At 67.9% G+C, this 57,603-nt stretch carries 47 protein-coding genes and 1 pseudogene (1 of these 48 only partly in view); 29 read left to right on the top strand and 19 right to left on the bottom strand.

The window, feature by feature from the left end:
- A partial coding sequence (locus H590_RS0108405) for an integrase core domain-containing protein (RefSeq protein ID WP_028703207.1) occupies positions 1-345 on the top strand: 345 nt, incomplete at its 5' end.
- A gap of 230 nt (positions 346-575) precedes the next feature.
- Here the strand turns inward: H590_RS0108405 and H590_RS0108400 are convergent.
- Positions 576-2,138, bottom strand: coding sequence for a sensor histidine kinase (locus H590_RS0108400; RefSeq protein WP_084149377.1), 1,563 nt, complete (start codon positions 2,136-2,138; stop codon positions 576-578).
- A 9-nt stretch (positions 2,139-2,147) separates the two neighbouring features.
- Positions 2,148-2,876 (bottom strand): response regulator transcription factor, encoded by a 729-nt coding sequence (locus tag H590_RS0108395; protein WP_028703205.1) that lies wholly within the window; start codon positions 2,874-2,876, stop codon positions 2,148-2,150.
- A gap of 438 nt (positions 2,877-3,314) precedes the next feature.
- Between H590_RS0108395 and H590_RS0108390 the strand changes: the two genes are divergently transcribed.
- Entirely contained in the window at positions 3,315-4,469 is a 1,155-nt protein-coding gene (locus H590_RS0108390; protein WP_028703204.1) for an inorganic phosphate transporter, read from the top strand.
- Entirely contained in the window at positions 4,466-4,696 is a 231-nt protein-coding gene (locus tag H590_RS0108385) for a hypothetical protein (protein ID WP_028703203.1), read from the top strand. Before H590_RS0108390 ends, H590_RS0108385 begins: the two co-directional genes overlap by 4 nt.
- A gap of 370 nt (positions 4,697-5,066) precedes the next feature.
- On the opposite strand, the gene H590_RS15695 is transcribed toward H590_RS0108385, so the two are convergent.
- A complete protein-coding gene (locus tag H590_RS15695; RefSeq protein WP_097799367.1) occupies positions 5,067-5,996 on the bottom strand; it encodes a hypothetical protein in 930 nt (309 codons plus the stop codon).
- 814 nt (positions 5,997-6,810) lie between these two features.
- Between H590_RS15695 and dnaK the strand changes: the two genes are divergently transcribed.
- From dnaK to budA, 6 genes are all read left to right on the top strand, one after another.
- Entirely contained in the window at positions 6,811-8,682 is a 1,872-nt protein-coding gene (dnaK, locus tag H590_RS0108375) for a molecular chaperone DnaK (protein ID WP_028703201.1), read from the top strand.
- Between the two features lie 130 nt (positions 8,683-8,812).
- Positions 8,813-9,568 carry a nucleotide exchange factor GrpE gene (locus H590_RS15690; RefSeq protein WP_071161724.1) on the top strand — a complete coding sequence of 252 codons (756 nt, stop codon included), beginning with the start codon at positions 8,813-8,815 and terminating at the stop codon, positions 9,566-9,568.
- A 55-nt stretch (positions 9,569-9,623) separates the two neighbouring features.
- A complete protein-coding gene (gene dnaJ, locus H590_RS0108365; RefSeq protein WP_028703200.1) occupies positions 9,624-10,781 on the top strand; it encodes a molecular chaperone DnaJ in 1,158 nt (385 codons plus the stop codon).
- A 1-nt stretch (position 10,782) separates the two neighbouring features.
- On the top strand, positions 10,783-11,241 hold the full coding sequence (locus H590_RS0108360) for a heat shock protein transcriptional repressor HspR (RefSeq protein ID WP_028703199.1): 459 nt from the start codon (positions 10,783-10,785) through the stop codon (positions 11,239-11,241).
- Positions 11,242-11,279: 38 nt separating this feature from the next.
- Positions 11,280-12,152: an SGNH/GDSL hydrolase family protein gene (locus H590_RS15685; RefSeq protein WP_051238319.1), complete on the top strand. Its 873-nt coding sequence runs from the start codon at positions 11,280-11,282 to the stop codon at positions 12,150-12,152.
- Between the two features lie 197 nt (positions 12,153-12,349).
- On the top strand, positions 12,350-13,069 hold the full coding sequence (gene budA, locus H590_RS0108350; protein ID WP_027586526.1) for an acetolactate decarboxylase: 720 nt from the start codon (positions 12,350-12,352) through the stop codon (positions 13,067-13,069).
- Between the two features lie 602 nt (positions 13,070-13,671).
- On the opposite strand, the gene H590_RS0108345 is transcribed toward budA, so the two are convergent.
- The 7 genes and pseudogenes from H590_RS0108345 to H590_RS15665 all read right to left on the bottom strand — a co-directional run bounded on the left by H590_RS0108345 (position 13,672) and on the right by H590_RS15665 (position 22,917).
- Positions 13,672-15,252 carry an aspartate:alanine exchanger family transporter gene (locus H590_RS0108345; protein WP_036981654.1) on the bottom strand — a complete coding sequence of 527 codons (1,581 nt, stop codon included), beginning with the start codon at positions 15,250-15,252 and terminating at the stop codon, positions 13,672-13,674.
- 3 nt (positions 15,253-15,255) lie between these two features.
- Positions 15,256-16,653 carry an amino acid permease gene (locus H590_RS15680; RefSeq protein ID WP_051238324.1) on the bottom strand — a complete coding sequence of 466 codons (1,398 nt, stop codon included), beginning with the start codon at positions 16,651-16,653 and terminating at the stop codon, positions 15,256-15,258.
- Positions 16,654-17,003: 350 nt separating this feature from the next.
- The gene (locus H590_RS0108335) at positions 17,004-19,457 is read right to left on the bottom strand and encodes an ABC transporter permease (protein ID WP_028703197.1); all 2,454 of its coding nucleotides are present in this window, start codon (positions 19,455-19,457) and stop codon (positions 17,004-17,006) included.
- A 200-nt stretch (positions 19,458-19,657) separates the two neighbouring features.
- Positions 19,658-20,395 (bottom strand): annotated as a pseudogene (locus H590_RS15675) (ABC transporter ATP-binding protein); the annotation flags it as partial.
- Between the two features lie 67 nt (positions 20,396-20,462).
- On the bottom strand, positions 20,463-20,897 hold the full coding sequence (locus H590_RS17320) for a VanZ family protein (protein WP_051232178.1): 435 nt from the start codon (positions 20,895-20,897) through the stop codon (positions 20,463-20,465).
- 71 nt (positions 20,898-20,968) lie between these two features.
- Positions 20,969-21,646: a response regulator gene (locus H590_RS0108320; RefSeq protein ID WP_027586530.1), complete on the bottom strand. Its 678-nt coding sequence runs from the start codon at positions 21,644-21,646 to the stop codon at positions 20,969-20,971.
- Complete coding sequence (locus H590_RS15665; RefSeq protein ID WP_425393487.1) at positions 21,643-22,917, bottom strand: sensor histidine kinase; 1,275 nt, start codon at positions 22,915-22,917, stop codon at positions 21,643-21,645. Before H590_RS15665 ends, H590_RS0108320 begins: the two co-directional genes overlap by 4 nt.
- A gap of 253 nt (positions 22,918-23,170) precedes the next feature.
- On the opposite strand from H590_RS15665, the gene H590_RS0108310 reads away from it, so the two are divergent.
- From H590_RS0108310 to clpB, 7 genes are all read left to right on the top strand, one after another.
- Complete coding sequence (locus H590_RS0108310; protein WP_027586531.1) at positions 23,171-23,665, top strand: flavin reductase family protein; 495 nt, start codon at positions 23,171-23,173, stop codon at positions 23,663-23,665.
- Between the two features lie 201 nt (positions 23,666-23,866).
- The gene (locus H590_RS0108305) at positions 23,867-24,772 is read left to right on the top strand and encodes a fructose bisphosphate aldolase (protein ID WP_051232228.1); all 906 of its coding nucleotides are present in this window, start codon (positions 23,867-23,869) and stop codon (positions 24,770-24,772) included.
- A gap of 114 nt (positions 24,773-24,886) precedes the next feature.
- Entirely contained in the window at positions 24,887-25,654 is a 768-nt protein-coding gene (locus tag H590_RS0108300) for an HAD-IIB family hydrolase (RefSeq protein WP_036981652.1), read from the top strand.
- A 139-nt stretch (positions 25,655-25,793) separates the two neighbouring features.
- Complete coding sequence (locus tag H590_RS0108295) at positions 25,794-26,711, top strand: carbohydrate ABC transporter permease (RefSeq protein ID WP_126412838.1); 918 nt, start codon at positions 25,794-25,796, stop codon at positions 26,709-26,711.
- Positions 26,708-27,634, top strand: a complete 927-nt coding sequence (locus H590_RS0108290; protein ID WP_028703195.1) for a carbohydrate ABC transporter permease — start codon at positions 26,708-26,710, stop codon at positions 27,632-27,634. Before H590_RS0108295 ends, H590_RS0108290 begins: the two co-directional genes overlap by 4 nt.
- Positions 27,635-27,666: 32 nt before the next feature.
- Positions 27,667-29,049 carry an ABC transporter substrate-binding protein gene (locus tag H590_RS0108285; protein ID WP_028703194.1) on the top strand — a complete coding sequence of 461 codons (1,383 nt, stop codon included), beginning with the start codon at positions 27,667-27,669 and terminating at the stop codon, positions 29,047-29,049.
- A 135-nt stretch (positions 29,050-29,184) separates the two neighbouring features.
- Complete coding sequence (gene clpB / locus H590_RS0108280) at positions 29,185-31,782, top strand: ATP-dependent chaperone ClpB (protein WP_028703193.1); 2,598 nt, start codon at positions 29,185-29,187, stop codon at positions 31,780-31,782.
- Between the two features lie 162 nt (positions 31,783-31,944).
- Here clpB and H590_RS0108275 read toward each other — a convergent pair whose 3' ends face one another.
- The 3 genes from H590_RS0108275 to gad all read right to left on the bottom strand — a co-directional run bounded on the left by H590_RS0108275 (position 31,945) and on the right by gad (position 34,677).
- On the bottom strand, positions 31,945-32,616 hold the full coding sequence (locus tag H590_RS0108275; RefSeq protein ID WP_232020937.1) for a VIT1/CCC1 transporter family protein: 672 nt from the start codon (positions 32,614-32,616) through the stop codon (positions 31,945-31,947).
- A gap of 142 nt (positions 32,617-32,758) precedes the next feature.
- A complete protein-coding gene (locus tag H590_RS0108270) occupies positions 32,759-33,145 on the bottom strand; it encodes a YchJ family protein (protein ID WP_126412839.1) in 387 nt (128 codons plus the stop codon).
- A 101-nt stretch (positions 33,146-33,246) separates the two neighbouring features.
- Complete coding sequence (gad, locus tag H590_RS0108265; protein ID WP_036981650.1) at positions 33,247-34,677, bottom strand: glutamate decarboxylase; 1,431 nt, start codon at positions 34,675-34,677, stop codon at positions 33,247-33,249.
- Positions 34,678-34,985: 308 nt separating this feature from the next.
- On the opposite strand from gad, the gene H590_RS15660 reads away from it, so the two are divergent.
- A complete protein-coding gene (locus H590_RS15660) occupies positions 34,986-36,725 on the top strand; it encodes an ATP-binding protein (protein WP_051238318.1) in 1,740 nt (579 codons plus the stop codon).
- Between the two features lie 79 nt (positions 36,726-36,804).
- Here the strand turns inward: H590_RS15660 and H590_RS0108255 are convergent, their stop codons facing one another.
- Genes H590_RS0108255 through H590_RS0108240 form a run of 4 tightly spaced genes read right to left on the bottom strand, consistent with a single transcriptional unit; the run spans position 36,805 to position 44,874 of the window.
- A complete protein-coding gene (locus H590_RS0108255; RefSeq protein ID WP_232020938.1) occupies positions 36,805-39,969 on the bottom strand; it encodes a type I restriction endonuclease subunit R in 3,165 nt (1,054 codons plus the stop codon).
- Between the two features lie 23 nt (positions 39,970-39,992).
- Positions 39,993-41,198 (bottom strand): restriction endonuclease subunit S, encoded by a 1,206-nt coding sequence (locus tag H590_RS17920; RefSeq protein WP_084149372.1) that lies wholly within the window; start codon positions 41,196-41,198, stop codon positions 39,993-39,995.
- Positions 41,195-42,829, bottom strand: coding sequence for a class I SAM-dependent DNA methyltransferase (locus H590_RS15650; protein ID WP_036981686.1), 1,635 nt, complete (start codon positions 42,827-42,829; stop codon positions 41,195-41,197). The genes H590_RS17920 and H590_RS15650 overlap by 4 nt, the downstream gene beginning before the upstream one ends.
- Positions 42,829-44,874, bottom strand: a complete 2,046-nt coding sequence (locus tag H590_RS0108240; RefSeq protein WP_028703188.1) for a hypothetical protein — start codon at positions 44,872-44,874, stop codon at positions 42,829-42,831. The genes H590_RS15650 and H590_RS0108240 overlap by 1 nt, the downstream gene beginning before the upstream one ends.
- A gap of 194 nt (positions 44,875-45,068) precedes the next feature.
- Between H590_RS0108240 and H590_RS0108235 the strand changes: the two genes are divergently transcribed.
- Positions 45,069-45,824 carry a DUF4352 domain-containing protein gene (locus H590_RS0108235; protein ID WP_027586544.1) on the top strand — a complete coding sequence of 252 codons (756 nt, stop codon included), beginning with the start codon at positions 45,069-45,071 and terminating at the stop codon, positions 45,822-45,824.
- A gap of 118 nt (positions 45,825-45,942) precedes the next feature.
- On the opposite strand, the gene H590_RS0108230 is transcribed toward H590_RS0108235, so the two are convergent.
- Entirely contained in the window at positions 45,943-46,332 is a 390-nt protein-coding gene (locus tag H590_RS0108230; RefSeq protein ID WP_084149371.1) for a YchJ family protein, read from the bottom strand.
- A gap of 779 nt (positions 46,333-47,111) precedes the next feature.
- Between H590_RS0108230 and H590_RS15645 the strand changes: the two genes are divergently transcribed.
- The 7 genes from H590_RS15645 (at position 47,112) to H590_RS15630 (ending at position 53,805) form a co-directional block, all read left to right on the top strand.
- Entirely contained in the window at positions 47,112-48,479 is a 1,368-nt protein-coding gene (locus H590_RS15645; protein WP_084149370.1) for a quaternary amine ABC transporter ATP-binding protein, read from the top strand.
- On the top strand, positions 48,479-49,345 hold the full coding sequence (locus tag H590_RS0108220) for an ABC transporter permease (RefSeq protein ID WP_027586546.1): 867 nt from the start codon (positions 48,479-48,481) through the stop codon (positions 49,343-49,345). Before H590_RS15645 ends, H590_RS0108220 begins: the two co-directional genes overlap by 1 nt.
- A gap of 44 nt (positions 49,346-49,389) precedes the next feature.
- The gene (locus H590_RS0108215; protein ID WP_028703186.1) at positions 49,390-50,409 is read left to right on the top strand and encodes a glycine betaine ABC transporter substrate-binding protein; all 1,020 of its coding nucleotides are present in this window, start codon (positions 49,390-49,392) and stop codon (positions 50,407-50,409) included.
- A 97-nt stretch (positions 50,410-50,506) separates the two neighbouring features.
- Positions 50,507-51,370: a spermidine synthase gene (locus H590_RS0108210; RefSeq protein ID WP_169338798.1), complete on the top strand. Its 864-nt coding sequence runs from the start codon at positions 50,507-50,509 to the stop codon at positions 51,368-51,370.
- 389 nt (positions 51,371-51,759) lie between these two features.
- Positions 51,760-52,182, top strand: coding sequence for a hypothetical protein (locus H590_RS18650; RefSeq protein WP_161626011.1), 423 nt, complete (start codon positions 51,760-51,762; stop codon positions 52,180-52,182).
- Positions 52,179-52,880 carry a sortase domain-containing protein gene (locus H590_RS17315; protein ID WP_051238316.1) on the top strand — a complete coding sequence of 234 codons (702 nt, stop codon included), beginning with the start codon at positions 52,179-52,181 and terminating at the stop codon, positions 52,878-52,880. The genes H590_RS18650 and H590_RS17315 overlap by 4 nt, the downstream gene beginning before the upstream one ends.
- A 151-nt stretch (positions 52,881-53,031) precedes the next feature.
- The gene (locus H590_RS15630; RefSeq protein WP_051238315.1) at positions 53,032-53,805 is read left to right on the top strand and encodes a LemA family protein; all 774 of its coding nucleotides are present in this window, start codon (positions 53,032-53,034) and stop codon (positions 53,803-53,805) included.
- Between the two features lie 84 nt (positions 53,806-53,889).
- Here the strand turns inward: H590_RS15630 and H590_RS0108190 are convergent, their stop codons facing one another.
- Positions 53,890-54,609, bottom strand: a complete 720-nt coding sequence (locus H590_RS0108190; protein ID WP_028703184.1) for a DedA family protein — start codon at positions 54,607-54,609, stop codon at positions 53,890-53,892.
- A gap of 215 nt (positions 54,610-54,824) precedes the next feature.
- On the opposite strand from H590_RS0108190, the gene H590_RS0108185 reads away from it, so the two are divergent.
- The 4 genes from H590_RS0108185 to H590_RS0108170 form a co-directional block, all read left to right on the top strand.
- Positions 54,825-55,418, top strand: a complete 594-nt coding sequence (locus H590_RS0108185) for a TrmH family RNA methyltransferase (RefSeq protein WP_028703183.1) — start codon at positions 54,825-54,827, stop codon at positions 55,416-55,418.
- A gap of 38 nt (positions 55,419-55,456) precedes the next feature.
- A complete protein-coding gene (locus tag H590_RS0108180) occupies positions 55,457-56,092 on the top strand; it encodes a hypothetical protein (protein ID WP_051238314.1) in 636 nt (211 codons plus the stop codon).
- A gap of 112 nt (positions 56,093-56,204) precedes the next feature.
- Positions 56,205-57,230 carry a class II fructose-bisphosphate aldolase gene (gene fbaA / locus H590_RS0108175; protein WP_028703181.1) on the top strand — a complete coding sequence of 342 codons (1,026 nt, stop codon included), beginning with the start codon at positions 56,205-56,207 and terminating at the stop codon, positions 57,228-57,230.
- A 38-nt stretch (positions 57,231-57,268) separates the two neighbouring features.
- Positions 57,269-57,603, top strand: partial view of a DUF817 domain-containing protein gene (locus tag H590_RS0108170; protein ID WP_084149368.1) — the beginning only. Its footprint extends 520 nt past the window's final position; 335 of the gene's 855 nt are visible here — the first part of the coding sequence; the start codon lies at positions 57,269-57,271; the stop codon falls past the right edge of the window.

Genomic DNA, 57,603 nt, shown 5'->3' with positions numbered 1-57,603 from the left:
ACCCGCGCGAACGCGTTCTTCGCAGGCCTGGGCGTCACAGTCACCGCGGTGATGACCGACAACGGTTCCTGCTACCGGTCAGGCGCCTTCGCTGACGCGCTCGGCGACGAGGTGAAGCACAAGTGGACCCGGCCATACCGGCCGCAGACCAACGGCAAGGTCGAGCGGTTCAACCGGACCCTCGCCGTCGAGTGGGCCTACGCGAAGCCCTACGCCAGCGAAGCCGAGCGCGCCGCAGCCTACGAGACCTGGCTCCATCACTACAATCACCACAGACCCCACACCGGGATCGGCGGCCAGACTCCCTCAGCCCGCGTTCACAACGTCACGGGGAAGTACAGCTAGAAAGCACGATCATCAGCATTCGCACAGTCGGAGGACAGCTATCACCCGGTGGGCGCACAGCGGATCTGAACCTCGGCCACTGCAGAACTGGGCCGAGCGGTGGGCTGCTGGAAGCTGGGCGCAGGTCGCGCTGGGAGCGGTGCCATCGGTGGATGGCGCTGTGAGCTCGACTCGTCACGTCGCGCTGTCGGGTGGACTGTGGAGCCTCGGTGGGCGGGGCCGTGAGGCGATCAGCCGGCGAGCGGGAGCCGCAGCGTCATCGTCGTCCCGCGCTCGCTGGAGTCGAGGTGCGCCGAGCCGTGGTGGGCCTCCATCACGGCCGCCACGATCGCCAGCCCCAGCCCGGTGGACCCCTCGGTGGAGTCGGTGCGGGAGGTGTCGGCGCGGGCGAACCGTTCGAAGACCGTCTCGCGGACCGACTCGGGGATTCCTGGACCGTCGTCGGCGACCACCACCCGCGCCTCGGTTCCCTCGACCGCGACGGAGGTGTGCACATGGGTGCCGGGCGGGGTGTGCTTGCGCGCGTTGGAGAGCACATTGACGACCACCTGGGTGAGCCGGTCGGGGTCGGCTGCCACCATGACCGGCTCGTCGGGCAGGTCCAGCGACCAGGTGTGGTCGGTGCTGGCGGCCTGGGAGTCCGAGACCGCGTTGAGCACCACCTCGACGAGGTCGGTGGGCTGGAGGTCGAGAGTCTGGTGGTTGTCTAGACGGGCCAGCAGCAGCATGTCCTCCACCAGACCGCTCATCCTGGTTGCCTGGGCCTCGATCCGGCTCAGCGAGTGGGCGGCGTCCTCCGGCAGCTGCTGCTCGGAGCGGCGGGTGAGTTCCGCGTAGCCGCGGATCGAGGCGAGCGGATTGCGCAGCTCGTGGGAGGCGTCGGCGACGAACTGGCGGACCTTCGTCTCGGATTTCTGGCGGGCCGCCAGGGCTCCCTCGACATTGTTGAGCATGTGGTTGAAGGCCGATCCGACCCGGCCCACCTCGGTGCGCGGATCGGCCAGCGCGGGATCGACGCGGACCGGCAGGTTGACCTCCCCGGAGTCCAGGCCGAGCCTCGAGACGTGGTTGGCCACCGAGGCCAGCCGGTTGAGGGGTTTGAGGTTGTGCATCACGACGGTGCGCGAGATCACCATCGAGGCGACCACGGCCAGTGCCGCCCCGCCGCACTCCAGGATCAGTAGGGCCTTGATCGCTCTGTCGATGTTTCCCATCGGCAGCGCGACCACGTAGGTGGCGCCGTCGCGGGTCTGGGAGAGCACCCGGTAGCGGTCCAGACCGTCCAGCCTGATGCCGTGCTTGCGGCCGTCGCTGGGGACGTCGAGCAGGGTGTTGAGGCCGGAGTCGAGACTCGGCGAGACGGTGGTGGCACTGTTGTTCAGGCCGATCCACATCCCGTTGCCGCGGATGAAGGAGTCCACCTGACCCTCGGTGACCACCGATCCGACCGTCAGCCCGTTGGCGCACCGGGAGACGAAGACCGAGCCCACCGAGTTGCCCAGCACCTTGGACCCCTGGGCGGGGCCGGGGATCTCGGTGAAGCAGGGATCGGCCCCCGGCTGGCTGGACTGGCGTTGGCTGGCGGTGTCGAGCTGCTGGTCCAGCTGGGAAACCAGGATGTGCCAGGTAGCGAAGGTGGTGATGGCGGTCAGCGCGATGGCGACCACCGCGGCGATCGCCGACACCTGGATGATGAGTCGGCGTCCCAGGGTGCCGTTGCCGCGCGGATGGTCCAGCCGGGAGTCCTGCCGGGAGTCTGGCCGTCGGGTGAGGCGCTCCCGGATCCTGCCCATCGTCGCGGCTCAGTTGGCGGGACGCAGCACGTACCCGGCGCCGCGCATGGTGTGGATCATCGGCTGGCGGCCGCGGTCGACCTTCTTGCGCAGGTAGGAGATGTACAGCTCGACGACATTGGCCTGACCGCCGAAGTCGTAGTTCCACACCCGGTCGAGGATCTGGGCCTTCGACAGCACCCGGCGGGGATTGCGCATGAGGTAGCGCAGCAGCTCGAACTCAGTGGCGGTGAGGTTGATCTCCTCGCCGGCCCGGGCCACCTCATGGGAGTCCTCGTCCAGGGTGAGGTCGCCCACCACCAGAGTGGAGTCCGAGCGCGGTTCGGTGGCTCCCGAGCGGCGCAGCAGGCCGCGCAGCCGGGCGATGAGCTCCTCCAGGGAGAACGGCTTGGTGACGTAATCGTCGCCACCGGCGGTGAGTCCGGCGATCCGGTCGGTGACCGAGTCCTTGGCGGTGAGGAAGATCACCGGCACCTCGGGCTGGTCCATCCGGATTCGGCGCATCACCTCCAGGCCGTCGAAGTCCGGCAGCATCATGTCCAGGACGATGGCGTCCGGCTTGACCTCCTTGGCCGCGCGGACGGCCTTGATGCCGCTGTCCGCGGTGGTCACCTTCCATCCCTCGTAGCGCATCGCCATGGAGAGAAGCTCGGTCAGGCTGGCCTCGTCGTCGACGGCCAGGACACGGATCGGAGAGCCGTCGGCGCGTGTGAGTCTGGTGGGTGAATTGTCCGTCACGTCGCAAGAATGGCACGCAGAGGGTGTGTGGAGGACGGGGCTTGGCTGTGATGATCCTGAGAGTCGGTAGTCGGGGGCTGTGTGCAGCCGATGGCCAGGGGAGGGTTGGTCCCCGGCGGATGCGCCGATGGCCCAAGATGAACATTTGGTTAACTTTCACCATCGACCCGGAGTACGGCGTGCCGTCTCGTCCGCGACGTCGCGCCGCGGGGCCGGTTCCTGCGTCGGCCTGCGGGGCGGACCGGACGCCGCCCGCCCGCCCTGTTGCCAGGACAGGGCCCGCCCGGACCCGGACGCGGGGGGCCGGGTCCGCGCAGGGGTGAAAACCGGGGGTCACCGATCGCACTAGCGTTCTGCTGGGTTCGGGCGCACCGCTGGAACCCAGGTTTGTGACGGGTGGGTCTGGTCGACCGCGCGCTCTGAGTCCAAGGACTGTCATTGACAACGACTCTGTTCATCGTCTGCCTGGTCGTGATCACAGCGCTGGCGTTTGACTTCACCAACGGCTTTCACGATTCCGCGAATGCCATGGCCACCTCGGTGGCCACCGGTGCTCTCGCCCCGAAGGTCGCGGTAGGTATCGCGGCCGTCCTCAACGTCGTCGGGGCCACCCTGTCGACCGAGGTCGCCAAGACCATCTCCAGCGGCATCGTCGAGGACTCGCTGGTGAGTCCCGAGATGGTCTTCGCCGGCCTGGCCGGGGCCATCATGTGGAACCTCGTCACCTGGCTCTTCGGACTTCCGTCCAGCTCCTCGCACGCCCTGTTCGGCGGCCTCATCGGCGCCGTGGTGGTCAAGGCGGGGATGAGCGGGGTCCACCTCGAGACCATCCTCAGCAAGATCATCCTGCCGGCCCTGGTCGCCCCGGTGGTGGCCGGCGTCGCCGCCGCCCTGGCCACTCGGCTGGCCTACAAGATCAACGGTCGCACCACCGACAAGAACACTCGCGGCATCTTCCGGCACGCGCAGGTCGTGTCGGCGTCCATGGTCGCCCTGGCCCACGGCACCTCCGACGGCCAGAAGACGATGGGCATCATCACCCTGGTGCTGGTGGCCGCCGGCTACCAGACGGCCGGCACCGGCCCGCACGTCTGGGTCATCCTGGCGGCCGGCTGCGCCATCGGCCTGGGTACCTACTCCGGCGGGTGGCGGATCATGCGAACCATGGGCAAGGGGCTGTGCGACATCGAGTCCCCCCAGGGATTCGCCGCCGAGACCTCCTCGACCGTCGCCATCCTCGCCAGCTCCCACCTGGGCTTCGCGCTGTCGACCACCCACGTCTGCTCGGGATCGATCCTGGGCTGCGGGCTCGGCCGAGGCACTCAGGTCCGGTGGTCCACCGCCGGGAGAATGGCGATCGCCTGGGTCGTCACCCTGCCCTGTGCCGCGGTCGTCGGCGCGCTGGCCTCCCTCATCGCCGGCCTCGGGCTCGGCGGCATGGCGATCGATGCGGCCCTGCTGCTGCTCGGCGCCGGGTTCATCCTCCATCAATCCCGTCATCACTCGATCGATTCGAAGAATGTCAACGAGTCCAGCGACGTCAACGTGCGCAAGCCCGGCGTCGCCCACGTCTCCGAGGGAGCCGCAGCATGAGCATCGACTGGATCGCACTGGCCCAGGTCGCGATGGTGACCGTGCTGGCCGCCGTGGCCATCGTCGGAGTCGTCTCCGGCGGGGCGCTGATGCTCGACCGGGCGAAGATCCGCGAGGGCAACGGGGACGGCACCGCCTCCCTGGTGATGATCGGCTGGAGCATGATCGGGCTGGCCGGCCTGGTGGTCCTCTACGGCCTCTACCTCCTCATCCCCTACTTTCACTGAGTTCTGGGTGGACTGACTGGCCGGCTGGTTCTCCAGCCGGCCAGTTGTCTTCCCGGCCGTCCTGCGGTGCCGGCCCCTATGTGGTGCCGGACGTCCTGCGGTGCCCCCTGGGTTGCCGGTGCCACCCTTTTTGCGACGATGCTCGCGAAGTTCGACGATGCTCGCGCTATAGCGTGAGCATCGTCGAACTTCGCGAGCATCGTCGGGGTTTGGGCGGCCAATGGACTGGGTGTGGTCGGGTTTGGGGCTGGTGTGGTCGGATCTGGCCGGGTGGGCAGGGTCGGCTGAAGTCCTGGGTGGTCTCGGTCGGTTGAAGTGCTGGTGGATTCGGCCGGCTCAAGCTCCGGGTGCCCCCGATGACGGCTCCGGGCTATGCGCCAGGTCCTGTCCTGTAGATCAGACGTCGCAGCCGGTACGCCGCTGCCCGGGGGTTCCTCAGATCGGCCGCGCTGAACCTGATGATCTGGAATCCCTGGTCGCGGATGGCCGCCTCCCGGTCCTTCTCGGCGACGACGACGTCTGAGACGGTCTGGCCCGGACGCAGCAGCCGACCGTACTTCTCGGGGCCGTCGTACTCGCCGATCACCCCGAACTCCGGCCACCCGAAGTCGGTCCGTGCGACGAACTGTCCGTCCGGGGTGCGGATGATGAACTGCAGCACCGGGCGGGGGCAGCCCTGGACCTCCAGCATGGCGCGCATCAGCGACTCCCCGGGGCTCTCGGGGGCAGGGTCGGCGAACTCCGCCACCCGCCGTGCCGCTCGGTTTCCCGGTCTGCGGAAGGCACGGTCCGTGAGCTCCTGGAGGTGCTGCGCGGATCCGCCTCTGCCCAGGACGGCGTCGGCGATCATGACGCCGGTGACGAAGCCGAACTCGCGCGCCATGTCGACCGCGGTGCGCTCCGGACTGGTGACGCGGACCCCGCGGACGTCACAGATCTCTTGGGGAGTGATTCTGCACGTCCGCGTCACGAGCCATGGTTTGCGGTGCCTGCTGTTGTCTCCCGGCGGTTTGGTCACCCACACCGTCGTCTGCTCGTCCTTGGTCATCGGGAGCCCGAGGAGGGCCGCAGCCGAGACATGGCTCAGGACCCAGTCGTCCCCGCCGAGGACGGGCAGGGTCGCCTCGATGAGGTCGAGCTGGAGCTCTCGCTCGTCGATGCCCGGTGGACCGGTGCTCACCGCCCCGTGCCGGATCGTGGTCATGGACCCGTCGCTGATGCACCGCGCGACGTCCTCATGGCTCATTCCTTCGCGGACCAGATCGCTGACCCGCCTGACGTTCTTGGATATCCCCTTCACACCCAGAACAGGTGGTCCGAGAACCGCGTTTTGTGACGGTGGTGGCCGGGATTCACAGTGGAGTTCGCTGTGGGCGGAATCTGGGCACGGTGTGGCCGTTCCTGGACTCTCCTGCAGGCGGTGGCCTGCTCGGCGGAGTGGGGCTTCGGCCAGAGGGTGGGACGCCGGTCGGGTTGATGCCCGGTTGGGGGAGTGGGACGTCGGTCAGGGTGGTGCCCAGTTGGGGGTCGCGGCCGCTGGTCGGGGTGTGTCAGCGGGTCCGAACCGCGGTGGCCGTCATTCGGTCCGTGCCGGGGTATCCGTCCACGCCCGACCGGAACCCCGGACTGTGCCCGGCGGCCCCGACCGCAGCGGACCAAGGCCCGGCTGGATTGAAGTATGACCGCCCCGGGCCGAAGTCCCATCCCGCCCGCTGGTGGAGTCCGACCACCCCCACGCGGTCCGACCATCCCTGGGGAAGTCTGACCCTGACCCCACGATGCTCGCGAAGTTCGACGATGCTCGCGCTATAGCGCGAGCATCGTCGAACTTCGCGAGCATCGTGGAGTGTGGGTGGGCGCAGACGCGTGGACGCGTGGAATGTGGGTGCGCGGAGACGTGTGGGAGAGGTCGGGAATACCACCGGGGTCACCAGGGTTGAGTCTGGTGTACTCAAGGTTGGAGCACGAAAGGCCCGCAGGAAGGTTGATACGGGTCGACTCAACCGCTAGCCTTGAGCCGTAACCGCTCAAGGGGACGCCAGGCAGATGGTTGGCCACGGGGTCCCGGAGAGCCACATGAAGAACTTTCACCTCACTCAGGAGGAACAGGAAACATGGCCCGTGCAGTAGGCATCGACCTCGGAACCACCAACTCGTGCGTCGCCGTCCTCGAGGGTGGCGAGCCCACCGTCATCCCGAACGCCGAGGGCGCCCGCACCACTCCGTCGGTGGTCGCCTTCACCAACAGCGGTGAGGTGCTGGTCGGCGAGGTCGCCAAGCGTCAGGCTGTGACCAACGTCGATCGCACCATTCGCTCCGTCAAGCGTCACATGGGCACCGACTGGACCGTCAAGATCGACGACAAGACCTACAAGCCCCAGCAGATCAGCGCCTTCGTGCTGCAGAAGCTGAAGAGGGACGCCGAGGCCTACCTCGGTGAGACCGTCACCGACGCCGTCATCACTGTCCCGGCGTACTTCTCCGACGCCCAGCGTCAGGCCACCAAGGAGGCCGGCGAGATCGCCGGCCTGACCGTTGACCGAATCGTCAACGAGCCCACCGCCGCGGCCCTGGCCTACGGCCTGGACAAGACCGAGAAGGAGCAGACCGTCCTGGTCTTCGACCTCGGCGGCGGCACCTTCGACGTCTCCCTGCTGGACATCTCCGACGGGGTTTTCGAGGTCAAGGCCACCAACGGCGACAACCGTCTGGGTGGCGATGACTGGGATCAGCGGGTCGTCGACTGGCTGGTCACCAACTTCAAGAACGCTCACGGCGTCGACCTGTCCAAGGACAAGATGGCCAAGCAGCGTCTGCAGGAGGCCGCCGAGCGCGCCAAGATCGAGCTGTCGCAGGCCTCTGAAACCCAGATCAACCTGCCCTACATCACGGCCACCCCGGAGACCGGTGCCCTGCACCTGGACGAGAAGCTGACTCGCGCCGAGTTCCAGCGCCTCACCTCCGACCTGCTCGACCGCTGCCGCGCACCGTTCAACGCGGTGATGAAGGACGCCGGTCTCGACGTCTCCAAGATCGACGAGGTCATCCTGGTCGGCGGCTCCACGAGGATGCCCGCCGTCACCGATCTGGTCACCGAGCTCGCTGGCAAGGAGCCCCACAAGGGCGTCAACCCCGATGAGGTCGTGGCCCTGGGCGCCTCCCTGCAGGCCGGCGTCCTGAAGGGCGAGGTCAAGGATGTGCTGCTTCTGGACGTCACCCCGCTGAGCCTCGGCATCGAGACCAAGGGCGGCGTGATGACCAAGATCATCGAGCGCAACACCACGATCCCGACCAAGCGGTCCGAGGTCTTCACCACCGCCGACGACAACCAGCCGTCCGTGATGATTCAGGTCTACCAGGGCGAGCGCGACTTCGTCCGCGACAACAAGTCGCTGGGCAACTTCGAGCTCACCGGCCTGATGCCCGCACCGCGCGGCATCCCGCAGATCGAGGTCACCTTCGACATCGACGCCAACGGCATCGTCCACGTCCACGCCAAGGACATGGCCACCGGCAAGGAGCAGTCCATGACTGTCACCGGCGGTTCGGCCCTGGGCAAGGACGAGATCGACAAGATGGTCAAGGAGGCCGAGGCCAACGCCGACGCCGACAAGAAGCACCGCGAGGCGGTCGAGATGCGCAACGAGGCCGATTCGCTGGCCTTCCGCACCGAGAAGCTGCTCGACGAGAACGGCGACAAGATCCCCGAGGACGTCAAGACCCCGGTGACCGAGGCCATCGCGAAGCTAAAGGAGACCCTCAAGGGCACCGACAACGACGACGAGGTGAAGGCCGCCATGGACGACCTCAACCAGAAGGCGTCGGCGATGGGCCAGGCGATCTACGCCGCCGCTCAGGCCAACCAGCAGCAGGCCCCGGCCGATGGTGAGGCCGCCGGCGCCGCCGGAGAGTCCTCGGCCGAGGGCGATGACGGCGTCGTGGACGCCGAGATCGTCGACGACGACAAGGATGACAAGGCCAACTGAGCGCAGCTGTGAGCCCGGCCCCGCGGCCGGGCCCGCAGGCTCCACGCAGTCTCCACGCGTGACCGGGGGCGTCGGGTGAACCGGCGCCCCCGGGGCGCAGAACGCCAGATCCAGGGGTGACGAGAACGACATGAGTGACAACGAGAACTTTGACAAGCCCGAGGACGCCGACCGTCGCGATGGCGGTGACTCCCCGGCCGACCCGGCCGATCGGGCCACTGGCAGGGCCAGTGATGACCAGGCCTTCAACGACATCGTGGAGGGAGTCGAGCTGAACACCGACGGCGTCGACCAGAGCACCGGCAGCGGACCAGAGGGTCCGACCGACCCGCCCAGCCGGGAGAGCCAGCTGGCCACCCTGCTGGCCGAGCGGACCGAGGACCTCCAGCGTCTTCAGGCCGAGTACGTCAACTACAAGCGCAGGGTCGACCGCGACCGCGACCTGGCCCGCCAGGTGGGCGTCCGAAAGGTCGTCGCGGACCTGATGCCGGTGCTGGACTCGATCGAGATGGCCCGCCAGCACGGCGAGCTGGAGGAGGGGTCCGGGTTCCGTGCGGTTGCCGACGCGATCGCGAAGGTCGCCGCGGCCCACGACCTCACCAGCTTCGGCGCGGTGGGCGAGGAGTTCGATCCCCACGTCCACGAGGCGCTGATGCAGGTGCCGCTGCCCGGGGCGACGGTGACCTCCGTCTCCCAGGTGATGCAGCCGGGCTACAAGCTCGGCGACCAGGTGCTGAGGCCGGCCCGGGTGGCAGTGTCGGATCCTGATCCGAACGCCGTCTCGGACGGTAACGGCAGCACGGGTACCGGCAGCACCGGCAGCAACGGCAATGGTGCCTCGGAGGCCGACGGGGGCTCCGGTCAGAGCCCCGCTGGTGACAACTGAGACGCGACACGAGCAGATGAGCAATCGAGTGGATTCGACAGGGAGGAGGCGCTGAATGAGCACGACTGACTGGGCCAACAAGGACTACTACAAGGTGTTGGGCGTCTCCAAGGACGCCAAGCCTGAGGAGATCAAGAAGGCCTTCCGCAAGCTGGCGCGGGAGAACCACCCCGACTCCCATCCGGGCGACAAGGCGGCGGAGGCCCGCTTCAAGGAGGCATCCGAGGCCAATGACGTGCTGTCAGACCCGAAGAAGCGCAAGGAGTACGACCAGCAGCGCAGCCTGTTCGGCGGTGGCGGCGGGTTCAAGTTCCCCGGCGGGGGCGGTCAGAACGTCCGGGTCGACGACCTGTTCCGCAATGCCACCAACGGCGACGGACTGGGCGACCTGTTCGGCAACCTCTTCGGCTCCACCGGCGGAAGGCGGACCACGACCAGGGCCGCCCGACGCGGTGCCGACGTCGAGGGCGAGGTGACCGTCGACTTCACCGACGCGATCGCCGGTGTCACGGTGCCGATGCGCACCGTCTCCGAGGCCGCATGCCAGGCCTGCCGGGGGACCGGCGCCAAGGCCGGCACGATGCCCAGGGTCTGCCCCACCTGTGAGGGGTCCGGGATGCACACCACCAACAGCGGCGGCGTCTTCCAGATGAGCGAACCGTGCCCAGACTGCAAGGGCCGCGGGATGATCATCGACGACCCCTGCCCGATCTGCCACGGTTCGGGACGGGCAAAGTCGACCCACACCATGCAGGTGAGGATTCCCGCCGGGGTCGAGGACGGCCAGCGGATCCGCATCAAGAGCAAGGGCTCCCCGGGGGAGAACGGCGGACCGGCCGGCGACCTGTACGTCGTGGTCCATGTGCGTCCCCACAAGCTGTTCGGACGCGAGGGCCACAACCTCACCGTCAAGGTGCCGGTGACCTTCTCGGAGGCCGCCCTCGGCGCCAGGATCGGCGTCCCGCTGCTCCAGGGCGGAACCGTCACCCTGAAGATCCCCGCCGGGACTCCCGACGGGCGCACCTTCCGGGTGCGCGGCAAGGGTGCTCCGCGGCACGACGGCACCCGTGGCGACCTGCTGGCCACCATCGCGGTGACGGTGCCCACCTCGCTGGACGCCGACGCCCAGGCGGCGCTCAAGGAGTTCGCCGCCAGGGCCAACCAGCCCGACCCCAGGCCGTGGGACAGCCCTCACTCCGGGTCGGTGAGCTGAGATGGCCCGGCGCGCGAAGGTCCTCGCCGAGGGGACCGATCTGGCCCCGATCGACGAGGACGCCGCGATCTTCCCCATCTCGGTGGCCGCCGGACTGGCCGGGATGCACCCCCAGACCCTGCGCGGTTACGACCGCCTCGGTCTGGTGGTGCCCAGCCGGGCCAAGGGCCGGGGACGCCGGTACACGGCCCGCGACATCAGCCGCCTGAGGCTGGTGCAGCACCTCTCCCAGGAGGAGGGGATCAATCTCAACGGGATCCGTCGGATCCTCGAGATGGAGAGCCGCATCGACCGGCTCAACGAGCAGATCGATCAGCTCACCGACACGATGCGCCAGATGCAGGACGCCGAGTACCACGGGAATGCGGACCTGCCGAGGGTCTTCACCGCCGAGTCGGCCGGGCTGGTGCACATGGGCAGAACCATTGTCCGCGCACAGCTCGCTCTTCCGAGCCGGTGACATGCTGAGGTGATGAGATCGCGTCTGGCTGCTGTCTGATGGCCCTGCTGGTCATCAGCACGGCCGGTTGCGCCCGATTCCCCAGCGCCGCCGCGGCCCCGGGGACGTCGTCCAGCGGTGCCGGCTCGTCGACGCCGGGGGTGTCGTCGGGGACGGGGACGTCGGGGGCGTCGTCATCCTGGCGCCCGGACTCGACGGGAAGCTCCACAGCCACGCCGACTCCCACCCCGACCCTGGCCGGTCATGCCGGTCGATACGTCACCGTCGGGCTGGGCGACTCGGTCCCCTCGGCGGCCAACTGTCCGGGCTGCGTCTCCTACATCACCCAGGTCGGCGACCGACTGGCCGACCGGGCCGGGGTGACCGGCGTCGTCGTCAATGACGCGGTCGCCGGGTTCCCCAGCTCCCAGGTGCTGGACCAGCTGGGCACCGACGGGGTGCGCTCCCGGGTGGCCGACGCCGACCTGGTCGTCATCACAGTCGGCGCCAACGACCTGCCCGACGACTCGGACGGCTCCTGCGACCCGGACTCGGGGTGCGCCCGGATGGCGATCGCCGAGCTGAGGACGCGGCTCACCACGATCGTCCAGCAGGTCCGCGCGCTGCAGACCGCCCCCGACGCGAAGGTGGTCGTCTCCGGGTACTGGAATGTCGGCGTCGACGGTGCGGTCGGGCGCCAGAACGGGCCGCAGTACATGACGACGTCGCGGACCATGACCCGGCTGTTCAACGCGATGGTGGTCGAGGTCGCCGCATCCCAGAAGGCGATCTACGCCGACTTCTCGACCCCCTTCATCGGGACCGACGGAAGCGCGGACCCGACCGATCTGCTGGCCTCCGACGGGGACCATCCCAATGCCGCCGGGCACGCCCGGCTGGCCGATGCGGTGGTCTCGGCGCTGGGTCGGTGAGGTTCTCCGGCTCCTTGGGGGCGTCTGACCAGGACGGTTTCCGGCTCGTTGAGGGCGTCGGACAGGTGAGGTTCTCCGGATCCTGGATGAGGGTCGGAGCGGTGAGGCCGTCGGCGGTCGGGTGACCCTCCCTTGGAAGTCGTCGGGGGCTCTCGGAGGAGCGTGCGGGGAGCCCGAGGATGCTTAAGCTGGAGTCCGTGAATCGACACGAGTTCTTCCAGACCAGTCTCATCTCATCTCTCATGGACGGCGTCTACGAGGACGAGATGTCCATTGCCGAGCTGCTGTCCCACGGGTCCTTCGGGCTCGGCACCTTCAACGGTCTGGACGGGGAGATGGTGATCCTCGACGGACGGTGCTTCCAGCTGCGCGGGGACGGCACCACCCGGCCGGCGCTGATGAGTCAGCACACCCCCTACGCGACGGTGACCAACTTCGTCCCCTCCCACCGTCTGGAGATCAATCAGACCCTGCACCGTTCGGACCTGTCGCGGCTCATCGACGGGCTGCTGCCCAGTGCGAACTACATGTATGCGCTGCGGATCTGCGGTCACGTCGGCTGGGTGACGACGCGCACGGTGGTTCAGCAGGCCAAGCCCTACCGTCCGATGGTGGAGGCCACCGACGGCGAGGAGGTGGTGCGCGCCGAGGACCTGGACGGCGTCTTCGTCGGTTTCCGGACCCCCGTCTACCAGGGCGGGATCTCAGTGCCGGGGTGCCATGTCCACTTCATCGACGACACCCGGACCCTGGGCGGTCACGTCGTCGACTTCGAGATCAGCAACGGGTCGGTCGAGGTGTGCGTCGGCACCGATCTGCGACTTCGACTTCCGGTGACCACCGAGTTCGAGCACGCCGATCTGGCACCGGCGGATCTGGCCGCCCAGATGGCCAAGACCGAGCACAGCACGATCTGACCTGATTGACGGGGTCGGCTCCGGACCAAGAAGGATCCGGTCCGATTGCCTGGTCTGCTCCGAGAAGGGCCTGGTCTGGCTGCCTGCTGGCTGCTCGCAGTTTCTGGTTGTCGGCGTCTGCGTCTGTCGACGTCTGCCGGTCTTCACCGGTTCCGCCCTCTATCTGCCTGACTCTGCCCGCCCTCACTCCGTTTCTGCCTGCCTCTGCCCGCCCGAACTTCACGTTGATCCAGATACTCGGCGTTGATCCTCTTGTAACTGGATCAACGCCGAGTATCTGGATCAACGTGGTGAGGGGGAGGTGGGGGTGCCGAGTAACTGGATCAACGTGGAGCCAGGGATGGGGGAGGACGTCGTTCAGGGCGGAGAGGCAGCCAGACGCCGTCAGGACAAGGGAGCTGGAGACGCCGTCCAGGGCAGCGGAAGGACACCGTCAGGGCAGGTGGGGAGACGACGGGACGCCGTCAGACCAAGGGCGAGACAGCCAGACGCCGTCAGACCAAGGGTGAGACGGCCAGACACCGCAGGGCAAGAAGCGGAGACAGCCACAGGCACCCAAGAAGGCCGACATCACAACGGAGAACGACGGAACGGCAACCCCCTCAGAGCAGGGCGATGACCTGAACCATGACGATCTTGACCACGGTTCCCAGGGCGAACAGCGCACCGTAGGCCGACTCGATCCGCTCGTCGTTGACCAGGGTGTTGGCATACCCCAGGATCGCCGGCTGGCCGACGAACCCGGCGAATCCGCCGGTGGCCCGCTGGGCCGACAGCTGCAGCCACCGGGCGGCGGCCAGCAGGATGACCCCGCCGAGGATCAGCGAGACGGCCGAGACGATGACCACCGCCAGACCGTGCCAGGTGAGGGCCTGGGAGATGAAGGCCTGACCGGAGGCCAGTCCGACGCAGGCCAGGAAGATCATCAGGCCGATCTGGCGAAGGATGTTGTTGGTGGCGTGCGGCAGGTCCCAGCGCAGCGGCCCGGTGCGGTGCACCGCACCGAGGATCATGCCCATCACCAGCGGTCCGGCAGCTGCTCCGAGCTCGAACTTGAGGCCGCCGGGAAGGGCCACCAGGATCGCCCCGAGCACCAGGCCCATCGCCGCACCCAGACCCAGCGAGAGGGCGTCGACCTGGGAGACCCGGGCCTCCGAGTCGCCGAACAGGTCGGCGGCGTCGGACAGCCGGTTGGCCGGCACCACGACGAGCACCCGGTCGCCGGGCTGCAGGATGATGTCGTCATTGGCGAGCATGTCGAGGTCGCCGCGGCGCACCCGGGTCACCTTGCCGCTGGTGCGTCCGCGGACGTCGATATCTCCCAGACGCCGCCCGACCAGCAGCGGGTTGGAGACCAGGAACCGCCGGAAGTCCACCGTGTTGCGGTCGTCGGTGAGGCGCTTGCGGGACCGGTGTCCCAGGTGCTTGACGGCCTTGTCGACGTCGTTGGGGTTGCCCACCACCAGCACCTGGTCTCCGATGTGCAGGTCGTCGTCGGGGCGGGCCAGGCGCATTTCACCGTCGCGCAGCAGGTAGGACATCCGGATCTGGTCGGCGGTGAATCCGGGGGTGTGGCGGATCGTCGTCTCGCGGTCCACCACGGTGGACACCGAGGTCAGTCCGGCCTCGGCCATCGAGGTGTTGTCCTTCTTGGCCGGCCACTTGCGGGTGGCGATCATCGAGACGACGATCATCGCGACGACGACGCCGACCGGGTAGGAGATCGCGTAACCGACCAGGGTGTCGCCGGCCCCCTGGGTGGCCGACTGGGCGGCGTCAATGGCCGGTGAGGTGAGGACGCCGGCGTAGAGCCCGGCGATGTGCGCCGAGGACAGTCCGAAGAGTCGTCCCAGCCCGATCGCGGCCCCGGCCATCACGACCAGTCCGACGATCGCCGCCACCATCAGCGTCCACTGCCGCTTGAGGTCGGACAGGAAGGTCGAGCCGGCCGACAGTCCGACGGTGTAGCAGAACAGCACGACGCCGAGCGCCTTGACGCTGGCCAAACCCTGTCCAAGACGCGGGTCGAGGGTGCCCACCACGAGCCCCATGAACAGGGCCCCGGCGGCGCCGAAGCGCAGCGGCCCGAACTTGATCTGGCCGAGCATGGCGCCCAGGGCCAGGACCACGAGGATGGTGACCAGCTGGTGGGCGACCAGGAAGTCCAGCACGATGGTGAACACGGATCAGTTCTCCCTCGAGGCGATCTGGTCGCCGTCGGTGTGGTGGTTCGAGTGACGTCGCCGGGCCAGCCGCGACAGCGCCCAGCCGACGATGAGGATGATGAGCCAGACCGGGCCGACGCCGACCGCGATCTGGTAGGCGGGATTGCCCGACAGCACCATCAGGATGACGATAACGGCCATGAATGCCAGCACGAGCCAGTTGGTGACGGGTGCTCCCGGCATCTTGAACCGTAGGGCGCCGATCGCGGCGTCGTCCAGTCTGCGGCGGAAGAACAGCTGGGTGATGACCACCATCCCCCAGTTGATGAAGGCGGCGATCAGGGCGATCGACATCACATATCCGAAGGCCTGGGCGGGCAGTACGGCGGTGAGCAGGACGGCCGCGGCGGTGACGATGCTGGAGACGACGACGCCGACCCACGGCGAGCCGTTGCGGCTCACCTTCGCCAGGACCCGCGGGGCGTTGCCGCGCTGGGCCAGCGAGAAGAGCATCCGGCCGTTGGAGTACAGCCCGGAGTTGTAGGCCGAGACGGCCGCGGTGAGGACGACGGCGTTGAGGATCGCGGCCGCTCCGGGGATGCCGATCTGGTCGAAGATCTGGACGAAGGGGCTGGCCTTCCCGTCGATCCTGTCCCACGGGGTGAGGGCGACGATGACGAAGATCGCCCCGATGTAGAAGATGAGGATCCGGTAGACCACCTGGTTTATGGCCCGGGGGATGGATCGCTGGGGGTCCTGGGCCTCGCCGGCGGTGATCCCGATGAGCTCGACCCCGCCGAAGGAGAACATCACCACGACCAGGCCTGTCATGATTCCGTGCAGGCCGTGGGGTGCAAATCCGCCGTGGGTCCACAGGTTGGAGATCCCGGTGGCCGGGGTGCCGCCGGCTCCGGCCACCATGATCCACAGTCCGAAGCAGATCATCGCGATGATCGCGACCACCTTGATGATCGCGAACCAGAACTCGAACTCCCCGTAGGCCTTGACGTGGAGCAGGTTGATGGCGGTGATGATGACCAGCATCACGGCCGCCGAGACCCAGGTCGGCACCGAGGGCAGCCAGTAGTTGATGTAGATGCCCACCACCGACAGCTCGGCCATCGAGACGGCGATGTAGTTGAACCAGTAGTTCCAGCCGGAGACGAATCCGGCCAGGTCGCCCCAGTAGTCGTGGGCGTAGGTGGAGAAGGCCCCGGAGGTCGGGTGGTCGACGCTCATCTCGCCCAGCGCCCGCATCACCAGGTAGATGACGATGCCTCCGATGAGGTAGCTGACGATCACCGCGGGTCCGGCGGCCCCGATCGAGTCGGAGGCGCCGTAGAACAGTCCGGTGCCGATCGCCCCGCCCAGCGCGATGAGCTGGATGTGACGGTTGCGCAGGTCGCGGCGCAGGGCGATTCCGCCTGTCCGATCGGTGCTGCCATTGTCGTCAGCCTTGCCGGTACTACCGGTACTGCCGACTCCGTCGTCGGACCCGCCGGGTCCCGAACCGGTGTCGGCGGGGGTGGTGCGGTTCGGCGACTGGAGAGGGCTCACTCCGAGCATCCTAGAGTTCGGGTCTGACGGCGGTGGCGGCGGCCGGGGCGTGGACGCCGCCACCGAGACCTCGGGGGTGGGGTAGGGCGGCGGAGGGACCGGGGGAGGGCCACCGCTATGGCCCTGCCCTCCCGGTGCGGCCCCACCTCGCAGCCTGGTCCCTCCCGGTCCGCCTACTCCAGGTCCCGCACGGTGGGCGGTCAAGTCCCCGACTACTCCCCGGCCAGGGCCACCGACGGGCTCACCCGGGCGGCGTGCCGGCCGGGAATCACCGAGGCCAGCCAGCCGGCCGCCATCGCGATCGCCGCGACCGCCGCCAGCTGCAGCCAGGGCAGGGAGACGATGACATCGGCCCCCTGGCTGCCGAGCATGGCGTAGGTCCCGGCGATCCCGTAGCCGGTGCCCAGCACCAGCCCGACCACCACGGCCGCCACCGACTCCAGCACCGCCTCGTGGCCGAACATCGCCCGCACCTGTCGGCGGGTCAGCCCCAGCGCCCTCAGCAGGCCGATCTCACGGGTCCGCTCCAGCACCGACAGGCCCAGGGTGTTGCCCACCCCGACCAGCGCGATGACCACCGAGATCGCCAGCAGACCGATGACCAGGGCCAGCATGATCGTCACCACCCGCTGGATCTCATCCCTGCTCGAGGCGGCGCTGATGATCGACGCCCCCGGGATCGGGCTGATCGCCCGGGTGATCGACGCGGTGGCGTCGGAGGGGCTGGTCCCGGCCGCGTAGCGCACCAGGATCTGGCTTCCGACGGCGTCGGGAAGAACCCTCTTCATGGTGGCGGCGCTCAGGGCGATGCTGGGCGCCCGCTGGTCCGTGGGCTGGGCCACCGCGACCAGTTCCAGGGAGCGCTGTCCGTTGCGGATCGTCACCTTCTGTCCGGTGGTCACGCCGGGCGCCCGGACCACCACGTGCCGGTCGTCCAGTCTGGCCAGCGCCTCGGTGTCGCGCAGTGCCGCCAGGGCTCCGGCGGAGTATCCGGCGACGTCCACCCGCTGGGTTCTGCCGCCGGCGGTGAGGGTGGCCTGGCCGGAGCTCACCTCTCCGGCTGCGGCCACCCCGTCTGCGCCGCGCGCCGCATCCAGCAGCCGGTCGGGGAGCCGTCCGGAGTCGCTGGTCACGATGGCGTCGGTGGGGAAGTGCTCGTCCAGGGTCTTGTTGACGCTGGTCTGCGCGGTGGCGGCGCCGACCGCCGTCATGACGATGAGGGTGACGCCGACCAGTAGGGCGGAGACGGTGGAGGCCGCCCGGCCCGGGTTGCGCTGGGTGTTCTCGGTGGCCAGTTCGGCCGGGACGCCGCCCAGCCGGGCCGCGAGGCGTCCAAGAGACAGGGCCAGTCGGGGGATGACGACGATCGCCAGGATGAGCACCCCGACGAAGCTCGCCAGTCCGCCGGCGATGCCGGCGACCAGGGCCAGGCCAGTGACCTTCGTCCCGATCGCCCCGTAGACCAGCAGGCCGGCTCCAGCGACGAACAGCACGGCGCCGATCGCCAGTCGGACCCGTCCGACCCGCCGGGTGGGTTCGGGCGACACCGGGGACAGGGCGGCGACCGGGGGAACCCGGGTGGCTCTGCGGGCCGGTGGCAGGGCGGCCAGCACGGTGACCAGGATGCCGACCGCCGCGGGGGCCAGCAGGGACACCGGGTCCAGGGTGATCACCGACTGCAGCGGCAGGTTCATCCGGGACCGGCCCAGGGACACCAGCAGCTGGGAGAGTCCGGTGCCCACCGTCAGACCCAGGATCGAGCCGATCACACCGGTGGCCAGGGCCTCGATGAGCACCGAGTTGCGGACCTGCCGGCGGGTGGCGCCGACGCAGCGGGCCAGTGCCAGGGAGCGGGTCCGCTGGGCGACCAGGATGGCGAAGGTGTTGACGATGACGATCGCGGCGACCGCCACGGCGATCGCGGCGAAGGCCCCCATGAAGCCGGTCAGCGCCCCGGAGCCGGCCAGCGACTGGCGGGTCAGCTCGGCCCGCTCGGCATCGGCTGTGCGCACCGTGATGCCGGCGGCGTCCATCCCGGGAACCTTCTTGACAGCCTGGGCGACGGCCTGCTGGCCGCCGGTCCCGGTGACGTAGACGGTGTCGTAGCCGGGGGTGCCGCGGGCCGCCATCAGGGTCCGGGAGTCGGTGTAGACCTGCTGGCTGTCGGTGTTCATCGAGACCCTCGGGGCGGGGGCGATGACGCCGACCACCCGCACCTGCTGCGGCTTCGCGGCGTTGTCGACGCCGAGAAGGGTCAGTGTCGATCCCTGCCTCACCCCGGCGTCGATCATCAGGGGGTTGACGAGGGCCTCCCCGGCGCTGCGGGGGAGCCGCCCCGAGACCAGGGTGCGCTGACCCGAAGAGGGGGTGAGGTGCCCCTCGACCATCGACATGCCGCCGGAGTGGGTGGCCCTCAGCGTCGTGGAGATCGTCGGGTCGACGCCGGTCACCCCGGAGGCTCGGGAGATCGCCTGGGTGGCGGCGACCGGGAGGGTGGTGGAGGGGTCGGCGACCACGACGGCGTCCGCCCCCTCGACCGATGCGGCGGTCTGGGAGGTGATGGAGGCCTTCATGGTGGCCGACATGATGAGGGTGGCGGCCAGGAAGGCGACCCCGAGCAGGACCGCCAGGATGGTGGGGATCAGTCTGCGGCGCTCCGGAGTCATCGCGCGACCCCCACGTTCCGGGCGGCAGCGTCCTGTGCCGATGCGTCCGGTGCGTCCAGGCCTGCAGCATCCCGGCAGGCCGGACAGCCGGCGTCTCTCCAGCCGTGTGTCGCTCCGCTGCCTGCGGCTCCGCTGCCGTCCGGTCTCGTGGAGCCGTCCTCGGCCAGCACCCCGGCCCGCAGTGACACCCAGTGGTCCTCACTGGTTCGCCCGTCGCGCAGGGTGACGACGCGGTCGGCGTACTCGGCGGCGTGGTGGTCGTGGGTGACCATCACGACCGTCTGTCCCAGGTCCTCGACGCAGTTGCGCAGGAAGGTGAGCAGGGAGTCGCTGGCCGCGGAGTCCAGGGCCCCGGTGGGCTCGTCGGCGACGATGACGTCGGGACGGGTGATGAGCGCCCGGGCCACCGCGACGCGCTGCTGCTGACCGCCGGACAACTCGGAGGGCCGGTGGGACAGCCTCTCGGTGATCCCCAGCATCCCGGTGACCCGGTCGAACCACTCCTGGTCGACTCGACGCCGCGACAGCTTCAGCGGCAGCAGGATGTTCCTCTCGGCGGTGAGGGTGGGCATCAGGTTGAAGGACTGGAAGACGAAGCCGATCCGGTCGCGGCGCAGCCGGGTGAGGTCGTCGTCGGACAGCGAGGTGATGTCGGTGTCGCCGATCCACACCGTGCCGCTGGTGGGGGAGTCCAGTCCGGTGAGGCAGTGCAGCAGGGTCGACTTGCCCGATCCGGAGGCCCCCATGATGGCGGTGAGATGGCCGGCCGCCAGATCCAGACTCACCCCGTCCAGGGCGTGCACGGTGGCGGGACCGGAGCCGTAGGTCTTGGTGAGGTCGACGGCGCGGACCGCGGACCGCACGGTAGGTCGGGATCCGGACCGGGGCGGTGCGCCGTCGGGGCGAAGGGCGCGGGCGGGGGTGGCTGAGTGGGACATCGTGCGGTCTCCTGGGTCTGGGTCAACGAACACCACAGACGCTAGAAATCGGCCGCATCGTCGCGAATCATCCGCCGGAATGGTTCCGCAGGTCCTTCCGCAGGAGGATGCCGGCCACCACCCAGCAGGTGACCGAGCCGATAACCGCCCCGGAGGTGTTGGCGATGACGTCGCGGATGTCGGCCACCCGGTGGGGCAGGAAGAGTCCCTGGACCGACTCGATGATCACCGTCGCGACGAATCCGACCAGGACATTGCGCCACACCGACCGGCGCCACCACCACGCCACCGCGCCGACCGGCAGGAACATCACGATGTTGGCGCTGAACTCCAGGGCCGGCGTGCTGAAGAAGGAGGAGCCCTCGCCGGGATCGGGGTCGAAGACGATGACGCCGATCACCAGGGTGAGGACGATGGTGCAGGTCAGCCGTGCCGCCCGGCTGGCGAACAGCGCCGCAAGAAATCGACCGAGGGCCGTGCCCTGTCGATCGGGCCCGTTCACCGGCCCGGGCTCCGCTTCGGCGTCGCGTCCCCGCCGACCCGGACCACTCATCGAACCGTTCACTGAACCGCTCACCGACCGGGCCTCACGAGGCCGGCGTCATAGGCGGTGATGACCATCTGGACTCGGTCCCGCAGGCCCAGCTTGGCGAGGATGTGGCCGATGTGGGTCTTGACGGTGGTCTCGGCCAGGAAGAGTTTGGCGGCGATCTCGGCATTGGTCAGGCCCGCCCCGACACAGGTGAGCACCTCGCGCTCCCGGTCCGAGAGAGCTTCGATGAGGTCGGGGTCGGTCGGCGAGGGACCGCCGCCGTCGGTGGGCAGGAACCGTTCCAGCAGACGTCGGGTGGCCGAGGGTGCCACGACGGCGTCCCCCGAGGCGACCGACCGGATCCCGGCCAGCAACTCGGCGGGACCGGCGTCCTTCAGCAGGAATCCCGACGCCCCGGCCCGCAGCGCCGAGTGCACGTACTCGTCCAGATCGAAGGTGGTGAGGACCAGAACCCGGGCCTCGGAGCTGCCGGCGATGATCTGGCGGGTGGCCTCCAGACCGTCCATCCGCGGCATCCGGATGTCCATCAGCACGACGTCGGGCTCCAGCTCGGTGGCCATCGCCACGGCCTGGACGCCGTCGGCCGCCTCCCCGACGACCTCCATGTCCGGCTGGGCGTCGAGGACCATCCGGAATCCCACCCGCACCATCTCCTGATCGTCGGCGAGCAGCAGTCGGATGAGCTGGTCCGGGTTCACGGGGTCTCTCCTGGGGTCCGGTGGGTGGGTGTGGACTCGACCGGGATGACGGCGTCCACCTGATATCCGCCGTCCAGCCGGTCCCTGGCCTCCAGCGTGCCACCCCACGCGCTGACCCGCTCGCGCATCCCCACCAGGCCGTGCCCGGCGCCGTCGTCGGTGGCGGCCAGGGAGCCGCGGCCGTCGTCGGTGACCCGGACCTCCACCCGGTCGGGCCGGTGGATGATCTGCACCAGGGCGCTGGCCCCGGGGCCGGCGTGCTTGAGGACATTGGTGAGGGACTCCTGGACCACCCGGTAGCAGGCCAGGTCGGCGCCGGCGGACAGGGCCGGATGGCCGTCGGGGTCCCCGGTCACCTGCAGGGTCACCGGCAGCGCGCCGCGGGTCTCCTCGATCAGCGCGGGCAGGTCCGCCAGCCCCTGGGAGGGGGTCAGATCGGCGGGGCGACCGGAGTCGTCGCGCAGCACCCCGACCAGCCGGCGGGTCTCGGTCAGGGCCGTGCGGGCGGTCTCGGCGATGGTGTCCAGGGCGGTGGCCGAGGATCGCAGGCGCGACTCCGCGTCGCCGGCGTCGTCGTGGTGGGCCAGGTAGGACCCGCCGTCGGCCTGGACGACGATCACCGACAGGGAGTGGGCGACGATGTCGTGCATCTCCCGGGCGATCCGGGTGCGCTCCTCCTGGGTGGCGAGTTTGACCCGCTGGTCACGCTCCCGCTCCAGGTCCTCGGCGCGGCGCCGCAGCTGCTCGAGGTTCAACCGGCGCTCCCGGGCGAACCGTCCGGCGTACCAGGCCATCAGCACCGTGACGGCGCAGCCGATGGTGAGCGCGGTGATGTTGAGGATGAGCTCCTGGCGGCCGTAGGAGCGGAACACATCGTCATTCAACGACCATCTCAAACCGGCTGCCAGACTGCCGGCCAGGGCCAGCCAGAGCCACCACCGGGCGTGACGGGCGTTGCCGTAGGCGATCACCGCGTAGATCACGATCGGCACGGTGACGTTGCCGGCATTGGGGCCGGTGGCGACGACGAGCTGGACCAGGCAGGCCACGGCCACCCCGGCCGCGGCGACGTCGGGTCGGGCCCGCCGCCAGATCAGCGGGACCACGTAGCACAGCCCCCACAGGGCACGTGCCCAGCCGTAGTGGCCACTGATGGTCCCGGCGAGGGCGAACGGGGTGAGCAGCAGGGCCAGCACGGCGTCACCGACCATCGGGTGGCGCCCGATCCAGTTGTGGATTCCGCGAATGCTCAGGCGGCGACGAGTGCTCACCGTTCGAGCCTAGGCAGCCAGGGCGCCCGCGGCATCCTCCTGGGGGAGGATCCGCGCTCTCCCGAGGGAGGGTCCGACCCCTCCCGTGGCGAGGATCCGCCTTCCCCGGCAGCGGAGGACCCATGGCACCGGGGCGCTGAGACGTCGAGATGTCGAGGCGCTGGGGTACCCCGGGACCCCGCAGGTCAGCGGGTAGCGAATCCGGGGGTCCAGGGGCTGGTCAGCGACGTTTCGGCGTGGAACGCTCGGCCTCGTGAGTCATCCGATCCAAGAGTCCGATCTCGCCCAGGAGCTGGCCGGGGTGTTCCGCCAGTACCCGGCGGGTGCGGCCGTGCTCACCGCCCGCGGTGCGGCCGGTCCGGTCGGCATGACGGTGTCCTCGCTGGCCTCGGTCTCGGTGCGCCCGGCGATGGTCTCGCTGTCGATGGGCCATGGTTCGATCACCCTGGCGGCCCTGGAGGAGGGCTCCCGCGTCGTCCTCCATCCGTTGGAGGCCGGCCAGGAGCAGCTGGGCAATGAGTTCGCCCACCACGGCATCTCCGAGTTGAGGACCCGCTGGATGGTCTCCTCCGAGCAGGTGCCCTGTCTGGACGTCCCCACTGCCCGGCTGCACTGCGAGGTCGTCAGGATGGTCGACGTCGGGTCGGCGACCGTGGTCGTCCTGGAGGTCGACCGGATCGAGCCGGGACGCCGTGGCCACGACGCCCTGGTGTGGCTGGGCCGGCGCTGGCGCACGATCCCTCGCTGACGAGCCCTGGACAGTCCTGCGGGGCTACTGGTGGACCCGTGAGGGGTCCGATCGAGGGGTACTCGCACCGGGGGGAACGGTGTCCGGACGGTTTCTGGTGATCCTCGTCTGATCCCTCGAGGATCCGGGTACGGTGGAAACGACCCTCGACGACGAGGCAGTCGCTCCTCGCCGAGGCGAATCGTGTCGAAGGAGATCATCATGACTGTCACCATCAACACCGAACAGCTCGACCGGATGCACTCCGGTCAGGGATTCATCGCCGCCCTGGACCAGTCCGGCGGCTCCACCCCCAAGGCACTGAGGGCCTACGGGATCGGCGAGGACGCCTACGGCGACGACAAGCAGAAGATGTTCGACCTGGTCCACCAGATGAGGACGCGGGTGGTGACCAGCCCGTCCTTCACCAGCGCGCACATCCTGGCCGCGATCCTGTTCGAGATGACCATGGACCGCGAGATCGAGGGGATCCCCACCGCCGACTTCCTGTGGCAGCGCAAGGGGATCGTCCCGATCCTCAAGATTGACAAGGGGCTGACCGACGAGGCCGATCACGTCCGCGTCATGAAGCCCATCCCCGGGCTGGAGGAGACCCTGGCTCGGGCCCGCGAGGAGAAGCACATCTTCGGGACCAAGGAGCGCTCGGTCATCCTGGACGCCGACGAGACCGGTATCCCGCGGATCGTCGACCAGCAGTTCGACCTCGGTGAGAAGGTGCGGGCCGCCGGCCTGGTGCCGATCCTGGAGCCGGAGGTCGACATCCACGCCCCGGCCAAGGAGAAGGCCGAGGACCTGCTGCACGAGCAGCTCCGCAGCCACATCGACGCCCTTCCCGACGACGCCCGGATCATGCTGAAGCTCACCATCCCGAGCCGGACCGACCTGTACGCCGACCTCATCGCTGAGCCCAAGGTGGTGCGCGTCGTCGCGCTGTCGGGCGGCTACTCGCGCACCGAGGCCAATGAGCTGCTGGCCCGCAACCACGGCCTCATCGCGAGTTTCTCCCGGGCTCTGGCCGAGGGCCTGAGTGTCGACCAGTCCCAGCAGGACTTCGACGCCACTCTGGCCTCCTCGATCGCCTCGATCTACCAGGCCTCCATCAGCTGAGCGGTCTCCATCAGTCCCGCCTTCATCAGCTGAGCGGTCTCCATCAGTCGAGTCGTGTCAACCGGTCGAGCGGCTTCCTATAGGTTGTTGGCCGTGACTGCGTCAATACCGCCAATGGTCGCCTTCGATCTGGACGACACCCTCGCGCCCTCCAAGACGCGGCTTCCCGAACCGATGGCCGAGACTCTGGCACGGCTGCTGGAGGCCACCCAGGTGTGCGTGGTCTCCGGCGGCCAGTTCGGCCAGTTCCGCAGTCAGGTCGTCGAACCCCTCGATGAGGTGGGGTCGGCCCGGATGGACCGGCTCCACCTCATGCCGGCCTGCGGCACCCAGTACTACCGGCTGGTCGACGGCCGGTGGGACAGGATCTACCTGGAGGCTCTCACCGACGACGAGAAGTCGCGGGCCACCGAGGCTCTCGAGGGATGCGCCCGCAGGCTCGGCCTGTGGGAGGAGCACACCTGGGGTCCGACGATGGAGGACCGGGAGTCCCAGATCACCTTCTCGGCCCTCGGCCAGGAGGCGCCGGTTCCGGCCAAGCGCGCCTGGGACCCGACCGGTGAGAAAAAGCTGCGGCTGCGCGCCGCGGTGGCCGAACTGCTGCCCGATCTCGAGGTGCGCGCCGGCGGATCCACCTCCGTCGACATCACCCGGGTCGGACGCGACAAGTCCTTCGGAATCGGCGAACTGCTGACGAAGACCGGCCTGAACCGCGAGGACCTGCTGTTCTTCGGCGACCGGCTCGACGTCAACGGCAACGACTACCCCGTCAAGGCGATGGGGGTGCCCTGTGTCTCGGTCACCGGGTGGCAGGACACCGTCGAGAAGCTCGAGGCCCTGCTCGCCGAGGCCGCCGGGGCCGGCCTCCACCAGTCCGCCTGAGGCCCTCAGCCCGGCCTCACCAGCGGGAACACCAAGAATGAACCCGGCGACAACCCTCTCGTAACCTTCGACTCCCCCTCAGGACAACTGGCCTGCCTACCTTTCTGGAGGCAGGTCCGTTGGACCAGGAGGAGTGAGCGTGACGAGTGCAGCACCAACGATCGCACGGCCGAGAGGCCACATCGGTCGGCGACGAATCCATGAGGCGCTGCTCTTCGTGGCCTTCGTCCTGCCCAATGCCGCACTCATCGCCGTGTTCACCTACCGGCCACTGGTGCTCAACATCTGGTACTCGATGCTGGACTGGACTCTCGGCTCCCCGACGGCGAAGTTCATCGGCCTGGGCAACTACCGCGAGTTCTTCAGCCGCGACGCCGGCCAGGTCCTCACCACGACACTGGTCTTCACCGTCGTCACGGTCGGCGGGTCGATGCTCATCGGCCTGGGCCTGGCCGTCGTCCTCAACCGCAGGCTGGTCGGACGCAATGTCGCCCGGGCCACCGTCTTCGCCCCCTACGTCCTGTCGGGGGTCGGCGTCGGACTGGTCTGGACCTTCATCTTCGACCCGGTCGGCGGGGTGCTGGCCGCGGTGCTGCGGAAGTTCGGACAGTCCTCCCCGCAGTGGTTCCTGCAACCGCCGCTGTCCCTGACGATGATCATCATCGTCTACATCTGGAAGAACCTCGGCTACTGCGCGGTGATCTACCTGGCCGCCCTCCAGGCCATCCCCCGCGACCTGCTGGAGGCCGCCGCCCTGGACGGCGCCACCCGCGGCCGCAGCTTCCGGGCGATCATCTGGCCGCTCATCTCGCCGACCACCTTCTTCCTGCTGATGACGACGATCCTGTCCTCACTGCAGTCCTTCGACCTGATCCGCATCATGACGCCGATGGGCCAGGGCACCACCACGCTGATGTACGCCTCCTACCTGCAGGCCTTCGGCGGTTACAACCGGGCCGGCTACTCGGCGGCGATCTCAACCCTTCTGGTCGTCATCCTCCTCATCCTCACCGTCTTCCAGATGAGGTTCCTCGAGCGGAAGGTCTACTACGCATGAGCCTCGCACTGACCCGGACACCGTCCCGGGACGCCGAGGGCACCAGGCGGGCCCACAGCAGGCACCACTCCTCGGTCGACGAGTCGATCGTCGGCCCGGACTCCTGGTCGCGGCGCATTCTCGGCGGCTACCTGCCCCTGGTGATCGCCTGCCTGGTGATCGTCCTGCCGCTGCTGTGGATGGCGCTGAGCTCCCTCAAGACCTCCGGCGAGGTCGTCACCCAGGATCTCGTGCTGTGGCCCCACCACCCGAGCCTGACGGCCTATCTCAACGCCTCGGCGAAGGTCGACTTCCCCCAGCTGTTCCTCAACTCGGTGCTGGTCACCGCGGTCGGCGCGGTGGTCAAGCTCGTCCTGGCGATCACCAGCGCCTACGCCTTCAGCTTCCTGAGGTTCCCGGGACGCCGGTTCATCTTCATCGCGATCCTGGTCGCCCTGATGGTTCCCTCCCAGGTGAGCCTGGTCCCCAACTACATCACCATCGCCGGGCTCGGCGGGGTCAACACCTACTGGGGAATCATCCTGCCCGGCCTGGGCACCGCCTTCGGCACCTTCCTGCTGCGCCAGAACTTCATGTCCCTGCCGATCGACGTCCTGGAGGCCGCCGAGATGGACGGCGCCGGGCACCTCGGCCGGCTGTTCCGGATGGTCGTGCCGATGTCGACGCCGGCGATCGCCACGGTCGGTCTGGTGACCATCGTCGACGAGTGGAACAACTACATCTGGCCGCTGGTCATCACCACCGACGACTCGCGGATGACCCTGCCGGTCGGCCTCACCCTGCTCAAGAACATCGAGGGTGATCCCAGCGCCTACCCGGTGCTGATGGCCGGGGCAGTGGTCGTCATCCTGCCGGTCCTCATCGTCTTCCTCTTCCTCCAGCGATACATCGTCGCTGGTCTCACCCAGGGTGCGGTCAAGTGAGCGCGCCCCACATCCACAAGGAGATCCCTGTCATGCTTCATGACGTGTCCAGCGCCGCCATCTCGCGACGCAGCCTGCTCGGCCTGGCCGGGCTCGGCGCGGGTGCCGCGCTGCTGTCGGCCTGCTCGGGGCCCTCGACGACCTCGGCGGCCGGTTCGGCCTCGGCCGGGGCGACCGGCGGACCCAGCTTCGACGGCGTCACCCCTGCCAAGACCATCTCCTTCTGGTCGAACCACCCCGGCAGCTCCCAGGCCATCACCCAGTCGATCATCAAGAAGTTCAAGGCCCAGTCGGGCATCACGGTGAACCTCGTCACCGCGGGCAGCACCTATGAGGACGTCGCCCAGAAGTTCCAGAGCGCCCAGGCCGGCGGCCAGCTGCCCGACCTGGTGGTGCTGTCGGACGTCTGGTGGTTCCGCTACTACATGCAGGACTCGATCATCCCGCTGGGCAATGTCATCAAGGCCGCAGGCCTCGAGCTGTCGGACTACCGCGACGGCCTGGTCGCCGACTACCAGTACAAGGGCGAGCAGTGGGCGGTGCCGTGGGCCCGCTCCACCCCGCTGTTCTACTACAACAAGAACCACTTCAAGGCCGCCGGACTGCCTGACCGGTCACCGACCAGCTGGGAGGAGTTCGCCACCTGGGCGCCCAAGCTGATGGCGGTCAAGGCCACCACGAAGGCCAAGTACGCCTACGAGATCCCGGCCCTGGCCGGATACGCCGGTTGGACCCTCCAGAACACCCTGTGGGGGTACGGCGGCGGCTGGTCCAAGCGCAACAGCTTCGACATCACCTGCGACTCCCCGGCCACCGTCAAGGCCCTGAACTACTTCGCAGACGCCGTCAACACCTCCAAGTGGGCCGGGGTGGCCAGCACCGCCGCCATCGACGACCTGGCCGCCGGCGCCTGCTCGGCGACCATCGAGTCCACCGGATCGCTGGTCGGCGTCCAGAAGTCCATCGGGTCCCGCTTCCAGGTCGGCGTCGGCTTCCTGCCCGGCGGCCCGGTCTCCACCAAGCCGGTCTGCCCGACCGGCGGCGCCGGGGTCGGCATCCCCAAGGGGATCGACAAGGCCAACCAGCTGGCGGCCGCGAAGTTCATCGCCTTCCTCACCAACCCCGAGAACACCGTGGACTTCTCCTCGGCCACCGGGTACATGCCGGTCCGCAAGTCGGCCGACACCTCCTCGCTGCTCGAGAAGAACGCCCTCATCGGCACCGCGATCAAGCAGCTGGACGTCACCCGCGCCCAGGACTGGGCACGGGTCTTCATGCCCGGCGCCGACCAGGAGATCGCGAAGGCGGTGGCCGGCATCCTCACCCAGAAGGCCGACACCACCGCCACCATGAAGAGCCTGCGGTCCACCCTCGAGGGGATCTACACCAGCCAGGTGAAGCCCCACCTCAACTGACTGCGAGGGGTCCCCGACCCCCGGAATACTCCACGCCTCGGCAGGGTTGAGTCTGTGTCGCTCAAGTATGGCTTGACGTTCAGAATGAACGGGGCATACTTGAGTCAGTAGAACTCAACCCTGCGAGGCACATACATGGATACCAATCTCACCACGATGAGTCGTGACGCGGTCTCGGCCGCCTCGCGGCACGCGTTGGCCCACGGGAATCCCTCCGTGGAGCCCTCTCACCTGCTGCACGCCCTGTTCACCATCCCCGACAACACCGTCGGGCCGCTGGTCAAGGGTCTGAACATCGAACCCGAGGCGATCGACCGGATCGCCACCGAGGCGATGCGCAAACTGCCGTCCTCCTCGGGGGCCTCGGTCTCCCAGCCGCAGCTGTCCGGCGCGCTGGCCCGGGTCATCGCCGACGCCCAGAACCGCGCCCAGGAGATGGGCGACTCCTTCGTCGCCACCGAGCACCTGCTCATCTCGCTGACCACCGTCCCCAGCGACGTCCAGCCGGGACTGACCGAGCTCGGTCTGCGCCCCGACACGCTGACCCGCGCCTTCAACGAGGGCCGCGGCGACCGCCGCGTCACCTCCGAGGAGTCCGAGGGCGGGGAGTCGGCCCTGGCCAAGTACTCCGTGGATCTCACCGAGCGCGCCCGCGCCGGCAAGCTGGATCCCGTCATCGGCCGTGACGCCGAGATCCGACGGGTCATCCAGGTGCTGGCCCGACGCACCAAGAACAACCCCGTGCTGATCGGCGAGCCCGGCGTCGGCAAGACCGCCGTCGTCGAGGGGCTGGCCCAGCGAGTGATTGCGGGCGACGTCCCCGACTCCCTGAAGGGTCGCCGGGTGGTCTCCCTGGATCTCACCTCGATGGTCGCCGGCGCCAAGTACCGCGGCGAGTTCGAGGAGCGCCTCAAGAGCGTCCTCAACGAGATCAAGGAGGCCGAGGGTCAGATCATCACCTTCATCGACGAGCTGCACACCGTGATCGGTGCCGGCGCGACCGGTGAGGGGTCGATGGACGCCGGCAACATGCTCAAGCCGATGCTGGCCCGTGGCGAGCTGAGGATGATCGGCGCGACCACCCTCGACGAGTACCGCGAGCACATCGAGAAGGACCCGGCCTTCGAGCGCCGGTTCCAGCAGGTCTTCGTCGGCGAGCCCTCGGTGGAGGACACCATCGCCATTTTGCGTGGCCTGCGCGAGCGTTACGAGGCGCACCACAAGGTGCGCATCACCGATGGCGCCCTAGTGGCCGCGGCCACCCTGTCGAACCGGTACATCACCGCCCGTCAGCTGCCTGACAAGGCCATCGACCTGATCGACGAGGCCGCCTCTCGACTGCGGATGGAGATCGACTCCTCCCCAGAGGAGATCGACACGCTGCGCCGTGAGGTCGACCGGATGAAGATGGAGATCTTCGCCGTCGAGAAGGAGGAGGATCCCGCCTCCAAGCAGAGGCTGTCGCGTCTGCAGGCCGAGATGGCCGACAAGGAGGAGCAGCTGCGCGGCCTGGAGAGCCGGTGGGAGGCCGAGAAGTCGGGTCTGAACAAGGTCGGCGAGCTCAAGAAGCAGATCGACCAGTTGCGCACCACCGCCGACAAGTTCCAGCGCGAGGGCAACTTCGGCAAAGCCTCGGAGATCCTCTACGGGGAGATCCCTGCTCTGGAGGGCCAGATGGAGGAGGCCAACAAGGCCGAGGAGGAGACGCCGCGAATGGTCTCCGAGGAGGTCTCCTCGACCGATATCGCCGAGGTGGTCTCGGCGTGGACCGGGATTCCGGTGGGCCGGATGATGCAGGGCGAGCAGGAGAAGCTCCTCCAGATGGAGGGACGTCTTCATGAGCGTCTGATCGGCCAGGAGAAGGCCGTCAAGACCGTCTCGGACGCCGTGCGGCGCTCCCGTGCCGGCATCTCGGACCCGAACCGTCCGACCGGATCGTTCCTGTTCCTGGGGCCGACCGGCGTCGGCAAGACGGAGTTGGCCAAGTCGCTGGCCGAGTTCCTGTTCGACGATGAGACCTCGATGGTGCGTATCGACATGAGCGAGTACATGGAGAAGCACTCGGTCTCCAGGCTGGTCGGCGCTCCTCCGGGCTACGTCGGCTACGAGGAGGGTGGCCAGCTCACCGAGGCCGTGCGGCGTCGTCCGTACTCGGTGATCCTGCTCGACGAGGTGGAGAAGGCTCATCGTGACGTCTTCAACATCCTGCTGCAGGTGCTCGACGACGGTCGTCTGACCGATGGTCAGGGCCGCACGGTGGACTTCCGCAACACCATCCTCATCATGACCTCGAACCTGGGTTCGCAGTTCCTCTCGGACCCGAATCTCGACGAGCCCGCCAAGCGGGAGGCCGTGATGGGCGCGGTGCGTGCGCAGTTCCGCCCCGAGTTCCTCAACCGGCTCGACGACATCGTGATGTTCGACCCGTTGACCACCTCGGACCTGAGCCGCATCGTGGACACCAACCTGACCAAGCTCAACGCCCGGCTGGCCGAGCGTCGGATCACCATCGAGCTGAGCCAGGCCGCCAAGGACTGGTTGGCAATGACCGGTTACGACCCGGTCTACGGCGCCCGTCCGCTGCGGCGTCTGATCCAGACCACCGTGGAGGACCAGCTGGCCCGCAAGGTGCTGTCCGGCGAGATCGCCGAGGGCAGCACGGTGCACTTCGACGTCAGCGATTCCGACGACGGTCTGGAGATCGTCTCCCAGCAGCCCGCTGCGGCGGTGTGATCACCGGCTGTGCCACCGGATGTGCCCGGTCCCTCAGGGGGCCGGGCACATCTGCGTCTGCGGGGGCGTGCAGGGCCGGTGGTGTCGGGTCGGTCGCTTGTCGGGGGCAGCGCGGGGACCCGGTCGGGGGAGACGCGGCCACCCACCACCCGCCGACCGGGCTCAGGCCCCGGCCACCGTGCCGAAGAGTCGTCCGACGCCGTAGGTGACGGCCATCGTGAGCAGGCCCATGCCGATATTGCGCAGTACGGCCCGGACCTTGGGGGCCCCGCCCAGGTGAGCGCTCACCAGGCCGGTGATCGCCAGTGCCAGAGCCACTGCCAGCACACAGATCAGGACAGCCTGGGACAGCGGCAGCAGAATCGCGATGAGTGGGATCGCCGCACCGACGCTGAATGACACCAGCGAGGAGACCGCCGCCAGCCAGGGGTTGGTGAGATCGTCGGGGTCGATGCCCAGCTCCGCCTCGGCATGGGCCCGCAGCGGATCGCGGGCGGTGAGGTCCCTGGCCACCAGGGCGGCGACGTCGGGGGTGACGCCGCGGTCGACGTAGATGTCGGTGAGCTCCTTGAGCTCGGTGTCGGGCATCGTGTCGAGTTCCCACTGCTCCTTGGCGAGCAGCGCCCGTTCGGTGTCTCGCTGGGTGCTCACCGACACGTACTCGCCGCCGGCCATCGAGAAGGCGCCGGCCACCAGGGCGGCGATCCCGGCGGTGGCGATGGCGAAGGTCTGGCTGGTGGCGCCGGCCACCCCGATGACCACTCCGGCGGTCGACACGATGCCGTCATTGGCACCGAGCACCCCGGCGCGCAGCCAGTTGAGGCGCTGGTCCACAGAGCCCAGGTGCTGCTCTCCTGAATGGGGGTGTCGCGTGGTTGACCGTCTCAAGGAAGGTTCTCTCTGTCGGGTGGGTGGGGGATCGAGCCACCACTATATCTGCAGCGTCGAGCTCCCGGGCGGCGCTCGGGAGTTCCGCTCAATCGGCCACCAGGTCGCCGTCGACGTAGCACCATCGTCCGGCCCGTCTGGCGAATCGCGCCACCTCGTGCAGGCAGTCCTGCTGGGCCCCGTCGCGGAAGAAGGCCCGGTACTCCACGACTCCGGTGGAGTCCCCGGGCTGGCCGTCCTGGGTGCGCACCACCTCCAGGCCGGTCCACCTGAGCCCGTCGTCGTCGATCAGTTCGGGGCGGGTGCGGGGATGCCAGGTGACATAGAGATGGTTCCAGCGTCCCAGCACATGGGCGGTGTAGCGCGAGCGCATCAGTGCCTCGGCCGAGGACGCTGCGCGGGGATCGTCCAGGACGGGCCCGCAGCACTTGCCGAGAGGCAGCCCGGAACCACAGGGACAGATCGTGGAAGCCATCACGGTCCTATCGTGCCCGCTTCCCTCCGGTGATGCCCGCCGGGCGGCGTCGTCCTACCGGCGTCTCCCTCTTGAGGGGATCCTCCAGAGGGCAGACGCCCTCAGTGGTGGAACTGGGACCGTCGGGCGAACTCGTCGGGCAGCGGGGACTGCAGCGAGTCGAGCTTGTGCACCTCGGCTGTGAGGTCGGTCAGCAGGGCTGTCGCCAGATCGTGGCTCATCCCGAACCTGACGACGATCCGCTGGAGCACGACATCCGACATGGCGTCGGCCATCGGGTAGGCGGGCACCAGCCAGCCCCTCATCCGGAGCCGTTCGGCCAGATCGTACAGACTCCAGTTGTCGGTGTAGCCCTCCTTGAGCACCCATGCGAAGACCGGGATGGTGTCGCCGCGGCTGATGAGCCGGAAGGGGCCGAGCTTCTCGATCGAGCCTGACAGGAAGGTGGCGACGTCGATCGAGTTCTGCTGGACCTCGTGGTAGCCCTCGAAGCCCAGCCGCAGGAACTGGTAGTACTGCAACAGCACCTGGGCTCCGGGCCGTGAGAAGTTGAGCGCCAGGGTGGGCATGTCCCCGCCGAGATAGCTGACGTGGAAGATCAGGCTCTCAGGTATCACCTGGGTGTTGCGCCACACCACCCAGCCGAGGCCGGGGTACACCAGTCCGTACTTGTGCCCCGAGGTCGAGATCGAGTTGACGCGGTCAAGGCTGAAGTCCCACGCCAGGTCGGGCTGGCAGAAGGGCGCCACCATGGCACCCGAGGCCCCGTCTATGTGCATCCTGATGTCCAGCCCGGTGTCGGCCTGGATGGTGTCGAGCTTGTCGGCGATGGCGGCCACGTCGTCATAGAGGCCGGTGAAGGTCTGGCCGAGGATGGCGACGACGCCGATGGTGTTCTCGTCGACGTAGTCCTCCAGGCCGGTGCCGTCGAGCACCAGGTGGTCGGGGGTCACCGGGACGTAGCGGGGTTCGACGTCCCAGTAGTTGCAGAACTTCTCCCAGACGACCTGGACGGCCGCCGACATCACCAGATTGGGCTTGTCGCTGGGCTCTCCGTGAGCCCTGCGCCGCTCCTGCCAGAGCCGCTTGAGTGCCAGCCCGCCCAGCATGCAGGCCTCCGAGGAGCCGATCGTGGAGGTGCCGAGGGTGTCGTCGATGTCGGGCACGTGCCACAGGTCGGCGAGGATCCGCCAGCAGCGCTCCTCGATGGCGGAGGTCGCCGGGTACTCGTCCTTGTCGATCATGTTCTTGTCGGCGGACTCGAGGTACAGCTTCTTGGCGTAGTCGTCCATCCAGGTGGTGACAAAGGTGGCCAGGTTCAGCCGCGAGTTGCCGTCCAGAATCGATTCGTCGTGGACGATCTGGTAGGCGGTCTCGGGCTCGCTCATCGAGTCGGGGAGTGTGAACTTCGGCAGATCGGTCGCCTCGCCGGGTCTGACGAAGATCGGGCTGAGGCTGAGGTTCGGATCGACGTTCGTGGAGTGATGCGGCTTGGAGAGCCGGGCCTTCCGGGGATGTCGAGGGCTCGTCATGGTCACTCCTCGTCAGGGGCTGCGCTGTCCTGGTCACAGTAACTCTCGGTCCGGCCTCCCGAGGCCGAACTGAGGGTAGGGCCGAACGGTTCCCCGGACCTGACCTGTCGTCCATCCCTCCTCAGGCGGCGGCCCTGGGTGGGCGGCGACCGTCGCCTCCCCGAACCCATCTCGCTGGCCGGATCGGCGAGGATCTGCCTGCATCCGGCCCTCTTTCTGTCCTCCACTCAAGTTCTCACTATCTAGAGTGATGGTGTCACTGAGATACAGTGAGGCCCTCACTTGTCTACAGTCAGGATCAACTGACCATGGGTTTGGACATTGCCGCCCGGATAGCGCGACTTCGCTCACTGGGCTCCGACGAGGGAACGACCGAGGTCAAGAGCGCCGTCGGGAAGCTGCCCAAGCGAGTGTGGGAGGCGGTGAGCGCGTTCGCCAACTCCGGAGGAGGCCTCGTACTCCTCGGCCTGGACGAGCAGACCGGGTTTGCGCTGGCTCCGGGATTCGATCCGCAACCCATCTTGGACGCACTCAGCGACGGCCTCAATGCGACACCAGGCCATGGCACGAAAGTCACGCCGGTGCCACCCACTGAGGTGGAGCAGCTGGAGTTCGAGGGAGGGGTTGTTGTTGCACTTACGGTGCGACCACTGGTGGCGATTCCTGCGCCGTGCTTTGTGACGGATCAGGGCTTGGAGAATGGCGCCTATCGGCGTTGGGATGACCAGGACATCCACTTGTCCACCTATGCGATCTACCTGCTTCGGCATCGCCACGAACAACTGGGGACCGACCGTGAAGCGGTTGCTGCCGCGACTGTCCAGGACTTGGATCCGCATCTTCTGGATCGCATGATTGCCCGACTTCGCAAACAGGGATCTCGCGTGTTGACGGGAACCACCGACACACTCAGCCAGTTACGACGTCTCAATGTCGTTGACCAGGCCGGCCGCCCCACGCTCGCCGGCCTTCTGAGCGTTGGGACCTACCCGCAACAGTTCTTCCCCCAGCTGTTCATTGATGTGGCGGTGCACCCGGGTACCGCCAAGGGAGCCCAGCCGGGCAGCACCCGGTTCTTGGATCGGAAGGTGTGCGAGGGGCCTATTCCGGTCGCGGTCGATCAGGCAGTGCGAGCCGTCGCTCGCAACCTGCGTACGGCTCGCGTCGTGGAGGGTTCCCGCGGCACCGATGTGCTGGAGATTCCCGAGGAGGTGCTCCGTGAGGCGATCGTCAACGCGGCGACGCATCGCGACTACAGCTCCCATGTGCTGGGCCAGCAGGTGGCCGTCGACGTGTATCCGGACAGAGTGGAGATCATCAGTCCGGGTGGATTCTGGGGAAGTGTGTCGAGGGAGAACATCGGTGAAGGTGTGTCGTGTTCACGAAATGACTGCTTGGCGAAGCTGCTGACCCAGGTTCCGCTGCCTGACAGCGACGCGATGGTCTGTGAGAACCTGGGCTCAGGGGTGCCGCTCATGATCGGGGCCATGCGGTCACGGGGCCTCCCCATCCCAGCCTTCGACAGCAGCGCCGACAAGGTGAAAGTTGTTCTGCATCGGTTCGGCCTTCTGACACCCGAGACGCGTGAATGGCTCCATTCGCTGGGGGGGGCCACGCGCATCACGCCACGCCAGGAGATCGCGCTCGTGCTCACCCGCACTCAGGGAAATGTCACCCCTCATGACTTGCGGGAGCAGGCTGCAGTCGACTCTGACGATGCGCGGAACGATCTGGAGCGGTTGGTCGACCTCGGATTGCTCACCGAGACAGGCATCGAGACTTACGAGTTGCCGAGGGAACTTGACGCGGCGGTGCTGACTCCCGTCCAGCGTGACGTTCTGACTGCCGTGGATGCAGGGACTGCGAGGAACATTCAGGAGCTGGCCCGGAGAACCCACCGATCGGCAAACGCGCTTCGCCCGGTACTGCGCGACCTCGTGGCCCGGGGCCTCGTGATTGCGACAGCGCCCCCGACCAGTCGGAATCGCGCCTACTTGAGAGCTGTCGACGAGTCAGCGCATCCGGACAGTCCCCAACTGCCGCTGTAGACCAGTCGCTGGCAATCCACTCGATGTGGGTGCGTGCCGCTCATCTCAATGCCGGCCACATGAGTGACGGCCAATCCCCTTATGCAGCGCTCTGGTAGCCGGGAGCCAGCTCCTCCATCTGCTCGATGACCCGGGTGACGGCCTCGGGCTGCTTGTCCGGGGGGTACTTGTACTTGCGCAGAAGTCGTCTCACCGCGGCGCGCAGGGAGGCCTTGACGTCGTCGCGGACCTTCCAGTCGGTGCGGGTGTCGCGGCGCATCACGGCCACCAGTTCGCGGGCCATCTCGGCCAGGACGCCGTCGCCCAGCAGCTGGACTGCCGAGTCGTTCTGGCTCACGGCGTCATAGAAGGCCAACTCGTCGCGGTTCAGTGGTGGGGAGAAGCGCTTGCCCCGGTCGGCCTCGGCCTGGACCTCCCCGGCGACCGAGATCAACTCGGCGAGCACCTGGGCGGCGGTGAGCTGCTGGTTGGTGTAGCGCAGCATGAGGTCGGAGATCCGTTGGCTGAAGGCCGTCCGCCGGGCGATATTGCTGGCGGTGGCGGCCCGCGACTCGGTGATGAGCATGTCGCGCAGCGCCTCGATGGCCAGGTGCGGGGTCGCGCTCTGACTCAGTGCCTCGGCATCGCCAGGCTTCAGCGAGCGCAGATCGGGGCGGTCCAGGCCCACCTCGGAGTAGATATCGGTCACCCCGCCGGCCTCGGTGGCCTCGGCCACCAGGCCGCGCAGCATCCGCTGCACCTCCTCGGGGATCGGCCGGCCGTTGGCCTCCCGCTCCTTGGCGTCGAACTTGGCCATCCACCCGCGGACCTGCTCGTAGAAGGCGATCTCGTGGCGCAGACCGGCCAGCGTCGCATCCCCGGAGGACAGCGCCCACATCCGGCTCAGCTGTCCCGACAGCATCCGGAACCGGTCCTTGAGTGACTCCTGGCCCTCGGCCACCCGGTTGCCAGGGGTGTGGGGGGAGCGCAGATAGTCCACCGCCATCTGCACCGCGTGACGGCTCGCGCCCTGTCCGCCACCCTCGAGGACCGGCCGCCAGCCGCAGCCGGAGAGCAACCCCCGCAGCGCCTCGGTCAGTCGGCGGGTGGCAGCAGCCGCCTCCGCGATGTCGCGCCCGGTCTCCTCGGCACGGGCACCACCCTGGGTGTACTCCGCCAGGGCCGCTTTGAGGTTGGCGTCCAACGGGGCGTAGGCCACCAGCAGCCCGTCCTGCTTGCCGCGGAAGGTCCGGTTCACCCGCGCCAGGGCCTGCATCAGCTGGGCCCCCTTGAGGGGCCGGTCGAGGTACATGGTGTGCCACGGTGGGGCGTCGAATCCGGTGAGCATCATGTCCTTGACGATCACCAGTTCGAGCTCGTCGTCGATGTCCTTGAGGCGGTTCTTGATGATCTTGTTCGCCGACTCGGTGCGCACGTGGTTGCTGATCGGCGGGCGGTCGGATGCCGATCCGGAGTACACCACCTTGATGACACCGCGGGTGTCGTCGTCGGAGTGCCATTGCGGCCGCAGCGCCACGATCTGGTCGTAGAGCCTGGCTGCGATCTCCCGCGTGCTGCACACGATGATCCCCTTGCCATGGGGAGTCGCATCTGTCTCCCCGTCGACCGGCTGGAGGGTGGGAGTCACCAGCTTCTGCCGGTTCTCCCAGTGGGAGACGATATCGGCGGCCAGCGCGTGGAGCCGCGCGGGGGCGCCGTAGATGGCGTTGATGACGGCGACCGCCTGCTCGATGCGCTGGCGTTCGGAGTCGTCGAGGCCGGCGGTCTGCTCGTCGGCGGCGGCGTCGATCTGCTCGGCGGTGAGGTCGCTGGACAGCCGCACCTTGACCAGTCGCGGCTCGTAGTGAACGGGCACGGTGGCACCGTCGGCGACGGCCCGGTCGAGGTCGTAGATGTCGATGTAGTCGCCGAACACCGCGCGGGTGTTGCGGTCGGCCTCGTTGAGCGGGGTGCCGGTGAAGGCGATCAGAGTGGCATTGGGCAGCGCGTCCTTGAGGTAGCGGGCGTAGCCGTCTAGGTCGTCGTAGTGGCTGCGGTGGGCCTCGTCGACGATGACGATGACATTGTGCCGGTCGGTGAGCAGCGGGTGGTCGGCGCCCGACTCGCGCTCCTGGCCGGTGCGGCCGAACTTCTGCAGGGTGGTGAAGATGATCCCGCCGGAGTTCTTGGAGGACAGTTCCTGGCGCAGCTCCCAGCGGGTAGTGATCTGGAGGGGCGCCTCGGGCAGCAGGGTGGACCTGGCGAATCCCTCGTAGAGCTGCCCGTCGAGCTCGTTGCGGTCGGTGATGAGGACGATCGTCGGGTTGTGCAGCACCGGATGGGTCATCACCAGGTTGGTGTAGAACTCCATCTCCAGGGACTTGCCCGATCCCTGGGTGTGCCACACCACCCCGGCCTTCCCGTCGGAGTCGACGGCGGTCAGGGTATGGGCGAGGGCCTTGCGGACTGCGAAGTACTGGTGGGGTTTGGCGATCAGCTTGGTGGGCCTGTCCCCGTGCTCGAAGGTGACGAAGTGCTTGACGACGTCGATGAAATGTCGTTGGTCGAACAATCCGTAGGTGAGCGGCTCGAGTTCCTCGGTGGGCGGTGGGGAGAGCGGGACGCCCTGCTCGTCGACAGTCCACGGGCTGAAGTGGTTGTAGGGGGTGAAGGGTGTGCCGTACTTGGCGCTGATCCCGTCGGAGATGACGGTGGCGACCACGGTGCGAAAAGCGGTGGGGAACTCGTCGAGGTAGGTGGCGAGCTGACTGTGGGCCTTGGAGATGGTGGCCCGGGTGCTGCCGGCATCCTTGAGCTCGACGATCACCAGGGGAAGGCCGTTGACGTAGAGCACGACGTCGAAGCGGCGGTGGTGGCCGGACTGGCGGATGGTCACCTGTTGGATCGCGCGGAAGACATTGCGCTCGGGGTCGTCGGCCAGCAGCTGGATGGTCGGGGTCTGCTCGACGCCGTTGAGGTCGAGGTAGCTCAGCCCCCGGAAGCCGTGGACCAGGAAGGTGTGGAAGCGCTCGTTCTCGGCGATGGCATCCTGGGACGCCGGTGCGCAGATCATCGCGGCCGCCTCGGCCAGGTGGTTGGCCGGGACCTCGGGGTTCAGGCCTCGCAGGACTGTCAGGAAGTCGTCATGGAGGATGAGGTCTGACTCGGACTGGCGCTGCGCGGCGATCTCGGATCCCTTGCCGGGTTGCCAGCCGATCTGCCCGAGCCAGTCGAGCATGTCGGCCTCCCAGTCGTCCTCATGCATGAGTGACCTGCCGGCAGGTGACATCAGAGCACTTCCTCTACATGTGTCTCGGCATCCTTGACGCGGATGGTCCCGTCCATGAGAGCGGGGAGGAGAGTGTCACGAAGTGAGGCGAGAGTCCGGGATTCTGCACTCAGAATCTCGGCGTGCTGGAAGCAAGACCTCGCCAGATCGCCAAACTGTCGCATAGCCGCACGATCAGAGGTCAAGTGAATCGGAACTTTGGCGACATCCTGCGCCTTGACTCGCTGTCGACCCGATGTCCCCGTCATTCGTCGGATCGCCTCTGCTCTGAATGTTGCGTCGGTCGCGATGAAGTAGCTCACTTCGAGAGGGTACGGTTCTATACTGCGCAAAACGATGTACTCGGTGGATCCAATCCCGATTTCACCCTCGGCCAGACTTCCAACGAATGCAGTCTTGCCGTTCTCCAGACATGGAGTGATCCTGGCGAGAAGTGTGTCTCCGTTCGTGAAGCGAACTCCGCCCTTCGGGGTATCCCGAGTGAACTCGGGAATAGTGATTCCAGGGGTCGGGAGAGCCTGCATGGGGATCAATGGCGCTGGATCCTTTGGTGCTGGACGTTTCGGGTTCAGCTGGACGATGCTGTCAAGCGGACTGGTTGGAAGATCATTGCTTGCGAGATCTCGATCGAAGATAGCGCGCAGGTAGGACTCGGCGGTAGTGACGAGCTTGCGGTTGGCGGCGATCTTGTCGTCCAGCGCCCCCAACACCTCCGCAATGGCTTGCTGGACACAGATCGGTCGAATTGGCAGCTTGACCTGACGTAGGGCAGACTGCCTGATTCCAAGCACGGTTGTACCAGTCGCGCGGCTCTGGATATCGTTCGAAACTCGAGATGATTGTAGCGCATAGTAAAGGTATCGGGAGTCAAGGTGTCCGCTCCGGCCTCGAAGAGCGAACAGGCGCTGACCTAGTACAAGCGGTGAGTTTGTGTCGACCTGAGCGACCCTTCCAAGTGGTGCCTCGCTGGTGAGGATTACATCCCCTTTTTGAAGTGGTTCTGGCATCCATTTCTGATATGTCTCATCATTCACGAATCTCGCGTCGGTAAGGTCGATTAGGCCATCCTTCACCAACATTGCAGAGGCGACAGGGATTCCATAAGGTACGAATTCAGAGCCGAGCTTTTTTGGAGTCATACCACGATGGTCCAGTATGACTGACACGGCCGCCTCCAAAGGCTCCCAGTCAACGGCGACGCTCATGCGAGATTCTCTAAGGCTCGATGGACGCGGTTCTGTAAAAGTGATGACTCGGCGAATTGCGCATTGAGCTCACTTGTTAGCCTCGCGATCTTCTCGTCCAAGGGCTCGGCATCCTTGGGCGCCTCGGCCATCCCGACGTAACGCCCCGGCGTCAAGGCATAGCCGGCGGCCTTGATCTCGGCGGTGCTCACGGACTTGCAGAATCCCGCGACATCCTCGTACTCCGCGCCGGCCGCGGTGACTTCGGCATCCTCCTCGACGGTGACATCCGCAGTCGACACCGCCAGCTGCTCCATCCCTCGCCAGGCGTGGACGGTGTCGGCGATCCTCTGGATCTCCTCGGCCCTCAGCCCCCGCTGGGCCCGGGTGATCATGTAGCCCATCTCACGGGCGTCGATGAACAGCACCTGGCCGCGTCGATCCACCGACCCGCCAGGACCCACCCCCTTGTCGCGGGCAAAGAACCACAGGCAGGCCGGGATCCCGGTCGAGCGGAACAGCTTGTCGGGAAGCGCCACCATCGCCGCCACTATGTCGTGCTCCACGAACTGCGCCCGGATGTCGCCCTCGCCATTCGACGAGGAGGTCATCGACCCATTGGCCATCACCACTCCGGCAGTCCCGCCTGGCGCCAACTTCGACAGGATGTGCTGCATCCACGCGTAGTTGGCGTTCTTGGCCGGCGGTACCCCGTAGACCCAGCGCGGATCGGACTCCCGCCGGTTCCAGTCCTTGATGTTGAACGGCGGGTTGGCCATCACGAAGTCCATCTGCACATCAGAGTGATAGTCCAGCGCGAAGGTGTCCCCCCACCGTGGGCCCAGATTGCCGCCCAGACCGTGAATGGCCAGGTTCATCTTCGCCATCCGCCAGGTCGACTCGTTGAGCTCCTGGCCGTATACCGCGAGATTCGTCGGATCGGCATCGTGGGCCTCCAGGAACTTCTCGGCCTGGACGAACATCCCGCCCGACCCGCAGCACGGGTCGTAGACCCGCCCCGTTTTCGGCTGCAGCACCTCGACGATGATCCGCACCACCGAGGCCGGGGTGTAGAACTCGCCACCGCGATGTCCCTCCGACAGGGCGAAATTGGCCAGGAAGTACTCGTAGACCTCGCCCAGCAGATCCCTGGCCTTGGCGGCCCCCTGCCCGGAGAACTGCACCGAGTTCAGCAGGTCCATCAGCTCGGCCAGTCGACGCTGATCCACATTGTTGCCGTTGAACAACCTCGGCAGGGTGCCCGCCAGTGACGGGTTGTCGCGCATCAGTAGATCCATCGCCTCATTGATCCGCTGGCCGATGGTGCTCCCCTCGGTGACCTTCGCATCGGCCACCAGAGCCGCCCAGCGGGCATCGGGATCCACCCAGAAGGCGCCCGAGGCGTACTCGTCGCGATCCTCCAGGGTCTCGGCGACGTCCTCCTCGTCCAGACCCTCGGCCCGGGCCTGCTCGGCGATCTGGTCGCGCTTCTCCTGGAAGGCGTCGGAGACGTACTTGAGGAAGATCAGCCCCAGCACGACGTCCTTGTACTGGGCGGCGCTCATCGAGCCGCGCAGCTTGTCGGCGGCCTTCCACAAGGTGTCCTTGAGCTCCTTGCGGGTCGACGGGGTCGTCACGGATCGCTCTGCCATCACTGGCCTTTCTCATCGACAGGGGCTGGCTCGGGGTGCGTGCAGTCCGCTGCCGCGAACCTCACCGCACCCGACGTCACTGATCGGGTGGCCAGACGCCGCAGCTCGCCGATCTGCGCCAACCGAGTGCGGGTCTGATCCTCCCACGCCTGTATCCGGGTCATGACGTCCTCCACCTCACGGCGGCTCCCCGAGACCAGCGGCACCTGCCATGACCGCCACTTGCCGATCCCGGTGCCAGGTCTCAGCTCATTGATGGTGGCCGCGATCGCTCGCGGGGAGCAGGACGCTGTCGGCGAGACCCGCAGGATCCGGGCCGGATAGGCCACCACCGAGCCTCCACCGGCGTCCACCACGGCATGCGGGGTCCCGGTCGAGGTGAAGACGAGGTCGTCGGGCGCGGTGAGGGCCGCCCCCGGGATGGCGGTGGTCAACGCGAGCAGGTCGACGCCGGCAGGCAGGTGAGTGGCCACGGCCTCGGCGGTCCACATCTGGAGCGTCCCGGCCGGGAGTCGGGGGAGCCGGTAACCGGAGATGATGCGGACCAGCCGCTTGCGGGCCAGGTCTCCCAGGGTGGCAGACAGCGCCGACCCGTGACCGCCCCCTCCGGCGTCCGAGGCCTCGGGCCTCAGCCCCGACAGCGGATCGGGCATCGGCTCGGCGAGAAGCGCCAGCAGCTCGGCCATCCGCGCGGCGTCGTCGGCCGCTGAGACGGGCAATGGGTCGGCGGGGGAGACGTCCAGGGCCACCAGGGACTGCGACAACGCGATGACCTTGGCGGCCTCGGCCCGGTGCAGGATCGAGAAGGCGCGCTGCCGTTCGGACCTGGCGACCGCGACCACGTCATCCAGCAGCTGCTGACTGGTCGCCGCATCCAGGCTGCGCCCCGACAGATCCCCGGCCCACAGGTGACGGGAGTCGCCCTCCGCCAGCAGCCACAGGGCCAGGTGCTCCCCGCCGCCTCCTCGCAGCAGCCCTGCCGGCAGGCGTACCGCGGCTCGCACCAGACCGCGGCGCAGGAAGGCGTCGCGTTGACCCACCAGGGCGTCCGGCAGTTCGTCGATGAGGATCGAGGCCGGGCCGAGGACCAGGGCGGTGGTGCCGGGGCCCATCTGGAGGGTGAGGTCGTCGATGAGGCCAAACGCCTCGGCGGTGGCGGGAGCGGCCTGGACAGAATCAGTGTGGGCGGAGTCGGTGTGGTCGGGATCGGACTGGGCCGGATCGGCGCGGGCGGGATCGGTGTGGTCGGGGACTCGTGCCAGGATCACCGACCCGGCGGGTAGATCCCAGTCGTCCTCCATGGCCACCGTGCCGACCTCGCAGCGATGAACCCGGTAACGGCGCAACGTTGCGCGCAGCGGCGTCCGCCGGGCAGTGGCCCGGTCGGAGGGCAGGTCACGGGCCAGCAGGATGGCCGGCGGCGTCAACGACTCGTCCGCGGCCAGCCTCAGTGCGGTGCCGGTCGCGGTGCCGGCGACGTCCACCAACTTGCTGTCCTCGCCCAACAGCGCTGCGGTGAGCTCGGCCAGGAGGTCGACCAGCGGTGCGGTGAGGCCGGAGGGGTCCGGATCGGCGGCCAGGAGCTGCTCGTAGGCCTCCGCGGGGGAGTAGGAGTTGTCGGCCACGGCGTCGGCGGTGCGGGCGAGCCGCTCGACGTCGGCCCCCTCCACCTCGGAGAACAGCCACTCGTCGTCAGGATCGAGGGCCTCCACATCGTCGAGCAGGTCCTCGACGTCGGTCTCGGCCAGGGCGTCGGCACCCAGCACCGCCCTTGCCGCCAGCAGGGTGAGCAGGTCTCCGCGGTCTGCCGGGTCGGTGGCCGAACTCGAGGCAACGGTGAGATCCGACGTCAGCTCCGGATCGGGATTGTTGCCGCGGCCGGTCGCCGACAGGTAGGTGAGGACATCCCCGGCGCTGAACCGGCCGTCGGCCCGCGGGGTGGGGAAGGGGGCGCCCGGGACGGCGCGCTGGCGCCACATGGAGACGACCGGACGCTGAACGTGCGCCAGCCGAGCGATGTCGGCCATCGACAGTGTGGCGGCCATGGCGTCTCCTCTCAGTGGTGATGCTGGCACTCTACGCAAGCAGTCCGACAGGAATTAGCAGGTATCTGATAAGTGGGGTTATCAGCACTATAAGACGCTGATGTCAGCCGGGAAGGGCACGGTGTTCCTGTCGCTGCCGGTGAGGACCGACGGCCAAACCACCGATCATCCAAAATGCACAGGAAGGACACACCATGTCCCAGCAGAACCCCGGCTTCAGCGGCCCGAACCAGCAGTCAGGTCAGCGCTTCACCGGTCAGCAGCCCGGCCAGCCGATGCCCAACGGCCCCTACCAGCAGTACCAGGGGCCCGCCTTCCAGCCGCCGCGCAAGCCGAAGAAGTCGATCTGGAAGCGCTGGTGGATGATCTGCTTCTACGTCATCGTGGGCGCGATCGTCGCCTCCCACCTGGGTGGAGGCGGGGACGACAACGCCAGCAGCGGTGCCGCCGGTGGATCGGAGTCCGCCAGCGCGGCTGCCGGCGGCGGTGCGGCGAAGGCGGCCGACAAGGCGAACGCGCAGGCCCCCTCGAAGAAGGCCGAGCCCACGAAGGAGGAGCCGAAGAAGGCCGGGATCGGCACCGCTGTGAAGTCCGGCGACCTGACCTTCACGGTGACCGGGTTCAGGTGCGGCGTCACGGTGTCCGACCCCATGGAGCAGCTCACTCCCCAGGGCCAGTTCTGCAAGCTGTCGGTGACGATCGCCAACGGCGGCAAGGGTCAGGCGACTGTCGATGACTCGCAGATCAAGATCTCCGACGCCAAGGGCAGCGAGTACTCCACATCCACCGACACCTGGGCCGTGGACGGCAGCATCTTCCTCAAGAAGATCAACCCCGGGAACAAGATGAGCGGCGTCGCCTACTTCGACGTGCCGAAGGGGACCACTCCCACCACGTCCACCTTCAAGAGCTCCCTGTTCAGCGGCACCGCGGAGGTCGCCCTCTCCTGATCCGGTGCACACCGCAGGGGTGCAAAACGGTCGTGTCGGGCGATGACAGAGAATCTGTCATCGCCCGACACGACCGTCGGCGCTGTGGTCGCCCGGGTGGGCTCTGTCCGTCCCCTCCTCAGTCCTCGACGAGCTCCCCGTCCGTGTAGAACCACCTCTTGGCCCGCCGCTCGAACCGAGTCTTCTCGTGGAGGACGTCGCGCTGCCCGTCGAGGCGGAAGGATGCGGCGTACTCGACGATCCCGTTCTTGTCGTCGGGCCCGCCCGCCTCTGTGTCCAGCACCTGAAGACCGATCCACTCCAGACCGTCGTCGTCGACCAGCTCGGGGAGAGTCCGCGGATGCCAGGTGACATAGAGGTGGTTCCACCGGCCGAGGACGTGGGCGGTGTAGCGCGACCGCATCAGCGCCTCGGCGGTCGACGCCGTGCTCGGGTCGTCGAGTACGGGCCCGCAGCAGTGCCCCAAAGGCAGGCCGGAACTGCAGGGACAGGGGTCAGAGGATCTCATGGCCTCCATCCTGCCCGGTGGGTGCCAGACCGGGCGCCCTCCACCAAGGACTGCTGCTGTGCCCATGCCGTGCAAGCCAGGCCATCGGCCCCGTCCGCAGTGATCTGGCCGGGCGGGTCGACACCGTGCCGATGAGTGAATTCGTGGTGTTCGACGACATGTGGCGCGGCGGCAGATGAGAAATATCGGTATCGCTCGTCCCACCCCTCCGATTGACACCGTCGGGGCGTGTGATAGCGGAGCCCCTCTCGTGGGAGTGACATATATCATGCATCGCTATTCAGAACGTCTGCGCCGAGGCCTCAAGACATGATTTTGGCGGCGTGCTACAACATGTTCTGCAAGAACCGTCGCGATGATCCCTCCATGCGCATGGGAGGGTCCGTCGATGACGCTGACGAAGCCTCTGCCACGGCGTACGACAATCATGAAGGAGGATGCTCCTCTCGCAGTGGAGGAATCGTATAATCCCTTGCCATGGTGGTATCGGAAGATGCTCACGGCACGGAGCCACGGGTCGGGTCGCGGGATTCCCGGGGGTGTCCTGACATCGTTGTCTGATCACGCGATCCCACCCTCGATCCGATGTGGCAAGGGGCCCTCCAGGGGCGTCGCGCTGGTGCGCCGGGCTTGCCTGCCCCAATTGTCGCTGCTAGAGTCGACCAAGTTGTTCTTCCAGCAGGAGGGCTATCAATTGCGGCATTTTCTCGTTGGGAGCTGATTGTTCGGCGAGTCGTTCCAGGTGTCGTGGCGACAATTACACGGAAGGTCACACTCGAGTGGAAATCGTACGTGCATCACATGTCTACAAGGTGTTCGGAAGACGTGAGAAAGAGGTCGTCCGGCGGCTCAAGGAGGGGGAGTCCAGAGAGGCGCTGAATACCCTGGGCACCGCCGCGGTGATCGACGCCAGCTTCTCGGTGCAGAAGGGCGAGACGTTCGTCGTGATGGGTCTGTCGGGATCGGGGAAGTCCACCCTCATCAGGATGATCAACGGACTGTGGACTCCCTCGGCCGGCAGCATCTCCATCGGCGACTCGGTGGTCTCCCAGATGAGCCCGGTCCAGTTGCGTCAGCTGCGCCGCGACCATGTCTCGATGGTCTTCCAGAGCTTCGCGCTGCTGCCCCACCTCACCGTGCGCGAGAACGCGGCCTACGGCCTGCGGCTCCAGGGCAGGATTCCGAGATCGGAACAGCTGGAGCGGGCCGACGAGTGGTTGCACACGGTCGGCCTCAAGGGCTGGGGGGAGAAGTACCCCCATCAGCTGTCGGGCGGCATGCAGCAGAGGGTCGGACTGGCCCGCGCACTCGCCGCGGAGACAGACATCCTTCTCATGGACGAGGCATTCTCGGCGCTGGATCCACTGATTCGCCGGGAGATGCAGGACCAGCTGATGGAGCTCCAGGCCCGCATCCAGAAGACCATCATCTTCATCACCCACGATCTCAACGAGGCGATGTACCTCGGCGACCACATCGCGGTGATGCGGTACGGCCAGATCGCCCAGATCGGCACCTCCGAGGAGATCCTCACCGAGCCCGCCGACGACTACGTCGCCGACTTCATCCAGGACGTCGACCGCACCCGGGTGCTCACCGCCTCCGCAGTGATGAGAGAGACCGAGGCCGTCATCTCCCAGAACGCCCGGCCCCGGTACGCCCTGGCAGTGATGGAGCAGCTCGGCGTCTCGGGAATGTTCGCCGTCGACGAGAACCGCAGGCTGCTCGGATCGATCCGCGACGAGCGGGTCGTCGCCGCCGCCCGCGCCGGGGATGCCACCGTCGCCCACATCATCGACAACTCGGACATCCTCACCGTCAAGCCCGATGCCCCGCTGGCGAAACTCTTCGCGCCCAGCGCCAACGTCCGCCTGCCGCTGGCCGTGGTGGACGACGAGCTGCACCTGCTCGGGATCGTGCCCCGCGTCGCGCTCCTGGACTCCATGTCGCGCATGGACCAGGACGCCGAGGAGTCCGGCGTCGCCACATCGCTGGAGGACACCGGGGAGCTTCCGATCATCACCGATGATCACGAACCGGTCGGCCTGGAACCGGCCGACCAGAAGGCCCTGGCGCACCAGCCCGGCACCACCCACACCACCGACACCCGTCCGGGGACCACGGGACAGCAGGAGGTCAGAGCCTGATGGAATTCGATGTTCTCAATCCGCGCATTCCGCTCGGCAGCTGGATCGAGCAGTTCTTCGACTGGTTCCAGCACTGGTTCGGCTGGCTCATCGATGCCACCAACTGGGTGATCGGAGGCCTCTACAGCGGCTTGCAAACCGCCCTGTCGACGCCCCTCTACCTGGTGATGATGGTCCTCCTCGCCGCCCTGGCATGGCTGTGCGCGAGCTGGCGGGTCGCCGTGTTCACCCTCGTGGGGTTCTACGTCGTCCGCGCGATGGACCAGTGGAACCACACCATGCAGACCCTCGCGCTGGTGCTGGTCGCCGTCGTGCTGGCGCTGCTCATCGCGATTCCGGTCGGCATTCTGGCGGCCAGGAGCAAGAGGTTCTCGGCGATCGTCAAACCGGTGTTGGACTTCATGCAGACGATGCCCTCACTGGCCTACCTGGTGCCGGTCATCGTGCTGTTCAGCGTCGGACCGGTCCCCGGAGCCATCGCGACCATCATCTTCGCGCTGCCGCCCGGGGTCCGATTCACCGAACTGGGCATCCGGCAGGTCGACCGCGAGACGGTCGAGGCGGCCGCCGCATTCGGCGCCAGCCCGCTCCACATCCTCACCCGCGTCCAGATCCCGCTGGCGATGCCGACCATCATGGCCGGCGTCAATCAGGTCATCATGCTCGCCCTGTCGATGGTGGTGCTCTCGGGAATGGTCGGGGCCGGCGGCCTCGGCGGAGATGTGGTCGCCGCACTCTCCCAGGTCGACATCGGCCTCGGCATGGAGGCGGGAGTGGCCGTCGTCGTGGTCGCGGTCTTCCTGGACAGGATCACCGGCGGACTGGCCAATCGCACCCCGCTGGCCCGCGCCCAGAGGGCCAACTGAGGCCCATCCCCATTCACCATCCGACATGACACAGGAGAAGACACATGGTGAGGAAGAACCTTGTGGCCCTCACGGCCTTCATCAGCGCCGCCGCACTGGCGCTGTCGGGCTGCGGAGCCTCCAACAGCGGTACCGGCTCGGCGCACCCGGGTGGCAGTGACGCACCATCCTCCACCGTCGACAAGAAATGGGCCGACTGCACCCCCGGCGCAGGCGCCAAGGACGTCACCGGCATGAAGAAGGACGACGATCGGACGATCACCATCGCCGCCTTCAACGGCTGGGACGAGTCCTTCGCAACGGCTCACATGCTCAAGTACGCGCTCGAGAAGGACGGCTACTCCGTCTCCGTCAAGAGTTTCGACGCCGGACCGGCCTACACCGGAATGGCTGCCGGCGACGTCGACCTCATCACCGACACCTGGCTCCCGCTGACCCACGCCGACTACATCAAGAAGTACGGCTCCAAGCTGGAGAGCCTCGGCTGCTGGTACGACAACGCGCGACTCACCATCGCCGTGAACAAGGACTCCCCTGCCACATCCATCGAGGACCTGAAGTCGATGGGCAAGGAGTACGACAACACCCTCTACGGCATCGAGGCGGGGGCCGGGGAGACGAAGGTGGTCAAGGACACCATGATTCCCGCCTACGGTCTGCAGAGCACGACGTTCAAGGTCTCCTCGACGCCTGCGATGCTGGCCCAGCTCAAGAAGGCGACCTCCTCCGGGCAGAACATCGCCGTCACCCTGTGGCGTCCGCACTGGGCCTACTCGGCCTTCCCGGTCCGCGACCTCAAGGACCCGAAGGGGGCGATGGGAGGGGCCGAGAACATCTACACCTTCGCGCGCTCCGGCTTCGGCTCCGACAGCCCCAAGGCCGCCCAGCTGGCACGCAACCTGGCCTTCAGCGATGAGGATCTGGCCAGCCTCGAGAATGTGATGTTCTCCGACACCGAGTACGCCGGCAAGGACAATGACAAGGCGGTCGCGCAATGGGCCGAGGATCACCCGGAGTGGATCAAGAAGTGGGAGCAGGGGACGCTGCCTGCAGGTAAGGGCTGAGCCCCTCTCCGGCGGGCCGCCCGCCATCCGCGCCGATGACTATCATGTCGGGGAATCAGGCCGGGGCAGGACCGGCCCGTGAGTGCGGGAGGACGCGATGGCCGACTCGGCTCGATCTGCAGCGCCGGGTCGCCGGTCCGACGTCGGTGAGACCGGGGGCGACCGGCTGGTCCCCGACCCCGACCACCAGGGCGCTTGGATCGTCCGGATCGGAGGGGCCGACCAGTCCTGGCTCGACCCCTCCGACCCCACGCGCCTCGAGTTCGACTACATGGAGCGGATCGCCGACCACCTCGACCTGCACCGGCCCGCCGGGGAGCGGATGAGGGTGATCCACATCGGCGGGGCCGGGATGAACCTGGCCCGCTACGTCACCGCCACCCGACCCACCTCCCCCCAGATCGTGCTGGAGCCCGACGCCGCCCTCACCGAGGAGGTCCGCCGCAAGGCACCCCTGGCCCCGCACTCCGGGATCAAGGTGCGTCCGGTCGACGGCCGGGCCGGGATCGCCGCGATGCGCGAGGACTTGGCCGACGTCGTCATCCTCGACGCCTTCGCCGGCGCCCGGGTGCCCGGCGAACTGGTCACCACACAGTTCCTCGCCGACGTCTCGAGGGTGCTCCACCCCGACGGGATCATGGTGGCCAATGTCACCGACTCGGCACCCCTGAGCTGGACCAGGAGGGTGGTCGCCGGGATGCGCCAGACCTTCGGCCACGTGCTGCTGGAGGCCGAGTCCGCCACCCTCAAGGGACGCCGCTACGGCAACATCATCCTGGCCGCCGGCAACGCGCCGTTCCCGCTGGCCGACGTCATCCGGCGCTGCGCCGGAGCGGCCTTCCCGTTCCGGGTGGTGCGCGGGGCCGCCCTGTCCCGAATGCTCACCGGGGTCGAGGCCTTCACCGACGCCGACGCCGCCTCCTCGCCCGGCCCTCCACAGGGCGGCACCTACTTCTCCTGACCTCTCCCGCTCGCGTCCGCCTCCTGTGATCTCTCTCCGCGCTCCCGGTCCCGTCTCCCCGTCGTCTGTCCCGTGCCGACTCCCGGAGCCTCGGCACTCGTCGGCGTCGTCGCCGGTGAGCCGCGGTCGGCCCGTGGAATGATGAACCCATGAGCTCCCACCAACCACCGCCGCAGGGTCAGTGGGGCCCGGCCGTTCCTCCGGGCGGTCAGCAGCGCGGCCCGCAGCCACCCCGGCACGCGGCCCAGCCGGGATGGCCCGGGCAACCGGGACCCGGAGGCCCAGGAAACCCTGGCGGCCCGTGGCCGGTCCCGCCGCAGTTCCAGCAGAACTGGCGACGCACCGCCGCCAGCTTCCCGCGGCCCAGACCGCCGGGTGCACTCACCGCGGTGAGAGTCCTCGTGATGGGTCCCGGCGCGATCTGGCTGTTCGGCATCGGAGTGATCTGGTGGGCCTCGCGCGGGGCCTCCGACTCAGCTCTGGGAGCGGTCATGCAGACCTTCGCCCTCGGCCTGGCGGCGGGTGACTGGGTGCCGATGGTGCTGCTGCCGGTGGCCGGGGGAGTGCTCACGATGACGATGAGAACCGGTCATCAGGTGGACCGCTGGCTGTTCACCGCCCTGTCGGCCGCCTGGCTGGCATGGTTCTGGCGCAACGTCCACTTCCCCCTCACCCCCACCTGGCTCACCGCGGCACTGGTCGTGGTGGCCGTCACCCTCACCTGGAGCAGGACCATGAACGCCTGGGTGGCGATGGTCGGGATGTGGGAGATGGACCGCGCCGGACTCACCCCCGAGAGCAACGGACAATGAGCAGACGATCCCGCGGCGCCGAGAGCGCATCCACCACCAGACGGCGTCTTCGCCCCTTCGGCTGGACGGTCGTCTCACTGTGCGCGCTGCTGCTGGTGGCCGCGATCTGGGTCGGCTGGACCTGGTGGGGCAGCACGATGATCGCCGGCGACAAGGCGCGGGTCGCCGTCTCGGCAGCCAGGGCCTCCTGGTCGGCGTCGCCCGCCCCGGCCGGCTCCTCGTCGGCGACCTCGGGTCCGGCCGACGGCAAGCTCATCGCCGTGATGCGGATCCCCCGGCTGGGGACCGACTGGGCCTGGCCGGTGTACGCCTCCACCGATGACGCGACCTCGGCCCTGGACCACGGCCTGGCCTGGTACCGGGGGTCGGTGCTGCCCGGGCAGACCGGCAACTTCGCGGTGGCCGGACGCTCGGCCACCGGGGCCGACGCCTTCCGCCACCTGGACCGGGTCCGCAAGGGCGACACCGTGGTCGTGGAGACCCCCTCGAGCGTCTTCACCTACCGGATCGATGTGCCGCCCTCGGCGCTGACCGTGACCTCCTCCGACGACTGGGTCCTCGACCCGGTCCCCGGATATCCCGACGCCAGCGCCCAGCGCCCGCTCATCACCCTGACCACCAACCGCGACATGGTGCCCAGCTCGGCCCGGTCGGTCGGCGTCGGCCATCTGGTGTCCACCCAGCACCGGGTCTCCTGACCCGGGGGCCGGGATTCCGGGGAACCAGCCACTCCTGTGTCGCTGTGCCCTGGCCCGGGTCGTGAGGCCGGCGGGCTCCCGGCGTCCCTACCGCTCGCCCTCTGCCTCGGTAGGCTGGCCGACAGATCCCCTATCGGAAGGCATCCCCGAGATGACACTCCTGATCGTCATTCTGATCCTCCTCGTCGTGGTCGTCGGGGGTGGGGCCGGACTGTTCATCGCGCCGTACAACTCCTTCGTGAAGTTGCGCAACACCATCCAGGAGTCCTGGCGGCAGGTCGATGTCGAGCTGAACCGCCGCTACGAGCTCATCCCCAACCTGGTCGAGACGGTGCGCGCCGGGGCGGCGCACGAGCGCAACACCCTGGAGGAGGTCACCAGGCTGCGCAACCAGGCCGTGCAGCTGGCCGCCGGCTCCCACGGCGGCCCCGACGGCCAGCGCGACCAGGTCGAGTCCCAGCTCACCGGGGCGGTCCACAACCTCATCGCCCAGGTGGAGTCCTACCCCCAGCTGCGCAGCAACGAGAACTTCCTGGAGCTCCAGCGCGAGCTGGCCTCCACCGAGGACCGGATCGCCTCCGGACGCCGCTACTACAACGCCAATGTGCGCGCCTACAACACCAAGATCGAGAGCTTCCCGTCGAACATGGTGGCGAACATGTTCCACTTCGAGAAGGCCGGCTACTTCCAGGTCGACGACCCGGCGGTGCGCACCGCCCCCAACGTCAGCTTCGGGGAGATCAGCCAGCGTCCGGCACAGAGCCAGCCGGGCGGGCAGGGGCAGATCGGTCAGGGCGACCAGACGCCGGCCCCCGGCTACCAGGTCCAGCAGCCCGACAGCGCCGCTGCGCCCGAGATCCAGCAGCCCGCCACCGAGGCCAACCCGTTCCCGAAGAACCAGCAGGGCGGTCCTTTCGGCAACTGACCCACCACGACGCAGAGGGTGGTGGATCACCGCTGATCCACCACGTGGAGGGGCCGACGGCGCCGAACGAGCGCCGTCGACGGCTCAGCGGGTCTGGCCGGTCTCCGAACTGACCGGCTGGACCCGGCGGGCGCGCAGCCACTCCACGGCCATCGGGATGACCGAGATGACCACGATGAGGATGAGCGCCAACTCGAAGTTGTCCCTGATGAAGGACACCTGGCCCAGGAAGTGCCCGGCCTGCACGGCGATCAGCACCCACGCGACGCCCCCGATCGCGGTGTAGGAGATGAACTTGCGGAAGTCCATCCGGCCGATCCCGGCGACCATCGTCACGAAGGTCCGCACCACCGGCACGAAACGGGCCAGGATGAGGGTCGAGGAGCCGTGCTTGGCGAAGAACTGGTCGGTCTTGTCGACATAGGCGGGGTTGAGGATCCGGCCCGCCAGCCCTTGGCGCGGGCGGAACAGGGCCGGTCCCAGCTTGTGGCCGATCCAGTAGCCGACCACGTTGCCGGCCACCGCCGCCACCAGCAGCACCACATTGACCACCAGCACGGTGGTGAACCGGTCCCCGTACTGGATCAGCGGCCCCGATCCGGCGGTGACGCCGACCGCGGTGAACATCCCGATGGCGAACAGCAGGGAGTCGCCGGGCATGAAGAAGATCGCCAGTCCGCACTCGGCGAAGACGATGAGGGCGACCACCCACAGGGCCGACGCTCCGGCCGCCTGAATGATGTGCTGGGGGTCCAGCCAGGAGGGCAGCAGGAGCGGGGTGAACAGGGAGGCGACACTCGTCATGGGGGACACAATACGTTGGAGCCATGGATGACAGCTGTGCAGAAGCGCCCGTGACGGACCTGTCGGTGCGCCTCCCACCGCCCGCCAGGCGGCGTCGGGAGGACGCCGACAGGGCCGCCGGGAAGGTTCCTGGCAAGGACTCCGACAAGGCTCCCGACAATGACTCGAGCAGGGACCCCGGCGAGGGCCCGACCTCGCAGGTGGGGGTGGGCCCGATGCCCGAGCCCTGGCCCACCGACCCGCGCTACGACCGCGAGCTGCTGAGGGAGGGGGACCGGCGCAACGTCATCGACCGGTACCGCTACTGGAGCGTCGAGGCGATCGTCGCCGAACTGGACACCCACCGCAGCCCGCTGCACATCGCCATCCAGAACTGGCAGCACGACTTCAACATCGGCTCGGTGGTGCGCACCGCCAACGCCTTCAACGTCTCCGGGGTGCACATCCTGGGACGACGACGCTGGAACCGGCGCGGCGCGATGGTCACCGACCGCTACCTCGACGTCCACCACCACGAGACGGCCGAGCAGTTCTTCGACTGGCTCGACGAGCACGGCGTCACCCCGGTGGGGGTCGACAACCTGCCCGGATCGGTCCCCCTGGAGGAGGCCGAACTGCCCCGCGACTGCTGCCTGGTGTTCGGATCGGAGGGTCCCGGACTGACCGACGAGGTGGTTGCCGGCTGTCGGTCCCTGGTGGCGATCACCCAGTACGGATCGACCCGCTCCATCAACGCCGGGGCGGCCTCGGCGATCGCGATGTACCACTGGTCCCTCCAGTGGGCACCGCACCACCGACCCCTCCTCTGAGTCCTTGCGCCGGGCCGACCCCCACTAGGCTCGGCTCCATGACAGACGATGGCGGACCGGCCCTGGAGGTTGCCTACAACCCCGTTCCGGCGGCCGGGCGGGTGGCCCGCCACCAGGCGACCCGGCTGAGGCTGGCCCTCCAGGCCCTGGTCATCGTCGCCGTCGTCGCCCTCATCTGGGCGATCACCCGGTCCTCCTTCGACCTGGGCACCCTGGCGGGCATGCTGGTCGGCTGGCTGGTCGTCTTCGCGGTCCTGTTCATCATCCAGAACCTGCGGCTGAGGGCGGCGCGCAAGGACCTGCTCACCATCAACGAGGGGGTCGTGCTGCGGCTGGACCCCTGCGGCATCGCGATGAGACGCGAGCAGCGGGTCACCGGGCCGCGCCGATCGACCCGCGAGGAGGACGCCGCCGACGGCTTCCAGACCGTCCCGGCCCATCCCGCCGACCCGGCCCTGGACCTGGTCGGTTGGCACGACGTCCAGGAGTTCGCGGTCCTCGGCAGCAGCATGGGATCGGGGCCGGTGGTGCGCCTGGTGGACGCCGCCGGACATCGCTGGGAGGTGCCGGTCTCCTGGCTGGACGCCCTGCCCGGAGCCATCGACTCGGCCGCCCGGGCATGGTCGGGGGGCCGCCTCGGGCTCGACGTCACCGGTCTGGACCGTCCCTTCTGAGCCGTTCCGGGCCGTTTCCGCGCAGCTGCCCACGGGTCGGGTCGGCGCTCGCGACGAAAGTGCGCGAGAATGGATGCCGTCATCGCGAGTACATCAGCAGAAAGGCACACATATGCCCATCGCAACACCTGAGGTCTACGCAGAGATGATCGACCGGGCCAAGGCCAAGGCCTTCGCCTACCCGGCGATCAACGTCACCTCCTCGCAGACCGTCAATGCCGCCCTGCAGGGTTTCACCGACGCAGGCTCTGACGGCATCATTCAGATTTCCACCGGCGGCGCCGAGTACGCCTCCGGCCAGACCATCAAGGACAAGGTCACCGGCGCCGTCGCGCTGGCCGAGTACGCCCGCACCGTCTCCAAGAACTACCCGGTGACCGTGGGCCTGCACACCGACCACTGCCAGAAGGAGAAGCTGGACTCCTACGTCCGTCCCCTCATCGCCCTCTCCCAGGAGCGGGTCGACAAGGGCCTGGACCCGATCTTCAACTCCCACATGTGGGACGGATCGGCCATTGAGCTCGAGGAGAATCTGCAGATCGCCGACGAGCTTCTCACCAAGGCCGCCAAGGCCCACATCATCCTCGAGATCGAGGTTGGTGCTGTCGGTGGCGAGGAGGACGGCGTCACCGGTGAGATCAACGACAAGCTGTACACCACCGTCGCCGACGGGATGCGCACCCTCGAGGTGCTCGGTCTCGGCGAGAAGGGCCGCTACACCACGGCCCTGACCTTCGGCAACGTGCACGGCGCCTACAAGCCCGGACACGTCAAGCTGCGCCCGGAGATCCTCAAGGAGATCCAGGACGCCTGCGGCGCCAAGTACGGCAAGGACAAGCCCTTCGATCTCGTCTTCCACGGCGGATCCGGCTCGACCCCCCAGGAGATCGCCGACGCGGTGTCCTACGGCGTCATCAAGATGAATGTCGACACCGACACCCAGTACGCGTTCTCGCGTCCGGTCGCCGACCACTTCTTCACCAAGTACGCCGGCGTCCTCAAGATCGACGGCGAGGTCGGCAACAAGAAGGACTACGACCCCCGCGCCTGGGGCAAGAAGGCCGAGGCCGGGATGTCCGCCCGTATCGTCGAGGCCTGCGAGGAGCTCGGCTCCAAGGGCACCTCGATGACCGCCTGATCCTCCCCGGATCGGCTCGACAACAGATTCGAGAACAGATGAACAGCAGTGGGGTCGGCCCGGTCGGGCCGGCCCCACTGCTGCGTCCGGTCCGGCCCGGGTTCTGGGGCCAGTTGTGGCGGTTCGCCCTCATCCAGGTGCAGTGCTGCGTCTTCCCGATCGCCCTGGTGGCCGGACTGGCCCTCACCATCGGGGTGTGGTCGGTGTGGGATCCGCCGGTGGCCCGCTACGACGTCCTGTTCGGCTACGCCCTGGTGGTGCAGCTGGTACTGGTGGCGATGCGCGTGGAGACCGGCCGCGAGCTGGCGGTGATCTGCTGCTTCCACCTGCTGGGTCTGGGCCTGGAGATCTTCAAGACCCACATGGGGTCCTG

The sequence above is a fragment of the Acidipropionibacterium jensenii DSM 20535 genome, assembly GCF_000425285.1.
Classification (GTDB): Bacteria; Actinomycetota; Actinomycetes; order Propionibacteriales; family Propionibacteriaceae; genus Acidipropionibacterium; species Acidipropionibacterium jensenii.
This window is presented reverse-complemented; position numbering and strand designations above follow the sequence as displayed.

What these genes read in the sequence shown, in the direction of transcription:
- H590_RS17920 (WP_084149372.1), bottom strand. Translation starts at nt 41,198, where the DNA reads ATGAGCGTCGCCGTTGACTGGGAGCCTTTGGAGGCGGCCGTGTCAGTC.
- H590_RS15650 (WP_036981686.1), bottom strand. Translation starts at nt 42,829, where the DNA reads ATGGCAGAGCGATCCGTGACGACCCCGTCGACCCGCAAGGAGCTCAAG.
- gad (WP_036981650.1), bottom strand. Translation starts at nt 34,677, where the DNA reads ATGACGAGCCCTCGACATCCCCGGAAGGCCCGGCTCTCCAAGCCGCAT.
- H590_RS0108285 (WP_028703194.1), top strand. Translation starts at nt 27,667, where the DNA reads ATGCTTCATGACGTGTCCAGCGCCGCCATCTCGCGACGCAGCCTGCTC.
- H590_RS0108185 (WP_028703183.1), top strand. Translation starts at nt 54,825, where the DNA reads ATGCCCGAGCCCTGGCCCACCGACCCGCGCTACGACCGCGAGCTGCTG.
- H590_RS0108360 (WP_028703199.1), top strand. Translation starts at nt 10,783, where the DNA reads ATGGCCCGGCGCGCGAAGGTCCTCGCCGAGGGGACCGATCTGGCCCCG.
- dnaJ (WP_028703200.1), top strand. Translation starts at nt 9,624, where the DNA reads ATGAGCACGACTGACTGGGCCAACAAGGACTACTACAAGGTGTTGGGC.
- clpB (WP_028703193.1), top strand. Translation starts at nt 29,185, where the DNA reads ATGGATACCAATCTCACCACGATGAGTCGTGACGCGGTCTCGGCCGCC.
- H590_RS0108385 (WP_028703203.1), top strand. Translation starts at nt 4,466, where the DNA reads ATGAGCATCGACTGGATCGCACTGGCCCAGGTCGCGATGGTGACCGTG.
- H590_RS15630 (WP_051238315.1), top strand. Translation starts at nt 53,032, where the DNA reads ATGACACTCCTGATCGTCATTCTGATCCTCCTCGTCGTGGTCGTCGGG.
- H590_RS15660 (WP_051238318.1), top strand. Translation starts at nt 34,986, where the DNA reads ATGGGTTTGGACATTGCCGCCCGGATAGCGCGACTTCGCTCACTGGGC.
- fbaA (WP_028703181.1), top strand. Translation starts at nt 56,205, where the DNA reads ATGCCCATCGCAACACCTGAGGTCTACGCAGAGATGATCGACCGGGCC.
- H590_RS0108300 (WP_036981652.1), top strand. Translation starts at nt 24,887, where the DNA reads ATGGTCGCCTTCGATCTGGACGACACCCTCGCGCCCTCCAAGACGCGG.
- H590_RS0108240 (WP_028703188.1), bottom strand. Translation starts at nt 44,874, where the DNA reads ATGGCCGCCACACTGTCGATGGCCGACATCGCTCGGCTGGCGCACGTT.
- H590_RS0108230 (WP_084149371.1), bottom strand. Translation starts at nt 46,332, where the DNA reads ATGAGATCCTCTGACCCCTGTCCCTGCAGTTCCGGCCTGCCTTTGGGG.
- H590_RS0108190 (WP_028703184.1), bottom strand. Translation starts at nt 54,609, where the DNA reads ATGACGAGTGTCGCCTCCCTGTTCACCCCGCTCCTGCTGCCCTCCTGG.
- H590_RS0108180 (WP_051238314.1), top strand. Translation starts at nt 55,457, where the DNA reads ATGACAGACGATGGCGGACCGGCCCTGGAGGTTGCCTACAACCCCGTT.
- H590_RS17315 (WP_051238316.1), top strand. Translation starts at nt 52,179, where the DNA reads ATGAGCAGACGATCCCGCGGCGCCGAGAGCGCATCCACCACCAGACGG.
- H590_RS15685 (WP_051238319.1), top strand. Translation starts at nt 11,280, where the DNA reads ATGGCCCTGCTGGTCATCAGCACGGCCGGTTGCGCCCGATTCCCCAGC.
- H590_RS0108235 (WP_027586544.1), top strand. Translation starts at nt 45,069, where the DNA reads ATGTCCCAGCAGAACCCCGGCTTCAGCGGCCCGAACCAGCAGTCAGGT.
- H590_RS15690 (WP_071161724.1), top strand. Translation starts at nt 8,813, where the DNA reads ATGAGTGACAACGAGAACTTTGACAAGCCCGAGGACGCCGACCGTCGC.
- H590_RS0108400 (WP_084149377.1), bottom strand. Translation starts at nt 2,138, where the DNA reads ATGGGCAGGATCCGGGAGCGCCTCACCCGACGGCCAGACTCCCGGCAG.
- H590_RS0108270 (WP_126412839.1), bottom strand. Translation starts at nt 33,145, where the DNA reads ATGGCTTCCACGATCTGTCCCTGTGGTTCCGGGCTGCCTCTCGGCAAG.
- H590_RS0108305 (WP_051232228.1), top strand. Translation starts at nt 23,867, where the DNA reads ATGACTGTCACCATCAACACCGAACAGCTCGACCGGATGCACTCCGGT.
- H590_RS0108335 (WP_028703197.1), bottom strand. Translation starts at nt 19,457, where the DNA reads ATGACTCCGGAGCGCCGCAGACTGATCCCCACCATCCTGGCGGTCCTG.
- H590_RS0108210 (WP_169338798.1), top strand. Translation starts at nt 50,507, where the DNA reads ATGGCCGACTCGGCTCGATCTGCAGCGCCGGGTCGCCGGTCCGACGTC.
- dnaK (WP_028703201.1), top strand. Translation starts at nt 6,811, where the DNA reads ATGGCCCGTGCAGTAGGCATCGACCTCGGAACCACCAACTCGTGCGTC.
- H590_RS0108255 (WP_232020938.1), bottom strand. Translation starts at nt 39,969, where the DNA reads ATGCATGAGGACGACTGGGAGGCCGACATGCTCGACTGGCTCGGGCAG.
- H590_RS0108215 (WP_028703186.1), top strand. Translation starts at nt 49,390, where the DNA reads ATGGTGAGGAAGAACCTTGTGGCCCTCACGGCCTTCATCAGCGCCGCC.
- H590_RS0108220 (WP_027586546.1), top strand. Translation starts at nt 48,479, where the DNA reads ATGGAATTCGATGTTCTCAATCCGCGCATTCCGCTCGGCAGCTGGATC.
- H590_RS0108290 (WP_028703195.1), top strand. Translation starts at nt 26,708, where the DNA reads ATGAGCCTCGCACTGACCCGGACACCGTCCCGGGACGCCGAGGGCACC.